The sequence below is a fragment of the Palleronia sp. THAF1 genome, assembly GCF_009363795.1.
Lineage (GTDB): Bacteria > Pseudomonadota > Alphaproteobacteria > Rhodobacterales > Rhodobacteraceae > Palleronia.
Window position 1 is genome coordinate 1505050 of sequence record NZ_CP045420.1, and the last position, 56942, is coordinate 1561991.

The 56942-nt window shown below is 64.1% G+C and carries 55 protein-coding genes (1 of these 55 running past the window's edge); 21 read left to right on the forward strand and 34 right to left on the reverse strand.

From position 1 onward, the window contains the following. Positions 1 to 202: 202 nt before the first annotated feature. From FIU81_RS07560 to FIU81_RS07575, 4 genes are read right to left on the reverse strand one after another with little or no spacing between them, the layout of a single operon-like run. Entirely contained in the window at positions 203 to 1411 is a 1209-nt protein-coding gene (locus FIU81_RS07560) for a beta-ketoacyl-[acyl-carrier-protein] synthase family protein (RefSeq protein WP_124112972.1), read from the reverse strand. After that, complete coding sequence (locus tag FIU81_RS07565; protein WP_124112974.1) at positions 1408 to 1671, reverse strand: acyl carrier protein; 264 nt, start codon at positions 1669 to 1671, stop codon at positions 1408 to 1410. The genes FIU81_RS07560 and FIU81_RS07565 overlap by 4 nt, the downstream gene beginning before the upstream one ends. Before the next feature lie 31 nt (positions 1672 to 1702). Then, on the reverse strand, positions 1703 to 2791 hold the full coding sequence (gene lpxD, locus FIU81_RS07570; protein ID WP_124112975.1) for a UDP-3-O-(3-hydroxymyristoyl)glucosamine N-acyltransferase: 1089 nt from the start codon (positions 2789 to 2791) through the stop codon (positions 1703 to 1705). A gap of 41 nt (positions 2792 to 2832) precedes the next feature. Next, positions 2833 to 4452 carry a L,D-transpeptidase family protein gene (locus FIU81_RS07575; protein ID WP_254696026.1) on the reverse strand — a complete coding sequence of 540 codons (1620 nt, stop codon included), beginning with the start codon at positions 4450 to 4452 and terminating at the stop codon, positions 2833 to 2835. Between the two features lie 322 nt (positions 4453 to 4774). Here FIU81_RS07575 and FIU81_RS07580 point away from each other — a divergent pair, with 322 nt between their 5' ends. Then, positions 4775 to 5341 carry a YcbK family protein gene (locus FIU81_RS07580; RefSeq protein WP_124112977.1) on the forward strand — a complete coding sequence of 189 codons (567 nt, stop codon included), beginning with the start codon at positions 4775 to 4777 and terminating at the stop codon, positions 5339 to 5341. A 47-nt stretch (positions 5342 to 5388) separates the two neighbouring features. Here the strand turns inward: FIU81_RS07580 and FIU81_RS07585 are convergent, their stop codons facing one another. The 5 genes from FIU81_RS07585 to trkA all read right to left on the reverse strand — a co-directional run bounded on the left by FIU81_RS07585 (position 5389) and on the right by trkA (position 10391). Further along, the gene (locus FIU81_RS07585) at positions 5389 to 5862 is read right to left on the reverse strand and encodes a GNAT family N-acetyltransferase (RefSeq protein ID WP_124112978.1); all 474 of its coding nucleotides are present in this window, start codon (positions 5860 to 5862) and stop codon (positions 5389 to 5391) included. Then, on the reverse strand, positions 5852 to 7108 hold the full coding sequence (gene hflX, locus FIU81_RS07590; protein WP_124112979.1) for a GTPase HflX: 1257 nt from the start codon (positions 7106 to 7108) through the stop codon (positions 5852 to 5854). The genes FIU81_RS07585 and hflX overlap by 11 nt, the downstream gene beginning before the upstream one ends. 39 nt (positions 7109 to 7147) lie before the next feature. Beyond that, a complete protein-coding gene (gene hfq / locus FIU81_RS07595) occupies positions 7148 to 7393 on the reverse strand; it encodes an RNA chaperone Hfq (protein WP_124112982.1) in 246 nt (81 codons plus the stop codon). Positions 7394 to 7506: 113 nt separating this feature from the next. Next, positions 7507 to 9015, reverse strand: a complete 1509-nt coding sequence (locus FIU81_RS07600) for a potassium transporter TrkG (protein ID WP_124112984.1) — start codon at positions 9013 to 9015, stop codon at positions 7507 to 7509. Further along, positions 9015 to 10391 carry a Trk system potassium transporter TrkA gene (gene trkA / locus FIU81_RS07605; RefSeq protein WP_124112986.1) on the reverse strand — a complete coding sequence of 459 codons (1377 nt, stop codon included), beginning with the start codon at positions 10389 to 10391 and terminating at the stop codon, positions 9015 to 9017. The genes FIU81_RS07600 and trkA overlap by 1 nt, the downstream gene beginning before the upstream one ends. Before the next feature lie 110 nt (positions 10392 to 10501). Here trkA and FIU81_RS07610 point away from each other — a divergent pair, with 110 nt between their 5' ends. Continuing rightward, positions 10502 to 10765: a DUF1289 domain-containing protein gene (locus FIU81_RS07610; protein ID WP_124112989.1), complete on the forward strand. Its 264-nt coding sequence runs from the start codon at positions 10502 to 10504 to the stop codon at positions 10763 to 10765. Between the two features lie 11 nt (positions 10766 to 10776). Here the strand turns inward: FIU81_RS07610 and FIU81_RS07615 are convergent, their stop codons facing one another. The 6 genes from FIU81_RS07615 to dusB form a co-directional block, all read right to left on the reverse strand. Continuing rightward, a complete protein-coding gene (locus FIU81_RS07615) occupies positions 10777 to 11619 on the reverse strand; it encodes an alpha/beta fold hydrolase (RefSeq protein WP_124112991.1) in 843 nt (280 codons plus the stop codon). Further along, positions 11619 to 13025: a sigma-54-dependent transcriptional regulator gene (locus FIU81_RS07620; RefSeq protein ID WP_124112993.1), complete on the reverse strand. Its 1407-nt coding sequence runs from the start codon at positions 13023 to 13025 to the stop codon at positions 11619 to 11621. The genes FIU81_RS07615 and FIU81_RS07620 overlap by 1 nt, the downstream gene beginning before the upstream one ends. Then, a complete protein-coding gene (locus FIU81_RS07625; protein ID WP_124112995.1) occupies positions 13010 to 15280 on the reverse strand; it encodes a sensor histidine kinase NtrY-like in 2271 nt (756 codons plus the stop codon). Before FIU81_RS07625 ends, FIU81_RS07620 begins: the two co-directional genes overlap by 16 nt. A gap of 105 nt (positions 15281 to 15385) precedes the next feature. Next, positions 15386 to 16756, reverse strand: a complete 1371-nt coding sequence (locus tag FIU81_RS07630; protein ID WP_124112998.1) for a response regulator — start codon at positions 16754 to 16756, stop codon at positions 15386 to 15388. Positions 16757 to 16759: 3 nt separating this feature from the next. After that, a complete protein-coding gene (locus FIU81_RS07635) occupies positions 16760 to 17824 on the reverse strand; it encodes a two-component system sensor histidine kinase NtrB (protein WP_124113000.1) in 1065 nt (354 codons plus the stop codon). Next, positions 17821 to 18798: a tRNA dihydrouridine synthase DusB gene (dusB, locus tag FIU81_RS07640; protein WP_413816228.1), complete on the reverse strand. Its 978-nt coding sequence runs from the start codon at positions 18796 to 18798 to the stop codon at positions 17821 to 17823. The genes FIU81_RS07635 and dusB overlap by 4 nt, the downstream gene beginning before the upstream one ends. 166 nt (positions 18799 to 18964) lie before the next feature. Here dusB and FIU81_RS07645 point away from each other — a divergent pair, with 166 nt between their 5' ends. The 5 genes from FIU81_RS07645 to FIU81_RS07665 all read left to right on the forward strand — a co-directional run bounded on the left by FIU81_RS07645 (position 18965) and on the right by FIU81_RS07665 (position 23870). After that, positions 18965 to 20104 carry a bifunctional 2-C-methyl-D-erythritol 4-phosphate cytidylyltransferase/2-C-methyl-D-erythritol 2,4-cyclodiphosphate synthase gene (locus FIU81_RS07645; protein WP_124113133.1) on the forward strand — a complete coding sequence of 380 codons (1140 nt, stop codon included), beginning with the start codon at positions 18965 to 18967 and terminating at the stop codon, positions 20102 to 20104. Next, a complete protein-coding gene (locus FIU81_RS07650) occupies positions 20101 to 20589 on the forward strand; it encodes a phosphatidylglycerophosphatase A (protein WP_124113004.1) in 489 nt (162 codons plus the stop codon). The genes FIU81_RS07645 and FIU81_RS07650 overlap by 4 nt, the downstream gene beginning before the upstream one ends. Continuing rightward, positions 20586 to 21062 (forward strand): CinA family protein, encoded by a 477-nt coding sequence (locus FIU81_RS07655; protein ID WP_124113006.1) that lies wholly within the window; start codon positions 20586 to 20588, stop codon positions 21060 to 21062. Before FIU81_RS07650 ends, FIU81_RS07655 begins: the two co-directional genes overlap by 4 nt. Before the next feature lie 141 nt (positions 21063 to 21203). After that, on the forward strand, positions 21204 to 22382 hold the full coding sequence (locus tag FIU81_RS07660; protein ID WP_124113008.1) for an ammonium transporter: 1179 nt from the start codon (positions 21204 to 21206) through the stop codon (positions 22380 to 22382). Positions 22383 to 22478: 96 nt separating this feature from the next. Further along, on the forward strand, positions 22479 to 23870 hold the full coding sequence (locus FIU81_RS07665) for a GntP family permease (protein ID WP_124113010.1): 1392 nt from the start codon (positions 22479 to 22481) through the stop codon (positions 23868 to 23870). Here FIU81_RS07665 and FIU81_RS07670 read toward each other — a convergent pair. Beyond that, positions 23867 to 24358 carry a gluconokinase gene (locus FIU81_RS07670; RefSeq protein WP_254696027.1) on the reverse strand — a complete coding sequence of 164 codons (492 nt, stop codon included), beginning with the start codon at positions 24356 to 24358 and terminating at the stop codon, positions 23867 to 23869. The genes FIU81_RS07665 and FIU81_RS07670 overlap by 4 nt on opposite strands. A 28-nt stretch (positions 24359 to 24386) precedes the next feature. After that, entirely contained in the window at positions 24387 to 24830 is a 444-nt protein-coding gene (locus tag FIU81_RS07675) for a type II toxin-antitoxin system RatA family toxin (RefSeq protein WP_124113012.1), read from the reverse strand. Positions 24831 to 24897: 67 nt separating this feature from the next. Between FIU81_RS07675 and hpt the strand changes: the two genes are divergently transcribed. From hpt to FIU81_RS07695, 5 genes are all read left to right on the forward strand, one after another. After that, positions 24898 to 25434, forward strand: coding sequence for a hypoxanthine phosphoribosyltransferase (gene hpt / locus FIU81_RS07680; RefSeq protein WP_124113014.1), 537 nt, complete (start codon positions 24898 to 24900; stop codon positions 25432 to 25434). Positions 25435 to 25503: 69 nt separating this feature from the next. Beyond that, entirely contained in the window at positions 25504 to 25968 is a 465-nt protein-coding gene (locus FIU81_RS07685) for a c-type cytochrome (protein WP_124113016.1), read from the forward strand. Beyond that, entirely contained in the window at positions 25968 to 26852 is an 885-nt protein-coding gene (locus tag FIU81_RS07690) for a cytochrome c (RefSeq protein WP_124113019.1), read from the forward strand. Before FIU81_RS07685 ends, FIU81_RS07690 begins: the two co-directional genes overlap by 1 nt. Continuing rightward, entirely contained in the window at positions 26849 to 27025 is a 177-nt protein-coding gene (locus tag FIU81_RS16690) for a hypothetical protein (RefSeq protein WP_172971427.1), read from the forward strand. The genes FIU81_RS07690 and FIU81_RS16690 overlap by 4 nt, the downstream gene beginning before the upstream one ends. 178 nt (positions 27026 to 27203) lie before the next feature. Further along, positions 27204 to 28373, forward strand: a complete 1170-nt coding sequence (locus tag FIU81_RS07695) for a type III PLP-dependent enzyme (protein ID WP_124113021.1) — start codon at positions 27204 to 27206, stop codon at positions 28371 to 28373. Positions 28374 to 28391: 18 nt separating this feature from the next. Here the strand turns inward: FIU81_RS07695 and FIU81_RS07700 are convergent, their stop codons facing one another. From FIU81_RS07700 to FIU81_RS07720, 5 genes are all read right to left on the reverse strand, one after another. After that, on the reverse strand, positions 28392 to 29657 hold the full coding sequence (locus tag FIU81_RS07700) for a PQQ-dependent sugar dehydrogenase (protein WP_124113023.1): 1266 nt from the start codon (positions 29655 to 29657) through the stop codon (positions 28392 to 28394). Positions 29658 to 30099: 442 nt separating this feature from the next. Further along, positions 30100 to 30510, reverse strand: coding sequence for a CatB-related O-acetyltransferase (locus tag FIU81_RS07705; protein ID WP_124113025.1), 411 nt, complete (start codon positions 30508 to 30510; stop codon positions 30100 to 30102). Positions 30511 to 30668: 158 nt separating this feature from the next. Beyond that, positions 30669 to 31172, reverse strand: a complete 504-nt coding sequence (gene rpsI / locus FIU81_RS07710; protein WP_124113027.1) for a 30S ribosomal protein S9 — start codon at positions 31170 to 31172, stop codon at positions 30669 to 30671. Further along, complete coding sequence (gene rplM, locus FIU81_RS07715) at positions 31172 to 31636, reverse strand: 50S ribosomal protein L13 (protein ID WP_124113029.1); 465 nt, start codon at positions 31634 to 31636, stop codon at positions 31172 to 31174. The genes rpsI and rplM overlap by 1 nt, the downstream gene beginning before the upstream one ends. A 156-nt stretch (positions 31637 to 31792) precedes the next feature. Continuing rightward, complete coding sequence (locus FIU81_RS07720; protein WP_124113137.1) at positions 31793 to 33145, reverse strand: PLP-dependent aminotransferase family protein; 1353 nt, start codon at positions 33143 to 33145, stop codon at positions 31793 to 31795. A gap of 143 nt (positions 33146 to 33288) precedes the next feature. Between FIU81_RS07720 and FIU81_RS07725 the strand changes: the two genes are divergently transcribed. The 4 genes from FIU81_RS07725 to speE all read left to right on the forward strand — a co-directional run bounded on the left by FIU81_RS07725 (position 33289) and on the right by speE (position 35586). Then, positions 33289 to 33519, forward strand: coding sequence for a DUF1127 domain-containing protein (locus FIU81_RS07725; RefSeq protein WP_124113032.1), 231 nt, complete (start codon positions 33289 to 33291; stop codon positions 33517 to 33519). A 160-nt stretch (positions 33520 to 33679) separates the two neighbouring features. After that, positions 33680 to 34165 (forward strand): adenosylmethionine decarboxylase, encoded by a 486-nt coding sequence (gene speD / locus FIU81_RS07730; protein ID WP_124113034.1) that lies wholly within the window; start codon positions 33680 to 33682, stop codon positions 34163 to 34165. Positions 34166 to 34228: 63 nt separating this feature from the next. Next, positions 34229 to 34738 (forward strand): 2'-5' RNA ligase family protein, encoded by a 510-nt coding sequence (locus FIU81_RS07735; RefSeq protein ID WP_124113036.1) that lies wholly within the window; start codon positions 34229 to 34231, stop codon positions 34736 to 34738. Continuing rightward, a complete protein-coding gene (speE, locus tag FIU81_RS07740) occupies positions 34735 to 35586 on the forward strand; it encodes a polyamine aminopropyltransferase (protein WP_124113038.1) in 852 nt (283 codons plus the stop codon). The genes FIU81_RS07735 and speE overlap by 4 nt, the downstream gene beginning before the upstream one ends. On the opposite strand, the gene FIU81_RS07745 is transcribed toward speE, so the two are convergent. The 9 genes from FIU81_RS07745 to FIU81_RS07785 form a co-directional block, all read right to left on the reverse strand. Further along, a complete protein-coding gene (locus tag FIU81_RS07745) occupies positions 35583 to 35873 on the reverse strand; it encodes a DUF1330 domain-containing protein (RefSeq protein ID WP_124113040.1) in 291 nt (96 codons plus the stop codon). The two genes, speE and FIU81_RS07745, sit on opposite strands and share 4 nt — an antisense overlap. Continuing rightward, a complete protein-coding gene (gene alaS, locus FIU81_RS07750; protein WP_124113042.1) occupies positions 35870 to 38521 on the reverse strand; it encodes an alanine--tRNA ligase in 2652 nt (883 codons plus the stop codon). Before alaS ends, FIU81_RS07745 begins: the two co-directional genes overlap by 4 nt. 157 nt (positions 38522 to 38678) lie before the next feature. Then, the gene (recA, locus tag FIU81_RS07755; RefSeq protein WP_124113044.1) at positions 38679 to 39758 is read right to left on the reverse strand and encodes a recombinase RecA; all 1080 of its coding nucleotides are present in this window, start codon (positions 39756 to 39758) and stop codon (positions 38679 to 38681) included. 140 nt (positions 39759 to 39898) lie between these two features. Further along, positions 39899 to 41896, reverse strand: a complete 1998-nt coding sequence (locus FIU81_RS07760; protein ID WP_254696028.1) for an ATP-binding protein — start codon at positions 41894 to 41896, stop codon at positions 39899 to 39901. Positions 41897 to 41967: 71 nt separating this feature from the next. Continuing rightward, the gene (locus tag FIU81_RS07765) at positions 41968 to 43131 is read right to left on the reverse strand and encodes an RsmB/NOP family class I SAM-dependent RNA methyltransferase (RefSeq protein WP_124113049.1); all 1164 of its coding nucleotides are present in this window, start codon (positions 43129 to 43131) and stop codon (positions 41968 to 41970) included. Further along, positions 43128 to 43775, reverse strand: a complete 648-nt coding sequence (gene gph / locus FIU81_RS07770) for a phosphoglycolate phosphatase (RefSeq protein WP_124113051.1) — start codon at positions 43773 to 43775, stop codon at positions 43128 to 43130. Before gph ends, FIU81_RS07765 begins: the two co-directional genes overlap by 4 nt. A gap of 102 nt (positions 43776 to 43877) precedes the next feature. Further along, on the reverse strand, positions 43878 to 45242 hold the full coding sequence (locus tag FIU81_RS07775; protein ID WP_124113053.1) for a hypothetical protein: 1365 nt from the start codon (positions 45240 to 45242) through the stop codon (positions 43878 to 43880). Positions 45243 to 45397: 155 nt separating this feature from the next. Next, on the reverse strand, positions 45398 to 46846 hold the full coding sequence (gene guaB / locus FIU81_RS07780) for an IMP dehydrogenase (RefSeq protein WP_124113055.1): 1449 nt from the start codon (positions 46844 to 46846) through the stop codon (positions 45398 to 45400). 116 nt (positions 46847 to 46962) lie between these two features. After that, positions 46963 to 47394 carry a hypothetical protein gene (locus FIU81_RS07785; protein ID WP_124113058.1) on the reverse strand — a complete coding sequence of 144 codons (432 nt, stop codon included), beginning with the start codon at positions 47392 to 47394 and terminating at the stop codon, positions 46963 to 46965. 164 nt (positions 47395 to 47558) lie between these two features. Between FIU81_RS07785 and FIU81_RS07790 the strand changes: the two genes are divergently transcribed. From FIU81_RS07790 to FIU81_RS07810, 5 genes are all read left to right on the forward strand, one after another. After that, positions 47559 to 48572 (forward strand): C4-dicarboxylate TRAP transporter substrate-binding protein, encoded by a 1014-nt coding sequence (locus FIU81_RS07790; protein ID WP_124113060.1) that lies wholly within the window; start codon positions 47559 to 47561, stop codon positions 48570 to 48572. A 71-nt stretch (positions 48573 to 48643) separates the two neighbouring features. After that, on the forward strand, positions 48644 to 49276 hold the full coding sequence (locus FIU81_RS07795) for a TRAP transporter small permease subunit (RefSeq protein ID WP_124113062.1): 633 nt from the start codon (positions 48644 to 48646) through the stop codon (positions 49274 to 49276). Continuing rightward, entirely contained in the window at positions 49273 to 50673 is a 1401-nt protein-coding gene (locus FIU81_RS07800) for a TRAP transporter large permease (RefSeq protein ID WP_124113063.1), read from the forward strand. Before FIU81_RS07795 ends, FIU81_RS07800 begins: the two co-directional genes overlap by 4 nt. Beyond that, positions 50652 to 51818, forward strand: coding sequence for a glycosyltransferase family 87 protein (locus tag FIU81_RS07805; RefSeq protein WP_124113064.1), 1167 nt, complete (start codon positions 50652 to 50654; stop codon positions 51816 to 51818). The genes FIU81_RS07800 and FIU81_RS07805 overlap by 22 nt, the downstream gene beginning before the upstream one ends. Before the next feature lie 63 nt (positions 51819 to 51881). Further along, complete coding sequence (locus tag FIU81_RS07810) at positions 51882 to 52355, forward strand: SspB family protein (protein ID WP_124113065.1); 474 nt, start codon at positions 51882 to 51884, stop codon at positions 52353 to 52355. A 95-nt stretch (positions 52356 to 52450) separates the two neighbouring features. Here FIU81_RS07810 and prfB read toward each other — a convergent pair whose 3' ends face one another. The 3 genes from prfB to FIU81_RS07825 all read right to left on the reverse strand — a co-directional run. Then, the gene (gene prfB, locus FIU81_RS07815; RefSeq protein WP_124113067.1) at positions 52451 to 53572 is read right to left on the reverse strand and encodes a peptide chain release factor 2; all 1122 of its coding nucleotides are present in this window, start codon (positions 53570 to 53572) and stop codon (positions 52451 to 52453) included. 66 nt (positions 53573 to 53638) lie between these two features. Then, complete coding sequence (locus tag FIU81_RS07820) at positions 53639 to 56137, reverse strand: penicillin-binding protein 1A (protein ID WP_124113069.1); 2499 nt, start codon at positions 56135 to 56137, stop codon at positions 53639 to 53641. A gap of 109 nt (positions 56138 to 56246) precedes the next feature. Then, positions 56247 to 56942: the 3' portion of an N-acetylmuramoyl-L-alanine amidase gene (locus tag FIU81_RS07825; protein ID WP_124113071.1), read on the reverse strand. It continues 585 nt past the right edge of the window; the window shows 696 of its 1281 coding nt (coding positions 586-1281); its start codon lies off the right edge, out of view; its stop codon occupies positions 56247 to 56249.

Sequence of the window (56942 nt, forward strand, 5' to 3'; positions counted from 1 at the left end):
TTCTTCAGATACCCTAGGACATAGTGCGCCGCGCCGTGAAAAACCACTCCTAGAAGCGCCCAGATCGGAGAGAGTACGGCTACGCTGCCCGTTTCGACCAAAGGACGGAGCAGCGAAAAACCGATAAGACCGACACCGATCGCGTTCAGGAATCCCGCGAACAGCTTAACCCGTTCGTTATAAGACGAAACCCGATCCCGCATCAGATCCGCTTGAGGGCCAGCACTGCGTTCAACCCGCCAAAGGCGAAGGCATTGGACAGGACGACGTCGACCTGCGCCTCGCGCGCTTCGTTGGGAACCACGTCCAGAGCACATTCGGGGTCTGGCTCTTCGTAGCCGATGGTCGGCGCGATCACCCCGTCACGTAGCGCCATGATGCAGGCCAGAAGCTCTACGGCCCCCGTGCCGCCGATCAGGTGCGCGTGCATCGACTTGGTGCTGGAGATCATCAGATCATTCGCGTGGTGGCCGAACACATCGGCCACCGCAGCGCATTCTGTCTTGTCGTTGGCGGCCGTGCCGGTGCCATGGGCATTGATGTAGCCCACCTGCCCCAGATCGACGCGCGCGTCGGCGACAGCGCCCGCGATGGCGCGCGCGGCACCCTTCTTCGACGGCATGACGATATCGGCTGCGTCGGACGACATGGCGAAACCCGCAACCTCCGCCAGTATCTCTGCGCCGCGCGCCTTGGCGTGCTCGTATTCCTCGAACACGAACATGCCCGCTCCTTCCCCCTGCACCATGCCGTTGCGCGTGGCGGAAAACGGGCGGCACGCATCCTTGGACATGACGCGCAGGCCCTCCCACGCCTTGACGCCGCCGAAGCACAGCATGGATTCGGAACCGCCTGTCACCATCACGTCGGCAACCCCCGACCGGATCATAGAAAACGCCTGACCCATCGCATGATTGGACGACGCGCAGGCCGTCGCCACGGTGAAGGACGGCCCCTGCAAATTGTGCTGCATCGAAATATGCGATGCCGCCGCGTTGTTCATCAGTTTCGGCACGACGAAGGGGTGAACGCGGTTCTTCCCCTCTTCATAGACGGCACGGTAATTCTCGTCTTGCGTCGACAGCCCACCGCCCGATGTGCCCATGACCACACCGGCACGCAGGGCCAGCGGCCCGAAGAACTCGATCCCCGACTGTTCGACGGCCTGATTGGCGGCCAACAGCGCGAATTGCGTGAACCGATCGTACAAAGCAATCTGTTGTCGATTGAACGTCGCGGTCTCGTCGTAGTCCTTGACCTGAGCGCCGATCTGGACGGCCAACCGCTCGACATCACGGATCTTCAGCGGGCCGATGCCGCAGCGCCCTTCGCGCATCGCTTCAAGCGTTTGCGGCACGTCGTGACCCAGCGCGTTGATCGTACCCGCGCCGGTGATGACGACCCGCCTCACGTCTTCTGCGCCGCCACCAGACCTTCGACCGCGCCGACAATGGCAGCGACCGAGGAGATATCGAATTCGCTGGCCTGCGGGTCGTTGGCGTTGAACGGCACCTGAATGTCGAACTCTTCCTCTATGGCGAAGATCGATTCTACCAGCCCAAGGCTGTCGATGCCCAGATCTTCAAGGCTTTGCGTCAGAGTGACGTCGGATGGCTCGATCATCGCCTGTTCGGCGAGGATGCGGATGACCGTGTCCTTGGTGTCTGCCATGGCTCGAACCCTTCGTTGCGTCGTGGCTGATCTAATGATCAGAGCCGCCTTTTGAAACCGCTTTGTCGCTGGTCAGGCGCGCCAGCATACGCGGCAGGCGGCGCAGGGCCTTGTACATGTCCACATGCTGATCCATCCGCACCGCCGGGTAGCCCATCATCACCCGCCCCGCAGGCACGTTCGACAGAACCTTGGTCCCGCCACCGAAGATCACGTCAGAGCCGATGGTCAGGTTATCGGCGATTCCCGTCGCCCCACCGCAAACCACCCGGTCGCCCAACACGGTCGAGCCCGCGATGCCGGTCATGGCGGCCGCCAGACAGTGCTCGCCCATGACGACGTTGTGGGCGATGTGGATCAGGTTATCGAGCTTGCAGCCGTTGCCGATCCGGGTCGCGCGAATGGTGCCGCGGTCAACACAGGTGTTCGCCCCGATCTCGACGTCGTCGCCGATGATGACGGTGCCAAGCGAATGGATACGAGTCCACGCCTGCTCGGTGATGTCTCCCTGATCACCCAGGCTCTCGCGCGCCTTCTCGACGCCGGACTTCTGCGGCGTCACGAAGGCCAGACCATCTGCACCGATCAAGGCGCCCGGTTGCAGGATGATACGGTCACCGATCTGCACGCGCGCGCCCACCTTGGCACCCTGAAGGATCAGGGCATCGTCACCGATCTGCGCACCCTCTGCGATACTGACGTGGGACGCGATGCGGGCGTTCGCGCCGATCCGCGCGCCTGCGCCAATGACGACGAGCGGTCCGATAGCCGCACCCTCTCCGATTTGGGCGGTATCATCGACGATGGCGGACGGGTGGATGCCAGGCGCGATCTGCGGGCCGGGATCGAAGACCGCCGTCAGATGCGCCATCGCCAGACGCGGACGCTGCACGAACAGGGCCGCTTTCAGGCCCAATGCGCGCCAATCCGCCCCTTCCCACAGGATCGCGGCCTGCGCTGCCCCCTCGCCCAGCCGTTCAGCGTAGGCAGGCTGCATGGCGAGTGCGAGATCGCTTTGGGTGGCATCCGCGGGCTCGGAGGCGCCGGTGATCACGATAGAACCGTCACCCTCCAGCCGAGCGGAAAGAGCGGTCGCGATATCGGAAATGGTGGTCTGCATGGTCGTCCCCGCCCTGTTTGTGGCCGGGGACGATACTAGGGTCAGCCGTCCGAAAGTGCCAGACGCGCCTGCGCGCGCGGCATGGTCACACCCTCTGCCTGCAGAGCGGACAGGATGCGCGCGTCACGACCGTAGATGTCGTCGCGATACTCCATCCCACCGCCCGGCTTGGCGATTGCCGTGCGGTAGACGATGTGGACCGGCAATGGATCCGCCAAATTCACCCGGCTGTTCTGGCCAGAGTTGAGATAACGGTTGAACGTCGCCTCGGGGCTTGGATCGTTCTGCAGTTCCAGCAACGCGTGACCAAACTCATACGGATCGTCCAGACGAATGCAGCCATGGCTGAAGGCACGGACAGTCTGGCTGAACAGGGACTGCGCGGGCGTGTCGTGCAGGTAGATGTTGTACTTGTTGGGGAACATGAACTTCACGCGACCCAGCGCATTGCGCGGTCCCGGCTTCTGCCGCATCGAGAACGGGAAGCTGCGCGCCGAATACTGGCTGAAGCTTCGGTTTCGACTAACGACCCGACCGTTCGACGCGATGATATCCAGATGCCCATGCGCGCCCGGATTGCGGCGCAGGCCCGGCAGGTACTCGTTCACGATGATCGAACGAGGCACGTACCAGTATGGATTGATGACCATGTGGTCCATCTCGTCGGAAAACTCCGGCGTTTCCTGACTGGACACATTCTTTCCGATCACCGACTTGGTCTCGAAGTAGACCTCTCCATCGACGACGATCTGCGCATGGAAATCGGTCAGGTTCACCCAGATGTGCCGGTCGCCCCGGTCGAAGTTCATCCAGCGCTCGCGCTCCATCGCGACAAGGACGGACCCAAGGCGATCCTCGGGCGAGACGTTCAGCTCTTCCAGCGTCTTGCCACCCACGACGCCATCGACGGCAAGGCCGTGATCGGTCTGGAACGCTTCTACGGCCTTCTGCATCGACGCGTCGAACACTTGGCTTGCTGAGCGATCCAGATACCCCATGGCGATCAAACGGTCGCGCAGACGCACGACTTCATCGCCCTGCGCGCCGCGTTCCAGCCGAGAGGCGCGCACAGGCTCTCCCCACGTGCCGTTGACGATGGCATCTTCCAGCGTCAGGCGCGCGCGGATCAAACGATTGTATTCTTGGCTTTGCGGGCCAAGGCGATCCATCACAGCGTAGGGACGGTCGCCAGAGATATCGCGCAAAAGGTCCAATCTCTGCGATTCGGGGACGGTCCGCTTGATGTCGCTGACCACACGGCCCGGCTCCAGAATACCGGTCGACATGTCGGACGCAAAACGCAGGAACAGCCGAGACAGTTCGACGTCCAGTTTCCCCATCTCACGCGGGGTGTCGGCGGCGCGCATCATCTGGCGGATGCGGTCAGCATCGTAGCGGTTGGCGGGAAGACCATGCAGCCCGGCCTTGTCGACGACCGCCAAGAAAGCGGCCCGCCTGGCGCGGTGCACAGCGTCATCACCGACCCAAAGGGGGGCGAACTTCGATTCGCGGTAGAACGCAGACAGCGCGTCATCTTCCGCAGCGGCGACCGCAATCGCTTGCGTGAAAGGCGTTACGGACTGCGCCGTAGCCGTGACGGGCGCGACAAGCGCAACAAAAGCGACGGTGGCAGCCAGCCGCTTCAAAATACCGGATTGCATCGAAATTCCCTTCTTAGACATCCCCACCCAACGCTAGAGACCGCCAAACCGTTGCACACAAGCGAGAATTGCAGCGTCAGAGGCTTGGTGAGCGCGCTCGTTACCAAAACAGCACGAAAATCCTTTCTGTGGACTCACGACCCCGTGATCTGTCGTTAAGCGAAAATTTGCCACTATGTGGGAACTTTTTTGAAGGTGGCCACAGGCCCCTTTCGTGAAGTCGTATCTCGTGGCATAGATTTCGAACGCTCAAGGGGACTCGGGCGACATCGCGGTCAACGCGGGACACGACGCAGGTTACTAGAAAACGGGACATTTCCACATGACGATCAAGCAGACCGGTCTGACCCGGCGCGCGCTGCTGGGCGCTTTCGCGGCCACAAGCGTCATCGCGGCACCCACCTACTCCAACGCATTCGGCATCCTTCGCGGTGCGGGCGATATTCGCCGGATCAAGATGTATTCGGGCCGTACGGGCGAGAGCATCGACACGATCTACTGGATCGAAGGCAACTACATCAAAGACGCGCTGGCCGAAGTGCACCACTTCATGCGCGACTGGCGCAACAACAAGGTCAGCGCGATCGACACGCGCACGATCGACATCATGGCCGCCAGCCACAACCTGATGGACACGGCAGAGCCCTACATGCTGATTTCCGGCTACCGCTCGCCCGAGACGAACAACATGCTGCGCGCCCGCTCGTCCGGCGTTGCGAAGAACTCGCGTCACCTGCGCGGTGAAGCTGCCGACCTGTCGATGAAGTCGCGCTCGGTGAACCAAATGTATCGCGCGGCTTCTGCCTGTGCGGCAGGCGGCGTCGGGCGCTACTCCTCGTCCAACTTCGTTCACATGGACTGTGGTCCCGTCCGCTCTTGGGGCCGGTAAGGCCAGCCATCGGATCCGTCGATGAAGCCCGCCACACGCGGGCTTTTTCATGCGCGGTCGAGCGTGAGGACCTTGTGTACGCGTCCGTCTTCCTCGCGCTCCATCACAAACCCCATGGCGTCGTAATAGCCCAAGCCTTCGGCGTTGCTGGTCGTGATGGCCGCGTCGATTCGGGTAAGGCCCGCGTCGAGCGCCGCCTGCAGGCTATGCGCCATCATCTTGCGCCCCACACCATTCCCAGCCGCGTCGGGGTGGACGTGGGTGCCGATGTAACCGTCGCCCTCTGCCACGTCGAACGGACGGTCTGATCCCGCACGGTTGAGGATCTGAATCCCGACGATTCGGCCATCTAGCTCTGCCACGACCGTCGAAATCGGGCCGTCGCTCAGATACTCCGACCGCACGAAGTCCTCATCCGATGGGCGCGTCCGCTTTCCCGCCGCCGTCAGGGCTTGCAGCATGGCGGAAACGCCCGGTGCATCCGCCGGTGTCCCTGCGCGGACGAAAACATCAGATGTCATGGAAGGCCCTTGCTTGCCTGCGCGTCCAGTTCACCGTGACATGCAGCCCGTCTTCGCCCTGCCGCTCGTCTTCGACGACGCCCTGCTCGTACAGCCATGCACGCCGCTTGCCAGCGCTGAACGGCAGCGCCAACTCCTTGCGAGACCGCTTTTCGTCCAGCGCGTCCTCGATGGCATCCAACAGGTCCGGCACGCCATCGCCGGTCAGGGCCGATACCGTCTCAACCTCATCCCGGCGTTCGGCGGTCTTGATCAGCGTGGATCGATCCTCTGGCGAAAGCTGGTCCGTCTTGTTCCAGACCTCGATCAACGGCACGTCATCCGACACACCCAGATCGCCCAGAATGCGCATAACATCTTCGGCCTGCTCTTCCGTGCCCGCGTGGCTAATATCGCGCACATGGACGATCAGATCGGCGGCCAAGACCTCTTCCAGCGTGGCGCGGAAGGCCGCGACAAGCTGCGTCGGCAGGTTGGAAATGAAGCCCACCGTATCCGACAGAATCACCTGCTTGCCCGCCGGCATCTCGACGGCGCGCATCGTGGGGTCGAGCGTGGCGAACAGCATGTCTTCCGCCATCACCTCTGCGCCAGTCATGCGATTGAACAGCGTGGATTTGCCCGCGTTCGTATAGCCGACCAGCGCGACAATGGGGAACGGCACCTTCGCGCGCGCGGCGCGGTGCAGTTCCCGCGTTTTCACAACTTTCTCCAGTTGCTTCTTCAGCCGGTTCAATTGCTCGTCGATGGCGCGGCGGTCCGCCTCGATCTGCGTTTCGCCGGGACCACCGACGAAGCCAAGGCCACCGCGCTGCCGTTCAAGGTGCGTCCAGGCACGAACAAGGCGCGTGCGCTGGTAAGACAGGTGCGCCATCTCGACCTGCAGCACACCTTCGCGGGTGCGCGCACGGTCGCTGAAGATCTCCAGGATCAGGCCCGTCCTGTCCAGAAGCTTGGTGCCCCAAGCCTTTTCCAAATTGCGTTGCTGCACCGGAGAGACCGGGCCGTCGATCAAGACAAGGCCGATATCCTCGGCCTCGATATGCTGGCGCAGTTCTTCCATCTTGCCGGTGCCGAACAGGTGGCCGGGATGGGCGCGCGGCAGGCGCACGACCTGCCCGCCCATCACGTCCAATCCCGGCAGCGCATGTGCCAGAGAGATTGCTTCTTCCAGCGCGGGCTGCGGCTCACGCCGATCGCGCTCTGTCTGAATGTCGGGGTGCAGAACCCATGCGTTTGTGGTCATGCTGGCGAACGCACGGAGACCCCGTGCGGTTTCGCGAAATCACGCACCGGGATCGGTATCGCCATCATACAGCTGAATCGGCTGGCTGGGCATGATCGTCGAGATCGCGCCCTTGAACACCAGCTGCGATTGCCCGTCGCGGCGCAACAGCACGCAAAAATTGTCGAACCACGTGATGACACCCTGCAGCTTGACGCCGTTGATCAGAAAGATCGTCACGGGCACCTTCGTCTTGCGAACGTGGTTCAGGAATGTCTCTTGCAGATTTTGCTTTTCGCCGGCCATGCGAACACCGTCCCTAAATTATAGTCTTTTTATTCCCGCGCTTGATCGGCGGTTGGTGACGGGGGGCATTATGAAGGGCAAGCGCTTGAGAGGCCAGACAAAACTTGAACGGATCAGGCGCGCCAGAAATCGCGGTTGAACAAAGCAACGATCGCCAGCGTCTCCATCCGCCCCAGAACCATGACGAAGGCCAGGATAACCCGCGCGGCAAGGCCCTGATCGGCGTAAAGGATCGGCGCGCCGCCGCCGACGTCGGCCAACGGCCCGGTGTTCGACAGCGCCGCGACCGACAGAACCATCGCCTCCTCGAAGCCAAGTCCTGCTAAAGTCAAAGCCGCCATGGTCACGGCAAGAACGATGGCAAACAGCATGAAAAAGATCCACGCAACGAACGCACCCTCGCGCCGCAGCCTGCGTCCGCGCGATCCCGATCCGCCGATGGAATTGGGATAGACCAGCCGCCCCATCTCTCGCGCGCCGTGTTTGTAGAGCGCATAGATACGCAAAAGCTTCACCCCGCCTGCGGTGGTCGCGACGCCGCCCCCCAGCAGCGCCAGCCCGATCAGGACCAGCCCCGGCGTGGGCAAACCGGACCAGAAGCGCGCATCCTCGAAAGAGCTGCTCTCAAACCCGGTCGTGGTCAGAAAACTGAGCGTCGTGAAGGTTGCCCCCCACAGCGCCTGAATGGCCGCCCCCAGGTCATCCTGCCCCTCGTTCTCGATCGAGCCAAGAAAGTGGCGCAGGAACAGGAAGGCGGGCACCATGACGACTAGGATCGCCGCTAGGCGTATCTCGGGGTCCTTCAGCAGCACACCCCGCTCGCGATTGATGAAGTCGTTGCGGAAGGTCAGGCGCGACACGCCGAAGATCAGGAAGACGAAGATCAGCATTTCGGGCAGAATCGTCTCTCCGCGCCAGCCGCCCGGCACGATGCCAGAGGTCGACATCGTGGACATGGCAAGGATCGCACCGGTCGTACCGCTGGTGCCTGTCAGCGCAAGTCCGATCCACAGGATCAACGTCAGGCCTGCGTAGATCGGGGCAAGGCGCACGGCATAGCGTCTTAACCGTTCTCCGGGCCGAACCGCCCGCCTCTCGCGTAACGCGGTGCGGCCCGCAGCCGTCAAATCGGTCGCCACAACCTCGAAGCCACCCAGGTTCAACGGTGCAAGGATCGCCAGCGCGGACACCCAGAACAGCAGCCCGCCCATCCAACCGACCATCGCCCGCCACAGGTGCAAAGTCGGGGGCAATTGCCCCTCGCCGGGATACAGCGTGGCGCCGGTGGTGGTCAGGCAAGAGATCATCTCGAACCAAGCGTTGCCGATATATGCGTCCCCAAGGGCCTCTCGGAATGGCACCGCCAGCATCAAGGGCAGCAGCACCAAAGCGCCAACCAGTCCTGTCAGCTGCGCGCGGGTCGAGCCTTCGCGCCCTCGCGTGCCCAACGCGACGGCAAGGAACGCGAACAGGATCAGGAACACGATGCCGGAATAAAAGAACGAGCGTGCGGTGTGCAGGTAGCGCAGCTGGTAGGCGTGGATCGCGGGCGCGAACATCGCTGCCGCGCCCAGCCCCTGCAGGATCAGCAGGAACGGCAGCCGCTGAAGGGTGCGACGCATCAGAAGAAGTCGATCGCGACCTGGAACAGCCGCTCGACCGCCGGGACATCCGCCGCCAGCGCGAAGATCACGATGATATCGCTTTCCTCGATCCGCGTCGTCCCGGTCGGCTTGACGATCTTGCCGCCCTTTTGCACCGCGCCCACCAAAGCACCTTCCGGGAAGTCGATGTCGCGGATCAGCTGGCCCGCGATGGGAGAGGTGGACAGCACCTGCGCCTCGATGACCTCTGCCTCTGCATCACCGACGGAATAGACGTTGCGCACCCGTCCGTGGCGCACGTGACGCAGGATCGACGACACGGTGGTCGCGCGCGGATTGACGAAGGCGTCGATTCCCAAGGGCCGCATGAGGCCCTGAAGCGACGGGTCGTTGACAAGGCAGACGGCCATCTTCGCGCCGGCCTGCTTTGCGCGCACGGCGGCCAGAAGGTTGGTCTTGTCGTCATCGGTCACGCACAGGATCGAATCGGCCTTTCCTATAGAGGCCTCATCGAGCAGTTCCCGCTTCAGCCCGTCGCCGTTAAGCACGATGGTGCGTTCCAGAACGTCGGCGGCGCGCTCGGCGGTGCGGCGGTCCTTCTCGATCATCCGGACGCGCACACGCCACTCTGGCCCTTCAAGCTGCTGCGCGACCATCAGACCCACGTTACCGCCGCCAAGGATCACCACACGGTCCTGTTTGGTGACAGCTTTGCCGAAGATATCCAGCACGCGATCCTTGTCGTCGCGGTGGGCCAGAACATAGATGTCGTCACCAGCGAACAACTGATCGCCCGGCTCCGGCGCGAACAGCTGACCGGACCGGCGTACGCCGACAACAATTGCGCGCAGGGTCGAGAACAGGTCGGTCAACTGCTTCAACGGCGTGTTCAGCACCGGGCAGTCATCGGTCAGCCCTATCCCCAGAAGCTGCACGCGGCCTTCCATGAATAGCTGCGTGTCGAAAGCCGAGGGTGAGGACAGACGGCGCAAAGCGGCCTCGGCGACCTCTTTCTCGGGGCTGATCACCACGTCGATGGGCAGGTGGTCGCGGCGGTAAAGGTCCGAATAGATCGCATCCAGATAACTTTGCGCCCGAAGGCGTGCGATCTTGCGCGGCACGGCAAAGACCGAATGGGCGACCTGACAAGTGACCATGTTCACCTCGTCCGAATGGGTCGCGGCGATGATCATGTCGGCGTCTCGCGCACCCGCGCGATCCAGCACGTCAGGATAGCTTGCATGTCCCGCAATCCCCTGCACGTCCAGCGTATCGGTGGCCTGCCGCACAAGATCGGCATTGTTGTCGACGACGGTGACGTCGTTCTGCTCACCGGCCAGGTGCCGGGCGATTTGCCAGCCGACCTGACCCGCACCGCAGATGATGATTTGCATGGGAACACTCTTTTGCGCGTGGCGTGGCGGTTTCGCGCTTGTCGCATGGGGCCATGGGGCGTTCAAGCGCGGGGCGTTGCGTATGGCTGCGGCATCCCCACTTGTGGGCCATGACCAAATTCAAGACCCTCCCCAGCCCCTGCATCGGCGTCTGCACCTTCAAGCGGCAGGGACACTGCATCGCCTGCTCGATGACAAAGGAGCAGAAAAAGCTGGTGAAGCGGCTCAAGAAGCCCACGCAGCGCGATGCGTTCCTGACCCTGCTGATCCACCAGCAGCGCAGCTTGGGGCGCTACGCACATTGGCGCGCGGCCTATCTGAAGAAGCTGGCGAAGAAAGACCGCCCGGTGCCACCGCTGCTGCGCAATACTTAAGGTCGTTAATCTTAGTCCGACAGGAACCGTTCCAGAACGGGGTGGAAAAGCTCGGGCCGTTCGCGCATGGGCCAATGGCCCGTCGGCAAAGCCAGGTAGCGCGCGTCTGGAATCACCTCTTGCGCGTCGCGGACGCGGTGCGCCGGCACCAGCCGGTCCGCCGTGCCCGCGACCAACAACGTGGGCGCGGTGATCCGGCCCAGTTCGGGCGTCAGATCCGATTGCAGCGAGCTTCGGTGCAGTTCAGCGGCCAGAAAGCTGTCGAAGCTGCGCCGGTGCATCTGGTCCTGCGCGGTGCGACGCAACTCGGCCACGGCCTTGCGACTGACACGCCCCGGATCGCCATAACTCATCGCCAGACCAAGCCGAGCCAGCCGGTCCGACGTGGCAGCGGCGCGGTAGGCCAGCGCCACGCCGCCTGCACGGAAGAAGGCGTAAGCCGCCGGATGGAACGGCGCGCGCGGCATCAGACCGTAGGCGCAGACCGGCACCAGCCGTCGCACCCGGTCCGGCGCATGGATCGCGACCCACAGCGCCATGCCGCCGCCCATGGACACGCCACCCAGATCGACGCGCTCCAATTCCAGCGCATCAAGGAAGTCGACCGTCCACGCGCCCAGATCGGACAGGCTGCACGGATCGCACAGCGCGTCGCTGTCGCCGTATCCGGGCAAGTCCGGGACGATAACGCGGCGGTGGTCACGCATGGCCGCGACGGTCAGCCGCCACGTCAGCTCCGCATGATCGAACCCCGCGCCGTGCAGCAGCACCAAAGGCGGCGCGTCGCGCGGTCCTTCATCCACATAGGCGACGCGGCGGTTCAATACCCGCGTCGCACGGTCGGTAAAGGGCATCAGCCGACGGGCTGTTCGTCGAGATGCGCGATCCGCGCGCCCTGCTTCGAAGTCGTCACGACCCCCAAAGACTTCAATTTGCGGTGCAGGGCCGAACGCTCCATGCCGACGAAGTTCGCCGTGCGGCTGATGTTGCCGCCAAAGCGGTTGATCTGCGTCAGCAGATACTCCCGCTCGAACAATTCGCGCGCCTCGCGCAGCGGCAGCATCGCCAGCGAGCCGGACAGCACGACGCGGCCTTGCTCCTCGGACGGACCCGCTTCGGACCCCGGGAGTTCGGCGGCAGTAATATCGCCCTTGTCCTCGCCCAGGATCAGCACCCGTTCGACCATGTTCTTCAACTGCCGCACGTTGCCGGGCCAGATCATCGTCTGCAGCATGGCCTGCGCTTCTTCCGACAGACGGCGCAGCGGCAGACCCTGCGTGCGATTGAACATCGACAGGAAAAATTCGGCCAGTTCGGGAATATCCTCACGCCGGTCGTCCAAAGCCGGGACCTCGATCGGAACGACGGCAAGGCGGTGGTACAGTTCCTGCCGGAACATTCCTTCTTCCGCCAGCGCCGCCAGATCGCGGTTGGTGGAGGAGATAACGCGGATGTCGACCTTCACCTTCTCCGTTCCACCGACACGGGTAAACGCCTGATCCACCAGCACACGCAGGATCTTCGACTGGGTGCCCAGCGGCATATCCGCGATCTCATCAAAGAACAGCACACCGCCGTCGGCCTCTTCCAGCAAGCCCGGCTCGGACCCGCGCTCGGTCTCGCGGCCGAACAGCACTTCTTCCATGCGATCCGGCTCGATGGCGGCAGCGCCGACGGTGATGAAGGGAAAATCAGCGCGGCCTGAATTGGCATGGATGTAACGCGCGGCCAACTCCTTGCCGGAGCCGGACGGCCCCGTCAGCATCACCCGCCCGTTCGAACGCGTGACCTTGTCCAGAGACGCCTTCAGCCCCCGGAAGGCCGGGCTAGAGCCAATCAGCTCCGGCGGCTCGACATCGCGCCGCTTCAGCTCAACATTTTCGCGGCGCAGCTTCGACGTTTCCATCGCCCGCCCGATCACGACCATCAACTGATCGATGTTGAACGGCTTTTCGATGTAATCGTAGGCGCCCTGCTTGATGGCGGCGACGGCGATTTCGATGTTGCCGTGACCCGAGATGATGATGACCGGCATCCCCGGATAATCGCGCTTGGCGATCTTCAGGATGTCGATCCCGTCCATATCGGAATCCTTCAGCCAGATGTCCAGGATCATCATGGCGGGGGGCGATTTCTCGATCTCGGCCATGCAGTCGTGGCTGTTGGCCGCGCGCCTGCAGGTATAGCCCTCGTCTTCCAAGATATCACCGATCAACTCGCGAATATCGCGCTCGTCGTCCACGATCAGGATGTCGCCCATAGCTTTTCCGCCTCCGTTTCTTGGGGTTGTCCCGGCTCTGCGGCCGGCAGTCTAATTTCCGCGCGGGCACCGCAATGAGCGCCCGGTGCGAAGGGATCCGCGTCGGTCAGCACCAGCGTGCCGCCGTGTTCTTCGATGATCTTCTTGACGATGGGCAGGCCAAGGCCGGTGCCCTCGTCGCGCGTGGTCACGTAGGGCTCGAACAGGCGCGCGCGGTCTTCGGGAAGGCCGATGCCGTTGTCCTGAATGGTGATCAGAGCGGTGCCGTCGTTCACGCCCATGGCGATGCGCAGTTCCGGCTGGTAGCCCTCTGGTGCGCGTCCCGCCTTTACCAGACTTTCCGTCGCCTCGCCTGCGTTCTTGATCAGGTTCGTCAGCGCCTGCCCGATCATCGCGTCGTCGATATCCGCCGTGACCTTGGCATTCGGCAGATCAGAGGTGATCTTGACCCCTTCCTGCCCCGCCTGTTGCAGCAGCACGGCAGAGGCGACGATCTCCGTCAGGTCTTGACTGCGCCGCTCCGGCTCCGGCATCCGGGCGAACTGACTGAATTCATTAACGATCCGGCGCAGACCTTCGGCCTGCCGCACGATAACCTCGGTCATCTGCTCCAGCTTTTCGGGGTCGCTAACTTCAGAGCCGAACTTGCGCTGGATGCGCCCCGCCGACAGCTGGATCGGGGTCAGCGGGTTCTTGATCTCATGCGCGATGCGGCGGGCCACGTCACCCCAAGCCGCCATTCGCTGCGCCGACACAAGGTCCGTCACATCGTCGAAAGCGACCACGTAGCCTTCCAGCGTGCCGTCCTCTGCCCGGCGGGTCGCCATGCGCACCAACAGGCTTTCCAGCACGCCCGCACGGCTGACGCGCACCTCGTCCTGCACCGCCTCGTCACGGGTGTCGCGCAGACGCTCATACAGGCCGCCGAACTCCGGCACCGCGACCGACAGCGGCACCGCCTGCCCCGCGCTTTCGTCCAGTTGCAGCAGACGTTCGGCGGAGCGGTTCACGAAGGTCACGCGCCCGTCCGCGTCCAACCCGACGACGCCAGCCGTGACCGACGACAGCACACTATCGAACAGCCGTCGACGCCGGTCGATCTGGTCGTTCGTTTCCAGCAAGGTCTGGCGCTGCGCCCGCAGTTGCAGCGTCATCTGATTGAACATGCGGCCCAGCGTCGAAATCTCGTCGTCGCCATCATCCTCGCGCACGCGCACGTCCAGATCGCCCGCACCGACGGCTTCCGCCGCGCCCGCCAGCCGCCCGATGGGGCGCGACAGACGTTCGGCGAACCACAGGCCCAGCCACACGGCGGCGAGGATCAGGATGACCGCAAAGCCCAGATACAGCAGGCCGAACTCGAACAGCAGACGCCCGCGATCCGCTTCCAACTGGTTGTAAAGACGCACGGAATCCTGCGTGTCGTCCAGCAACGCCAGCAGGTCGCCGTCCACGTCGCGGCTGACATAAAGAAAACGATCGCCCTCTTCCTCGATCGGCAGCAGCGCGCGGAACTCGTTGATGGCCCAGTCTTCGATGATGACGGTCTCGCCGGCAGTCGCGGCGGCGATGGCGGTGGCGTCGGGTTCTTCATAGTCGAACAGATACGACCCCTCGCCCCGCGCGCGGATCTCGCCCTCTCCGTCGATCACATAGGCTTCGCGCAGGCCGCGCTGGATCTGTGCCTGCCCCTGCCCCAGCAACCGCCGCATCTCTCCATCCGTCAGTACGAACGGTCCGCTTTGCGCGGCAGCCAGATAGCGGGCCAGCGCCTCGGCGTCTTCGGACAAGCTGATGCGCTGTTCGTCCTCATAGGCCTCTGCCGCGGCCAAAGACGCGCCGACGACCGCGCGTACGCGGTCCGAGAACCAGCCTTCCAACCCGAAGTTGACCGTCAGCACAGCGAAGATGGCGACTGTGATCGTCGGCACCATGGCGATCAGCGCGAAAACGCCCGTCAGTCGCAGGTGCAGCCGCGATCCGGCCGATTGCGCCCGCCGCGCTGCGATCATGCGCACCACGGCCATCACCACCAGCGCCGCCAAGGCGATCACGTAGATCAGATCCGCCAACAACACGAGGCGCAGCGACGTGGCCGCCGTGCCCGCGTCCAAGGGACCGAGGATCAGGTAAGTAACGAATGCCAGCACCGGTCCCAGCACCACGAGCCCGATGGTCGTGGCGTTCTGAAGACGTTTCCGCCGACGCAAACGCGCCAGCCGGTCCCAGCTGAGCATCCGCATAGGATGCGCCATGGGCGACCCCCGAAAATTGTGGCGCGTTTGCCGCGCCGTTACCGCTCGGGCATGGCTTTGTCGGATCGGGGTCTTTTGCCCCGGCGCCACGCTCCTGTTGCAGCTTTACATCAATTTGCGGCGGCGTGTCACGTGAATATCGAGGTCTGTGATCTTCTTTCGCAACGTATTGCGGTTGATTCCCAGAAGATCGGCGCATTTCGCCTGATTGCCGGCGGTCGCGTCCAGCGCGATCTCGATCAGCGGTGTTTCCAGCTCGCGCAGCATCCGTTGATACAGACCCGGTGGCGGCAGCACATTGCCGTGCAGGTCGAAGTAGCGGCGGATGTGGCGCGCGATGGCTGCTTGCAGGCGGTCCCCGTCACCGCCACCGCGCAGGGGCTCCATCGCGGGCTGGTTGCCCAGAACGGCCTCCGCCTCGTCTCGGGTGATCTCGCCCTCTCCGCCCGTCAGTGTCAGGCGGCGCACCGTGTTCTCCAGCTGGCGCACGTTGCCGGGCCAGGAATAGCGCCGGATCAGCGTCATCGCGTCGTCCGAAAAGCCCCGCCGCGCGTTACCAGCCGCTTCGGCGCGGGCCAGAAAGTGTTCGGCCAGAAGGGGAATATCCTCGACCCGTTCCCGCAAGGACGGCACCGCAAGGGTGACGCCGGAGAGCCGGTAGAACAGGTCCTGTCGGAAGCGTCCCTGCTCCAGCGCTTGGGTCAGATCGGTCTGGCTGGTCGCCATGATGCGCGGCGCGGTATCGCCCAGCGCGTCCAGCATCCGCACGATACGCAGTTGTACGATCTCGTCCAGATCGCCGACCTCATCCAATAGGATCGTGCCGCCCCGTGCGCGGGACAGAACGGCAGACGGGCCATCCGCGCCTTCGAAATCTGCGGCGGTCGCCACCACGAAGGGCTGCGTGCGACGGTCCGAGAAATCATGCACCGCCCGCGCCGTCAGCGACTTGCCCGTGCCGCTTTCGCCCGTGATCAGAACCGGCAGATCGGTGTTCATCACCCGCGCGACCAGACGATACAGCTCCTGCATCGCGGGTGTGCGCCCCACCAGCGGCAGATCGCTTTGGGCGGCACTGGGCGCCCCCGGCTCTGGCGGGGGTGAGGTCCGGCGCGGCGCATCCAGCGCGCGGGCCGCACGTTTCATAAGGTCGGGCAGATCGAAGGGCTTGGGCAGGTAGTCGAAGGCATCCGCCTCTGCCGCCTGGATCGCCGTCATGATCGTGTTCTGGGCCGAGATCACGATGACCGGAAGACCGGGGCGCGCCGAACTGATCTTCGGAAGCGCTTCCAGCCCGTTACCGTCGGGCATGACCACATCAGAAATCACCAGATCGCCCTTCCCCTCATCCACCCAGCGCATCAGCGTCACCATCGACGCGGTCGCATGCACCTTGCAGCCCGCACGCGTCAGCGCCTGTGTCAGAACGGTGCGGATGGTGCGGTCGTCGTCGGCGACAAGAACGGTGCCGTCCATGGGTTACTCCGGATCAGTTGGGACAAGGGGCAATGACAAGCGGAAGGCGGTGCGGCCCGGGTGGCTCTCTACCGCGATAAGGCCATCGTGTTCGGACACGATCTTCGACACCAAGGCGAGGCCGAGGCCCGTGCCGTTTTCCTTGCCGGACACGAAGGGATCGAACACCGCGTCCGTCAGGTCCGGCGGCAGGCCGGGACCATCGTCGATGATCTCGACCTGCAACGGAACACGCGCGCCGGTGCCGTCCGGGCGGCGGACGCGCAGCCCGTGGTCGTAGAACGTCCGAATGGTGATCGTGCCGCCCTGCGGCGATGCTTCGGCAGCGTTCTTGATCAGGTTCGACAGGACCTGCAGCATTTGGTCGGCATCCACATAGGCCGCAGGCAAGGACGGATCGTAATCCTCGACCAACTGCATATGCGCGGCGAAACCCAGCGCCGCCGACTTTCGCGCCCGATCCAGCAGGTCGTGCAGGTTCACCGGCTTGCGCGCAGGCGGGCGCAGGTTGCCGAACTGCTCAACCTGATCGATCAGGGCCGCCACGCGCCGCGTCTCTTCCACGATCAGATCGGTCAGCTCTCGATCCGGGCCGCTTAACCCCATCGACAAAAGCTGCGCCGCCCCAGTGATGCCAGCTAGGGGGTTCTTGATCTCATGCGCCAACATCTCTGCCATGCCGATCGCCGACCGCACGGACGACCGGGGGTTTCCGGCGTTGACCAGCCGCCCCGCCATCTGCTTCGGCGTCAGCAGGATCAGCACACACCCATCAGAGCGTAGCACCGGCGCGATCTTGACGTTGCACACCTCTGGCGCGCGATGCCCCGGCCCCACGTCCACCGTGTTGACGAACAGCGCAGAGCCCTGGAACCGCACCCGCTTGAAAGCGTCGTCCAGCGGGGCGTCGATGAACACCCGGTCGAAGAACGGTGCGCCTTTCAGCGCCTTCAATGAGGCATTCAGGAAGTCTTCCGCCGCCGCGTTCACCTCGACGATCAGATCATCCGCATCGACCACGAAGGCAGGCACGGGGATAGACGCCCAGATCGCGGCGCCATCGGTCATGCCGCCACCGCCGCGTTGAAAGCATCGGGCAACAGCCGCAAGATGACCTGGGGCTCCTCTGCCGTCAGCACCGCACGTTTGAGCGGCGTGCCGGGAACGGCGGCATCCAGATACCACCCCAAGTGCTTGCGCACGACCTTTGTGCCCAGCGTCTTCCCGTAGAAGCTGCACGACGCTTCAACGTGTCCAGCAATCAGGTCGATCAGGTCCGACCCTTGCGGGATACGCGGCGCGGGCGCACCGTACAGCGCCGCCGCGATCTCTGCGATGCGCCACGGGCGCCCCTGTATGCCGCGCCCGACCATGACGCCATCGGCTCCGCTGGCGGCCAGTGCTTTGTGCGCGTCGGATGGCGTCACGATGTCACCATTGGCGATAACCGGTACGTGCACCGCGTCCTTCACGGGACGGATCGCCGCCCAATCGGCGCGGCCCTTGTAGAACTGGCATCGCGTGCGCCCGTGAACTGTGATCATCCGCACGCCCGCCGCCTCTACCCGCTGCGCAATAGCGGCAGCGTTCAGTTGAGCATCATCCCAGCCCAGTCGCATCTTCAGCGTCACCGGCACATCGACCGCATTCACTACCGCTTCGATCAGGGACAACGCGTGGTCCGGCTCACGCATCAGCGCCGAGCCCGACAGTCCATTCGTCACCTTCTTGGCCGGACAGCCCATGTTGATATCGATGATCCGCGCGCCCGCAGCTTCGACCCGGCGGGCAGCCTCGGCCATCCAATGCGCCTCTCGCCCCGCGATCTGGACAGAGGTGCGGGCACGGGCCAGTCCCAGTTCTGCCCGCTCGACCGTTCCCGCGCGGCCTTGCACCATCTCTTGGCTGGCGACCATCTCTGACACAACCAGTCCCGCGCCGAAGCCCGCAACGATGTCGCGGAACGGCAAATCGGTTATACCGGCCATGGGGGCCAGGAAGACCGGGGGCGTCAGCCCCAAAGAAGCGAGTGCGTCGGACAATTTAGATCGGCTCCTGCCTAATCCTTGTGCGTCTGCCCAATCGCTTATCGGTGCAGGCGCTGGATGGCAATTTGCACCTGCGCGCTTTCCGGTGGAAAACAAAGGCTGCACAAATCTCAGGCAGATGGACTTGGGAGAGCGGGGCGAAGGGGCCAACATGGCGGATCTGAAGGTTGCAGCGGTGATCGTCGCGGCAGGGCGCGGAACACGCGCGGGCGGCGGCGTGCCGAAGCAATGGCGCGACCTTGGCGGGCTGACCGTCGCGGCGCGCAGTATCGCGGCGTTTCGCAATCATCCACGCGTCGGGCGTGTCGTTCTGGTGCTGCACCCAGATGACATGGGGCTGGCCGCGGGCTGGTTGGGACATGCCGACATGGCTGTCGTCGCCGGCGGGGCCACACGCGCGCAATCCGTCGGCGCGGGGCTGGCGGCGCTGGCGGAAGACACACCGGATCGCGTGCTGATCCACGACGTCGCGCGCCCACTGGTCTCTGCCATGCTCATCGACCGGGTGATCGACGCGCTGGATACCGCACCCGGCGCGGCCCCCGCGCTCGCCGTGACGGATGCGCTGTGGACGGGCGACGCTGGCCGCGTCACCGGGACGCAGGATCGCGAAGGCCTGTGGCGCGCGCAGACCCCGCAGGGCTTCCACTTCGCCCCGATCCTTGCCGCCCATCGGACCGCGCCCGCCGATGCCGCCGATGATGTGGCCGTCGCCCGCGCCGCCGGGCTGGACGTTTCCATCGTCGAGGGCGAAGAGAGGAACCTGAAGATCACCGCCGCGACGGATTTTGCGCGCGCGGAAAGCTACTTGGGGGACGCCATGGATATCCGCTGCGGCAACGGCTTCGACGTGCACGCCTTCACCGAAGGCGACGCCGTGATCCTGTGCGGCGTCAGCATCCCCCATACCCATGCCCTGCTGGGCCATTCCGATGCCGACGTGGGCATGCACACCGTCACTGACGCCATCTACGGTGCGCTGGCCGAGGGCGACATCGGCCGCCATTTCCCGCCCTTCGATCCGCAGTGGAAAGGCGCCGCGTCCGACATCTTCTTGCGCCACGCGGCGGAACTGGCGGTAAGCCGCGGGTTTGTAGTGTCGAACGTGGACCTGACGCTGATTTGCGAAGCGCCCAAGATCGGACCGCACGCTATCGCGATGGCGCAAACGCTGGCACAGATCATCGGGATCGACGCCGACCGCGTGTCCGTCAAGGCCACCACAAGCGAAGGTCTGGGATTTCCGGGCCGCAAGGAAGGGATCGCCGCAATGGCCACCGTAACGCTGGTTTCCGCATGAGCCGGATCATCGCCACCTTCTTCTACTCGGGCCTGCTGAAGCCTGCACCGGGCACATGGGGTTCGCTCGCCGCCTTGCCCGCGTTCTACATCCTGCACGTGTTGGGCGGGCCGATCCTGTGCATCATCGGCATCGCTGTCGTCTTCGCCGCAGGGCTGTGGGCCACCGGCGTGCAGACCGCATCGGGCGACGTGAAAGACCCCGGCTGGATCGTCATCGACGAGGTGGCGGGCCAGTGGATTGCCCTGTTGCCGCTGTCGCTGGGCGCTGCGCATGTGAACATGCCCATTACCGCCCTCTGGCCCGGCTGGATCGCGGCCTTCCTGCTGTTTCGCCTGTTCGACATCTGGAAGCCCGGCCCCATCGGCTGGGCGGATCGCAAGGGCGGCCCCATGGGCGTGATGCTGGATGACGTGATCGCCGGCGTCTTCGCCGCGATCTGCGTGGTGATCCTGGCGGCGATCGCGCACGGACTTTTGGTGTGAGCCTCGCCGCGCAACTTCTTGATGAGGCACGCAGAAAGGGCGTTCGGATCGCGACGGCGGAAAGCTGTACGGGCGGCCTGATCTCTGCCGCGATCACGGATCCTGCAGGCGCATCGGACGTGTTCGACTACGGCTTCGTTACTTATTCCAACGGTGCGAAACAGAAGCTGCTCGGCGTCTGGTCCGAGACGCTGGAGATGTTCGGCGCCGTCTCGGAAGAGGTCGCGCGCGAGATGGCGCGCGGCGCACGGACCCGCGCGCGCGCGACAATTGCGGTGTCGGTCACGGGCATCGCCGGGCCCGGTGGATCGGAAACGAAACCGGAGGGCCGCGTTTGCTTCGGCCTGTCCGGGCCGCGCGGCACGCGGACCGAAACGGTCGAGTTCGGCGCATTGGGCCGCGACCAGGTGCGCGCGGCGACACGGGATCACGCGCTGGAATTGCTGCTGGCAGAGGTTCGCGCGCTGCCCTGATCGGCGGCAAGCACAGCTATACGCGCCCAAATATCGGGCAGTTATCGCATTGCCGAAAATTGCAGCAGTCCGGCGCTTCCAAATCAGGCACCCGCCCGTTCTATCCCCATCCACAAATTCCAAGGGAGAGAGGGACACCCCATGGTCGGAGCCGACACCGCCTGGATCATCGTCGCAACGGCGCTGGTTCTATTCATGACATTGCCGGGGCTTGCACTGTTCTACGGGGGCCTCGTACGCGCCCGCAACGTGCTGAGCGTCTTCATGCAATGCTACGCCATCGCCTGCCTGATGAGCGTTCTGTGGCTGGCCTTCGGCTACTCCATCGCCTTCGGTGACGGCGGCGCACTGTGGGGCGGCCTCGGCAAGATGTTCCTGATCGGCATCGACGCAGATACGTTGGCGGGCACCATCCCCGAAGTCCTGTTCTTCGCGTTCCAGATGACCTTCGCCATCATCACGCCCGCCCTGATCGTCGGCTGCTTCGTCGAACGCATCAGCTTTGGTTTCGTGCTGCTGTTCTCTGGCATCTGGATGCTGCTGGTCTACGCGCCCGTGGTTCACTGGATCTGGGGTGGCGGCATGATGGCCGACGGCGGCATCTTCGGAGAGATCGGCGTGCGCGACTTCGCGGGTGGCATCGTGGTCCATGAAACCGCCGGTCTGGCCGCTTTGGTCATCGCCGTCATGCTGGGCGCCCGCAAGGACCGCTCGAAGCCGCCGCACAACCCCGGCCTGGTGTTCATCGGTGCCGCGATGCTGTGGGTCGGCTGGTTCGGCTTCAATGGCGGCTCTCAGCTGGCCGCCGATGGCGGGGCCGCGATGGCGCTGACGGTCACGCATATCTCTGCCGCCACCGCATCGCTGACATGGGCGCTGTGGGAACGGATCAAATACGGCAAATCCAGCCTTGTGGGTATCGTCACCGGCACCATCGCGGGCCTAGCCTCGATCACGCCAGCGTCGGGCTTCGTCGGCCCGATCGAGGCTCTGATCATCGGTGCAGTCGCCGGTGTGCTGTGTCAGGAAGCCGTGAACCTGATCCGCAATCGCTTCGGCATCGACGACACGCTGGACGTCTTCGCGGTCCACGGCGTCGGCGGCATCTTCGGCACGATCATGATCGCGGTATTCGGTCAGGGCACGTGGGTTGCGCAATTGGGCGGGCTTGCCGTCGTCGGTGTCTTTACCGTCGTGATGACCGTCGCCATCGCGCTGGTCTGCAAAGCCATCGTCGGAATGCGGGTGCACGAAGAGGCCGAGACAAGCGGTCTCGACCTGACGCTGCATGGCGAACGCGCCTACGACATCACCTCCTGATGGATCGGAGGGCGGCCGCGCCGCCCTCTACTCCGGCCTTTCCGGGCCACGGCTTTCGACTACGTGTTCTTGCGTAATCAGTAAGGATACCGTTCCATGGACCCGCAGACCGAAGCCGCGTTGGGCACCACCCCGCTTCTACTGATCGCCGTGGGGTCCATCGCCCTTCTGCTGATCCTGATCATCCGCTTTCACCTGCACGCGTTCCTTGCGCTGATCGTTGTCAGCTTCCTGACTGCCTTTGCCGCTCGGGTGCCTGTGGATGAGATCCTTGACGTGCTCACCTCCGCCTTCTCCGACACGCTTGGATCGGTAGCCCTTCTGGTGGGCCTTGGGGCCATGCTGGGCCGGTTGCTGGAACGCTCAGGAGGTGCGCAAGCGCTATCGGACGCCCTGATCGCCCGGTTCGGAGAAGACCGTGCGCCGCTGGCGCTGGGCCTTGCATCGCTGGCCTTCGGCTTTCCGATTTTCTTCGATGCGGGCCTCGTGGTGATGCTGCCCATCATCTTTAGCGTGGCGCGACGCGTCGGCGGCGGACTGCTGGTTTACGCTCTTCCCGTCACCATCGCGTTCTCGGTCATGCATGCCTTCGTCGCGCCCCATCCCGGCCCCGTGGCCGCGGCGGAACTGGTCGGCGCAGAGATCGGCATTGTCACGCTGGTGGGCCTTGCCGTGGCGCTGCCCACCTGGGCCGTGGTCGGCTGGGGCGCGGGCACCGCAATGGGGCGCCGCGTGATCCGCGACATTCCCGACTTTCTGGGCCGCAAAGACCCGGACGAGGACGACCTGAACATCGATCCCCCATCGGCTGGCACAGTTCTGTGGTTGCTTATCCTGCCCATCGCGATCATCTTCGTGAACACCGGCCTCGACACCCTACGTGCTGCCGGGTTCGTGGACGGAAAGGCCGGTTGGTACACGCTGGCCCGGACCATCGGCGCCACGCCAGTTGCCCTGCTGATTGCCGTGCTCGTCGCGATCTATGTGCTGGGCGTGCGCCGCGGCATCCCGCTAGCGCGGATCGAGCCGCTGCTGAACGGCGCGCTTGGACCCATCTGCGCGATCATTCTGATCACCGGTGCGGGCGGTATGTTCGGCGGCGCGCTGGCAGCGTCTGGCATCGGCAGCGCGATTTCCGGCGTGTTCGAGGGCATCGGCCTGCCCGTCATCGTGTCCGGCTTCCTGCTGGCCTCTGTCCTGCGGATCGCTCAGGGGTCTGCGACCGTAGCGCTTATTACCTCTGCCGGTTTGATCGAACCCGCTCTGACAGAGGCCGGTGTCGAGGGCATCGCCCGCGCCGCCGTGGTCGCGGCCCTCGCCGCCGGATCGGTCGGCTACAGCCATGTGAACGATTCGGGATTCTGGCTGGTCAGCCGCTTCTTCGAGCTGGACGTGAAGACCACGCTCAAGACATGGACGGTGCTGGAAACCCTGGTCGCACTGGTGGCCTTTGCCATCGCCTGCGGGGTCTACGCGTTGGCTATTTAGGTCAGCGCAGCGACCACACGGTCGATGATCTGATCGGGCGACAGTTCGATATCCACCGTCACGGCCCGTTCGTCGGCGCCGGGCTCTTCCAGCGTCGCCAGTTGACTGTCGAGCAGGTCCACCGGCATGAAGTGGCGGTCGCGATGTTCCATACGGTCGATCAACGTCTCACGCGCCCCTCGCAGATAGACGAACACCACGTCGCCCGCTTTGCGCCGGATCAACTCGCGATAAATCCGTTTCAGCGCAGAGCATCCGATGATCGTGTCGGCGTCCAGTTCTTGCCCGACACGCTCCAGCCACGGCCAGCGGTCGCTGTCCACCAGCGGCACGCCTTCGGCCATTTTGTCGATATTGTCTTGCGGATGCAGCGCGTCGCCGTCGATATACGTCAGGCCCGTTCGCTCGGCCAACATCTCTCCGATGGTGGTCTTGCCGCAGCCCGACACGCCCATGACGACGATCGGGCCCGTTACACGATCACTCACTACCTCAACCCCAGTCATAGCCTTGTCTTCAGCCGTAACGCTTCGCGGCCTCACGCTCGAACGCGCGAACGATCCGTTGCATGGCATCGTTGAAGAACATCGACGCCGCCGAGCCAAGGATGCGGCTCTTGAAGGCGAAGTCCACGTCGAACTGTACCTCACAACCGCCATCGGCGTCGCGGAACTGCCATATGGATTCCATGTGGTGGAATGGGCCGTCCAGATAAGACGTGTCGATCTGCTTTTTCGCCGGGTCCAGCACAACGCGACTGCGGAATCGCTCACGGAAGACCTTGAACGAGATCACCAGATCGGCTTCCAGCACCTCTGTCTCACCCTCGTCGCGGCGTGAGGTGATGCGCGCGGCACCGATCCATGGAATGAACCCCGGATAGCTTTCCACGTCCGCGACAAGCGCGTACATCTGGTCGGCGGTATAGGGCAGCTTGCGGGTCTCAGAGTGCTTGGGCATATCGGTCCGGTGTCATCGCGTTCCAAGCGATGTCGGCCAGCACGCGCGCGAAATCAAGGGTGGCGGCATGACGCAAGACGATTACACGGTGTCCGAGATGATCTCGGCCAAATCCATTGCGGCCCGGATCGAGGCTCTCGCGCGCGAGATAGAGACGCATTTCGCCAGCACCGAGAAACTGGTCGTCGTGGGCCTGTTGCGCGGATCGTTCGTGTTCATCGCCGATCTGGTGCGCGAGTTGAAGCTGCCGGTAGAGGTCGATTTTCTCGAAGCCTCTTCCTACGGCAACGCGATGGAAAGCAGTCGCGAAGTGCGCGTTCTGAAAGACTTGTCCGGCGCCATCGAAGGCCGCGACGTGCTGGTGGTGGAAGACATCGTCGATACCGGTCACACGCTGAACCACGTTCTGGGCATGCTGCGCCGCCGCGGCCCCGCACGGCTGGAAACCATCGCGCTTCTGGACAAACCGTCCCGGCGCGAGGTCGATATTCGCGCCACGTGGATCGGCTTCGACATCCCGGATGAATTCGTCGTCGGCTACGGAATCGACTACGCGCAGCGCAATCGCAACCTGCCCTTCATCGGAAAGGTTTCGCACAAGTAACGCGGGCGTGATTATGCGATTGCGTCCGGCGGTGGTCTGCTACTTTCCAGCACAACAGGGAGAGAGCCCATGAAATCCGCAATTCTCACCATCGCCGTTCTCGGCATCGGCGTCGGTCTGGCGCAGGCCGCCAGCCACAGCCAGACACCCGCATCCGTCAAGGCGCGGCACGGCATCATGCAGAACTATTCGTATTCACTCGGCACGCTGGGCGACATGGCCAAGGGCGAGGCGGAGTATGACGCGGAACTGGCGCAAGCCGCCGCAGACCGTCTGGTCGCTTTGTCCGCAATCCCGCAGACCGGCTACTGGGTCGAAGGCACATCGTCAGAGGATCTGGACGACAGCCGCGCCCTGCCCGCGATCTGGGAGAACATGGACGACTACCTCTCTGGTTTCGACGAACTGAACGAAGCCGCCGTGTCCATGGCCGCCGTCGCCAGCGACGGGCAAGAGGCGTTGGGCCCGCAGATGCAGGCGATCGGCCAGTCTTGTGGCGGCTGTCACGAAGATTATCGGATGTCCAACGACTGATGCGCTTCCCGCTTCTGACTTTCGCCGCCATCGCAGCGGCGGGGGCCGCAGTCGGATGGTGGATCACCGCACCCGATCCGCTGACCGCCGCCGATCTGGATGGCATCACGGGCGATGCGACGCGCGGCGAGGCGCTGTTCGTGCAAGCGGGCTGCGCATCCTGCCACATAGGCCCGGACAGCGACTCTGGCCTCCTGTCGGGCGGGCAGGCGTTCCAGACAGCTTTCGGCACCTTCTACGCGCCGAACATCTCTCCCGGCTCCGAGGGTACGGGCGACTGGACAGAAGCCCAGCTGGTCTCGGCCCTGATGCGCGGCGTCGGTCCTGGCGGATACCACCTGTATCCCGCCCTGCCCTACACCAGCTATGAGAACGCCGACCCACAGGACGTGGCCGACATAGCGGCCCATCTGGCGACGCTCCCGGTCTCGGACCAACCCAGCCAGCCGCACGAGTTGTCGTTCCCGTTCAACATCCGCCGCACCTTGGGCGCATGGAAGTTTCTTTACGCGGATCGCGGCTGGGTGCTGGACGCGCCCGCGACACCCGAAATCGAGCGGGGCCGCTATCTGGCAGAGGCCCTGTTTCATTGCGGCCAGTGCCATACACCCCGCACCGCGCTTGGCGGCATGGACCGCGAGCGTTGGCTGCAAGGCGGCCCCAATCCCAACGGGCGCGGCGACATTCCCGGCATCGCGCCGAATCAGCTCGATTGGTCCGACAAGGACGTCGCCGCCTACCTCAAGACGGGCCTGACGCCCGACTACGACAGCGCGGGCGGACACATGGCCGCGGTGGTGCGCAACTTGTCCACGCTGCCGGACAAGGATATCGACGCGATCGTCGCCTACCTGCGCGCGATCCCGGAGACCGCCCAAGAATGACCTTCCGCTGGCTGCTGCGTGCGAAACGCTGGGCGCAAAACCCGCCCTCTGCCGGGATGGTGAAGTTCGTGCTTGCGATCATCGCCGTCTGCATCGCGCTTTACCTGTATGATCTGGCTTACGGCTGGCCCGAATGGCTGACGGTGGACCAGCGGATGCGCGCCCCGCGCTGATTTTTCGGGCACTGCGTGAAGGAAAACACTTGCGTAAATCCCGATCCGGCCCCATATCGCCGCCCAAGACGCCAACGCACGCGCCTCTGGTTCTGTCGGACCCGATCCGCCTCATGTAGCGACGGTAACGTCTCCAGTAGAACTTTGGGTGGTCTTCGGGCCCCCGGTCCCATCGGAGATGACAATGAATTTCCAATCAACCGACGCCGTCGGCCGTATCTCTGCCCCCTCTCTGGAAGAGGTCGTGGCGACGCATCACTTCGAACAGCCGACGCTGGTGCTGGACACGTCCATCGTGGCCGCGAACTTCCGCGCGCTGGATGCCGGTCTGGGCGACGCCGTGATCCACTACGCCGTGAAGGCCAACCCGGCCCCCCAGATCATCGAGACTCTGGTCGAAGAAGGCGCAGGCTTCGACGCCGCATCGCGCGGTGAGATCGAACTGTGCCTGTCGATGGGCGCGCGACCCGACCACATCTCTTTCGGCAACACGATCAAGAAAGAACGGGACATCGCCTACGCCCACCGGGTCGGCATCACCCTGTTCGCCGCCGACGCCGAGGAAGAGCTGGAGAAGATCGCCCGCAACGCCCCCGGCGCGCGCGTCTACATCCGCATCATCACAGAGCCCAACGGTGCCGACTGGCCGCTGACCCGCAAGTTCGGCTGCGCGCCAGAGCGGGCCGAAGCGCTGCTGTCCTACGCTTCCGAACTGGGGCTGGACCCGGTTGGCCTGTCGTTCCACGTCGGTTCGCAGACCCGTTTCGCCTCGCAATGGACGCACACGCTGGGTCAGGTCGCCGCCGTATGGCACAACGCCCGCGCGGCTGGACATGACCTGCGCCTGCTCAACATCGGCGGCGGCTTCCCCGCCTTCCATGGCGAAGATATCGACGCCCCCACCGACTATGCGTCCGCCGTACGCGCGCAGGTTCGCGATCTGTTCGGCAACGTCGAGACTTTGATGGCCGAACCGGGCCGCAGCCTCGTCGCCGACGCAGGCATGATCGCGGCAGAGGTCGTTCTGGTGTCCCGCAAGTCCGAAACGGACCTGCACCGCTGGGTCTACCTCGACATCGGCCGCTTCTCTGGCTTGGCCGAGACCGAGGGAGAGGCGATCCGCTACCAGTTGCAAACTTGGCGCGATGGCGAAGAGACCGGCCCCTGCATCCTTGCTGGTCCTTCGTGTGACAGCGTCGACGTGCTGTATGAAAAGCGTCCCGTCCAACTGCCGCTATCTTTGCGCGCGGGCGACCGGATCGTCATCCGCAACTGCGGCGCCTACACCTCGACCTACGCATCGGTCGGCTTCAACGGCTTCCCGCCGCTAGACGTCATGGTGATCTGATCCTGTAGCGGGTCGGCCCTAGCGGCTGACCCGCCAGATCGTGTTGCCCACGTCATCCGCCACCAAAAGCGCTCCGTCCGGTGCGACCTCTACGCCCACGGGCCGCCCATAGGCGTTGCCCTCCGCGTCCAGAAAACCCGAAAGCACCGTTTGCGGCTTGCCAGACGGCATTGCGCCACTGAACGGCACGAAGACCACCTCGTAGCCAGATGCAGGGACGCGGTTCCATGATCCGTGCAGGCCTACGTAAGCCCCCTGCCCATGGCCCAGCTGCGCGCCATCGGCAAAGGTCAGCCCCAGCGGTGCCACATGCGCACCCAAGGCGTAGTCCGGTCTCAGCGCTTCGCCCTCTGGCCGTGTGCCTTGATCCACGCGCGGATCGGGCGCACCGCCCCAGTAGACATGGGGCCAACCGTACCAATCCCCGTCGCGCACGCGGGTCAGGTAATCGGGCACCAGATTATCGCCCAACTCATCGCGCTCGTTCACGACCGCCCAAATCATGCCCGTGCCCGGATGCACGTCCATCCCCACGGGGTTGCGGATACCCGTCGCGTATTCCCGCACCGCACCCGTCGCCGGATCGACCTGCAGCACCGCTGCGCGCATCTCTTCCGCCGCCAAACCGTTCTCGCCGTGGTCGCTGTCCGCACCGACCGAGACGTACAGCTTGCCTTGATGCGCCAGCAGCCCCTTGGTCCAGTGCCGATTGGTGCCCTCGGCTGGCAGATCGGCCACATGTTCTGGCGTGCCCACTTCCGTCTGGCCCGCCGCAAAAGGCACGCGCACCAGCCCATCGGTGTTTGCCACGTAAAGATAACCATCCATCAGGGCCATGCCGAAGGGGCTGGTCAGGTCGTCCAGCAGGATCGTCCGCCCTTCGGCCACGCCATCCCCGTCCGCGTCGCGCAGCAGGCTGATGCGATCGGCAGAGGGCACCCGCGCCCCCGCGCGCCCCATCACCAGACCTTCGACGAAACTGCGCAGCCCCTTCGGCCCGCTATCCTGCTTGTTTGCCTCTGCCACCAGCACATCGCCGTTGGGCAGAACATGCATCCAACGCGGATGGTCGAGGCCGGTGTGGAACGCCTGCACCGTCAGCCCCTCTGCCGCCACCGGTGCAGCCCCTTTCGGCCAGCCCTTCGCAGGGGCGATGTTCACCGTGGGCAAAAGCGTCTGGCGCGGTGCCGGAAGTTCAGGCGTCGCCCCTTGTGTCGTCGACAGGGACGGCGTGTCCCGCTCACCGCAGGACAGAAGAAGGGCGCAGATCAGAAGGTACCTCATACCAGCAGGCTAGACCGCGACGACGGGCAGAGGAAGAGGCAACACCTTTGCAAGATAGCAGAGCACTTCGCCCGCAGAAGGGACCAGTGCTGGAGGTCCTCTTGCGGCGCGGTGACTCGCAAGATCGGCACGCAGTGGAAGGCGCACGGGCGCGGTTGAAGTCCCCGCCGCATGGCCGCCTTACGCCATCGTGGCCGCCTTCATGACGACAACCGCGCTGTCCGTGCTTGCCGGACTGCCGATGCGAGAGAGGCCATGACCCAGGAAACACCTGTGCCAACAACCGCCGAGGAGAACAGCATTATGCGGCGTCGAGAATATCTTGGATACGGTCCAGAGTTTCTGGCGTCGGTTCGCCCGACAGCAGCGGTGCAATCAGGCGGATCGTCTCGATGTCGCGGGTCCACCATTCCATGGCACAGAGACGCGCCGTGATCTCTGGCTAGAACCGGTCGCGTATCTTGCGCGCAGGGTTGCCAGCCCAACCCTCGAAGGGGCCAACATCGCGCGTCACCGTTGCATTGCCGCCGATTACCGCACCATCGCCGGTGGCGACACCAGAAAAGATTGTCACGTTGGACGCGATCCAGACGTCAGAGCCGATGGTAACGCCACCGCGGGTCGTCGGGTGTCCGACGATGCCGGTTCCGCCCAGTTCCTCTGCGAAAATGTGGCCGAACGGAAAGGTCGTGATCCAGTCCGTGCGATGTCCGCCGCCAAGGAACACCGTCAGACCTTTGGCGACCGAGCAGAAATCACCGATCCGCAGATTGGCGCTTTCTTTCCACTGGCGGACGGTCATCCGGTCGTGGCCGTAGGTGAACCGACCGACCGCGACCGAAGAACGTTCCACCGTCCAGCCTGCGCCGTCAGCGCCTTTTAGGGATGTCGCCTCCCCGCTTGGATCTCCGCCGAAACATCGCGTTGCGTCACGCTCTTAACACAGCAGGCGAAAAAAAGGGCGGCGCGCAAGTCCTGCGGGCCGCCCTTTCGGGATCGTAAGATCGCGCCTTAACGCTTCGAGAACTGGAAGCTACGGCGAGCCTTGGCCTTACCGTACTTCTTACGCTCGACCACGCGGCTGTCGCGGGTCAGGAAGCCAGCGGCTTTCAGAGCACCGCGCAGGGACGGATCGTACAGCTGCAAAGCCTTGGAGATGCCGTGCTTCACAGCACCGGCCTGACCGGACAGACCGCCGCCCTTGACGGTGGCCTGCACGTCGAACTGGCCTTCCACATCGGCGATCTGGAACGGCTGGCGCAGGATCATCTGCAGCACCGGGCGCGCGAAATACTTGGTGTAGTCGATGAACTCGCCCTTGTTGTTACGGATCAGGAACTTGCCGGTACCCGGCTTGATCCAAACGCGCGCAACGGCGTCCTTGCGCTTGCCCGTGGCGTAGGCGCGACCGAATTCGTCGCGCACCGGCTCACGGGGGGCTTCCATCTCGACCTCGGCAGAGGTGCCCGAGACGGCCTGGTTCAGCTCTTCCAGAGAGGTAACTTGCTCGGCCATTACTTGGACTCCCGCGTGTTTTTCTTGTTCATCGCCTTCACGTCCAGCACTTCGGGCGACTGCGCCTCATGCGGGTGCTCGGCCGACGCATAGACGCGCAGATTGGTCATCTGCTGACGCGACAGCGAACCGCCGGGCAGCATGCGCTTGACGGCCTGCATGACCACACGCTCGGGGTACTTGCCCTCAAGGATGGCGCCGGTGGTGCGGGACTTGATGCCGCCCGGATAACCGGTGTGCCAGTAGTTCGGCTTGTCGCGCTTCTTGCCCGTCAGCTGCACCTTGTCGGCGTTGATGACGATCACGTTGTCGCCCATGTCCATGGACGGCGTGAAGGAGGGCTTGTGCTTGCCGCGCAAGCGCATGGCGATGATCGAGGCAAGACGACCCAGAACGACGCCCTCGGCGTCGATCAGGATCCACTTCTTGTCGATATCCGCCGGGGTAGCGGTAAAGGTTTTCATGGCTCTTCCTGTTCGTTCACGGGAAACGCCACGCGCCCCCGGTCAATTCGGATGGACGGGTTCTAACCATTGGGGCAGCGCAGTCAATGCCCGACCTCACACAAATAACACACGAAAACAGCACCTTACGAATAAGGTATCTTGATACCCCATAAATCACACCTCGATCACCTCTGTCGGGTTGTCCAATAGCACACGCAACCGCTGCATGGCCTGCGCAAAGACGGGTAGCGGGACCTGTCCGTTGATCGCCATGCGCACCGCGTGGGGGGCGGCCGCATCGCGCAGAACGAAGTCCTCGGCAGAGCGCATCTGCACGCCGACCGCTTCTGCCTCGCGCACAAAAGCCGCCGCGCGCCAGCCCTGCGGCAGCGTCAGCCACAGGAACGGAACGTCGGGCCGCCATGCCAGATCGTAGCCGCCAAGGATGTTCACTGCTTCCCGAACGTAGTCGCCCACGGCCAACCGCAAGCGGTCCATCAGGGCGTAGGTCTCATCGCGGCTCAGGATATCCTCGGCCACATCGGCCAAGGGACGCGCCAGCCCGAAAAACCCGTACTCCGCCGCGCGCCGCAACGCGGTGCGATGCGCTTGCGGCGCCACCGCGAAGCCGATGCGCAACGCGGGTGTCAGTGCCTTCGACAAGGACGACACGTGCCACCCCAGCTCTGGCAAAAGCGCGCGGTAGGTCGGGCCGGTGGGCTGGCCAAGGCGGTAGCAGTCATCCTCCAGCACATGGATGCCGCGGGCGGCGGCGACGCGGGCGATCTGTTCCCGTCGGTCGGTCGGGGTGACGATCCCCGTGGGGTTGTGGATCTCGGGGCTGGTGCAAAGCACCTGGATCTCGTGCCGCCGCGCGATCTGGTCGAGCGCATCGGGGATGATCCCCTGCGCGTCCATCGGCACACCCGTCACGTCCGCCCGCAGCAGCTGCGCGGCACGACGGAAACCGGGATAAGACAGCTCTTCCACCGCGACCTGCGGCGCGCGGCCTTTCAAAACAGCCTGTAGCACAAGCGAGATGCCGGACTGCCCGCCGTGGGTCAGAACGATGTCCTGCTCGTCCAGCGTCCCCATGATCGTCCCACCCAACCAACGCAACACCGCACGACGCGCGGGCGCGAAGGCCTTGGACGTGGGGTAGTCCAAAAGATGCGCGGGGGGCCGCATCGCCAACCGCCCGAAGGCGGCATGCAGATAGGCCACCTGCCCCAGATCCGGAAGACGCGGAGACACAAGGCTGATACGACCATCTGCCTCTGTATCGTCCGGCACCCAAGGAGACGGGCCGAATGTCGGCAGGCCGGTGACTTTGGGATCGGCCACGAAAGTGCCGCGCCCGACCTCGGCCCGCAGTATGCCTGCATCGGTCAGCGTCGTGTAGGCCCGCGCAACGGTGCCGGGCGTGATACCAAGCTGCCACGCAAGCTCCCGCACCGGCGGCAAGCGCGTGCCGGGCAACAAGGCACCCGACGCGATCCGGTCCCGGATCAGCTCGGACAGCCGCATATATTTCGGACCGGTGCCGGTCAGCCCTTCAGGAAATATTGTATCGGTCACAATTGAACACTTTCACCAGAGCCTACGCGTATCGTATCAATACTGTATCGTATCACGATATTGTATCAATACAAAACGAACGGAGCGGAGCCATGGCCTCTGACGCATTCACCTTCCCGGCGCACCCGAACACGAACGGGACCATCCCGACAATCGTGCGCCGAAAGGGCGTGCCGTGGCCGATCTCTACCCTTATCCTGTGGCAAGAGCGGGTTCGGATGCGCGACCAATTGCGCACCAGCCCCCCAGAATTGCTGGACGATATGGGGTTGGACGCGCAGATGGTTCGCCTTGAGTGCAGCATGCCGTTCTGGCGCGCCTGACTTTTTTCCGATTTTTTCCTTGCGCGGGGGGGCACCTGCAATTAGGTGCCCCTTCACGACACGACGGGGACGATCCCAACTTCAGGCGACGCTATACGATACGACCTGGGGGGGCGCTAAGGACCCACCAAATCCATCTACTGGCTGAAAGGGGCACTCCATGGACGGAGCCAACCTCTTCCAACTGGGGATCGGTCTGGAGACAGGCGCCCAAGCGGAAGATCAACCTCGCGACATCTTTGACGATGCGCGTGACGACCACTTCATTCGTGACGACGAAGGCCGCGTTTTCGCGGGCCGTCACCTTATCATCGAGGTCTGCGACGGCCACGGTCTGGACGACGAGGCGCGCATTCAACAGGCGTTCCGCGATTGCGTCGAGACCTGCGGCGCGACCTTGCTGCATATCCACACACACAAGTTCTCGCCCCAGGGCGTCAGCGGCGTGGCTGTGCTGGCTGAAAGTCACATCAGCGTCCACACGTGGCCCGAAATCGGTTACGGCGCGTTCGATGTGTTCATGTGCGGAGATGCCCGCCCCTGGCTGGCGGTCGATGTGTTAAAGAAGGCCTTCGCCACTTCCGACGTGCGCGTGAAAGAGCTTCTGCGCGGTGACGGCGTCGTGAACGAGATCGTCGCGGCGTGATGACAGGCCGGGGGCTCTGCCCCCGGACCCCCGAAGTATTTTCCGAACAGTGAAGGAGCGGCCGTGGCGCTGATCCTGACCCTAGGCTTCGAGCCGGACAGCTTCGCGCGGCTGGAACCTTTGCGGCAGCAGTACTTCCCGCCCGCACGCAATTTCATTCCCGTGCATGTGACGCTGTTTCAGCAGCTACCCGAAAATGCGTTGAACCGCGTGTTGGGCACGTTGGCAAACGCAGCCGCTGGCGAAGCACCCCTTCCCTTCCAGGCGACCGGCATTCTGGATTTCGGCGGCGGCGCTGCCGTGGACCTAGAATGCCCCACAGCCCGCGCCTTGCAAACCCGGTTGCGCAACGCATGGTACGATATCCTGACCGACAGCGACGACCGACTCCGCAAATTGCACGTCACGATCCAGAACAAGACTGATCGTGAGACGGCGAAGGCCACGCAAGACAGCCTGCGCGCGGGCTTCACCCCGTGGGACGGGGTTTTCGACAGCCTTCTTCTTTGGCACTACCGCGGCGGCCCGTGGGAGCGGGCCGGCACATTCCCCTTCACCGGAGACCACGCATGACCAAGATGGATGGATGGAGCGTCGAGCAACTGCACGACGGCTACGCGCAGGCGCACCGCATGGACCGCGTTCTGTATGACAGCGAAACCGACCACCAGCGCATCGTCGTCTTCGACAGCGCGCAATTCGGGCGCGTCATGACTCTGGACGGCGTCGTACAGGTCACCGAGCGCGACAACTTCATTTACCACGAGATGCTGACCCACGTGCCGATGATCGCCCACGGGACCGCAAAGCGCGTTCTGATTATCGGCGGCGGCGATGGTGGCATGGCGCGCGAGGCTCTGCGCCATCCGGTCGATCAGGTGACGATGGTGGAAATCGACGCGGGCGTGGTGGACTTCTGCCGCGAATACCTGCCCGGCATCTCTGATGGGGCGTTCGACGATCCGCGCCTTGATCTGCAGATCGCTGACGGCGCCGATTTCATGCGCGACACCGACGGCGGCTTCGACGTGATCATCGTCGATTCGACCGACCCCGTCGGCCCCGGAGAGGTGCTGTTCACCGACCATTTCTACGGCCACGCCAAACGCGCGCTGGCTCCCGGTGGCATCCTGGTCACACAAAACGGCGTGCCGTTCCTGCAGGGCGACGAGCTGACCGGCACATTGCGCGCCTTCCAGACGCTCTTCGCCGACACCTACGCCTTCGTCGCGCCGGTGCCGACCTACCAGGGCGGCTTCATGGCCTTTGGCTGGGGCACGGACAGCGACGCGCGGCACGTGGATCTAGCGACCGTCGAACGCCGGATTACGCAGATCGACCTGTCGGGCGACTACTACACGCCCGAAATTCACAAGGCCGCCTTCGCGCTGCCCGGTTACATCAAGAAGCTGATTCCCTAGTCTTCGGTCAGTTCGACGATGACCAGATCACGCTCGGATGCGCCCCGAGCGTGGCTTAACGCTTCCTGATAAGCGTCCGAGTTGTAGCAGGCCTCTGCCGCCTCGACGCTGGGGAACTTTGCGACCACATGGCGCGCGCGCTCGGCCCCCTCCAGAGTGACGTACCGCCCGCCGCGCGCCATGAACGCGCCGCCGTGTTCGGCGATGGCAGGCCCGGCCAGTTTCGCATATTTTCCGTAGGCTTCTGCGTCCGTCACGTGGACATGCGCGATCCAAAGTGCGCTCATTGAATAACTCCCTTCGCGGCCAAGATGGCCTGTTCAGCGTTGCTGGCATCCTTGGCACCGCCCTGCGCAAGATCGGGACGGCCACCGCCACCCTTACCGCCAAGCGCGTCGACCGCCGCTTTCACCAAGTCGACCGCAGATACGCGGTCCGTCAGATCATTTGTCACGCCCGCCGAAACAGCGACCTTGCCGTCAGCCTCTGCGATCAACAGCACGGCACCCGATCCCAGCTTTCCTTTCTGCGCATCGATCAGCGACGGCAGATCCTTGCCGGTGACGCCAGACAAGACCTGCGCGACGAAAGCCACGCCGTTCACGTCTTCCGCCGTCGGGCCGGCCGCATCGCCGCCGCCCATCGCCAAGTCGCGACGCAGTTGAGACACCTCGTTCTCCAGCTTGCGCCGATCATCCGCCAAAGCACGCACGCGATCCGCAAGATCGGCAGGCGAGGCCTTCAACACCGCCGCCGATTGCACCAACTGCCGCGACTGCGCCATCAGGTGATCCAGCGCCGCCTGCCCCGTCAGCGCCTCGACCCGGCGCACACCCGAAGACGATGCGGCATCGCCGGTGATGACGCACAGCCCGATCTCACCCAGTCGCGACACATGCGTGCCGCCGCAGAGTTCGATCGACCAGGTATTCTGATCCGGCCCCTTGCCCGTATCGGCAACGCCCATGGACACGACGCGCACCTCATCACCGTATTTCTCACCGAAGAGCGCTTGCGCGCCCAGCTCGCGGGCCGTGTCGGGGTCCATGATCCGGGTCGTGACCGCGCTATTCTGGCGGATGAAGTGGTTGATCCGATCCTGCGTGCGCGCGATCTCATCGGCGCTCATCGCTTTCTGATGGCTGAAATCGAAGCGAAGACGCTCCGCGTCGTTCAGCGAGCCGCGCTGCGCGACGTGGGTGCCCAGAACCTCGCGCAGTGCCTCGTTCAGCAAGTGAGTGGCCGAGTGGTTCGCCCGGATCGCGCCACGACGGTTCGCATCGACCGCCAGACGCGCCGCGTCGCCTTCGGACACCGTGCCCTCTGCCACCGTGCCGAAGTGTACGAAAACGCCTGCGACCTTCTTGGTATCGGTAACGTCGATCCGAGCGTCGGCGGTTTCGATGACGCCACTGTCCCCGACCTGACCGCCCGATTCCGCATAGAATGGCGTTTGGTTCACGGCGATCTGAACCGCATCGCCCGCCCCGGCCGTTCCCTTGCGTTCGGTGCCCGACACGACGGCCAAGATTTCTCCCTCCGCGCGCTGGTCATCATAGCCCAGGAATTCTGTGATCCCGTGGGAGTCGGCCACATCGAACCAGACGGTCGCGTCTGCTTGTTCACCCGATCCGACCCAGCTTGCGCGCGCCTGCGCCTTCTGAGCTTCCATCGCGCTGTCGAAGCCCTCGGTGTTCACGCCGCGCCCCTTTTCACGCAGCGCGTCCTGCGTCAGGTCGAGCGGGAAACCGAAGGTATCATACAGCTTGAATGCCGTCTCGCCCGGCAGATCGGTGTCATCCGGCAAGCGGGCCAGCTCGTCGTCCAACAGTTTCAGACCGCGCTCCAAAGTCTGGCGGAACTTCGTTTCCTCCAGCAGCATCGTCTCTTCGATCATCGACTGCGCCTGCCCCAGTTCGGGATAGGCCTGTCCCATCTCGGCCACGAGCGATGGCACCAGACGGTGCATCACCGGGTCCTTCGCACCCAGCAGATGCGCGTGACGCATGGCCCGGCGCATGATTCGGCGCAGAACGTAGCCGCGCCCTTCGTTGCCCGGCAGCACGCCATCGGCCATCAGGAAAGAGGTCGAGCGCAGGTGATCCGCGATCACACGGTGATGCACATTACCATCGCCGAACGGATCGGTGCCGGTCGCCTGCCCGGACGCCTCGATCAGAGCGCGGAACAGGTCCGTGTCGTAATTGTCGTGCTTGCCTTGCAATAGCGCGCCGATCCGCTCCAGCCCCATGCCGGTGTCGATGGACTGCGCGTCCAGATCGCGGCGGGTGCCGTCGGCGAATTGCTCGTACTGCATGAAGACGAGGTTCCAGATCTCGATGAACCTGTCGCCGTCTTCATCCGCGCTGCCCGGAGGCCCGCCCCAGATGTGGTCGCCGTGATCGTAGAAGATCTCGGTGCAGGGACCACAGGGGCCGGTCGGGCCGGCGGACCAGAAGTTGTCGTCCGTCGCGATGCGGATGATCCGCTCATCCGGCAGGTTTGCGACCTTCTTCCAGATCGCGACCGCCTCGTCGTCGGTATGGTACACGGTGACCAGCAGGCGGTCGGGGTTGATGCCGAACTCCTTGGTCAGCAACCCCCACGCGAGCGCGATCGCGTCTTCCTTGAAATAGTCCCCGAACGAGAAGTTGCCGAGCATTTCGAAAAACGTATGGTGCCGTGCCGTATAGCCGACGTTGTCCAGATCGTTATGCTTGCCACCCGCCCGCACGCATTTCTGCGCGGTGGTCGCGCGGGTGTAGTCGCGTGTCTCGACCCCGGTGAACAAGGTCTTGAACTGCACCATCCCGGCGGCGGTAAACATCAAAGTGGGATCGTTGCGGGGGATCAGCGGCGAAGAAGCCACGATCTCGTGCCCGTTCCGGCCGAAGTAACTTAGAAAGGACGAGCGAATATCGTTGAGACTTTGCATGGTGCGGCTTTCGAGAACTGCGTTCCCCGCGATCTATCGCTCAAGGCACCCGACGACAAGGAAAGCCGCGATCCGTATGTTCCCAGCGTAAAAAGAAGACGGGCCGAAGTCCGTGAAAGACTTCGGCCCGCATTGGATTAGCAATAATCTGGTCCGCTCAGTCCATCAACGCATCGTCATCCGCATCGCTCGACGCCTCAGATCCGTCGAAATCGAGCCCGTGACTGGCGCGGATCTTGTCTTCGATCTCCCACGCGGTCTGGGCATTTTCCTTCAGGTAGGTCTTTGCGTTTTCACGCCCCTGCCCGATCCGCTCGTCGCCGTAGCTGAACCAAGCGCCGGATTTATCGACCACGCCAGCCTTCACACCAAGATCAAGGAGTTCGCCAGTCTTTGAGATGCCTTCACCATACATGATGTCGAACTCGACCTGCTTGAACGGCGGGGCGACCTTGTTCTTCACCACTTTCACGCGGGTCTGGTTGCCCACAACCTCGTCACGGTCCTTGATCGCGCCGATACGGCGAATATCCAGACGCACCGAGGAGTAGAACTTCAGAGCGTTGCCACCCGTCGTCGTTTCCGGGCTGCCGAACATGACGCCGATCTTCATGCGGATCTGGTTGATGAAGATCACCGTGCAGTTCGTGCGGTGAATAGAGCCCGTCAGCTTGCGCATCGCCTGGCTCATCAGGCGGGCATGGACCCCCACGGAACTGTCGCCCATGTCGCCTTCCAGTTCGGACTTCGGCGTCAAGGCGGCGACCGAATCGACCACGACCATGCTGACTGCACCTGAGCGCACCAGCGTATCGGTGATTTCCAGAGCTTGCTCGCCCGTGTCGGGCTGAGAGATCAGAAGCTCATCCAGATTCACGCCCAGCTTGCGCGCGTATTGCGGATCGAGCGCGTGCTCGGCGTCGACGAAGGCGCAAACACCGCCCTTTTTCTGTTCCTCTGCCACGCAGTGCAACGTCAGCGTGGTCTTGCCCGACGATTCGGGACCGTAAATCTCGACGATGCGACCCTTCGGGATGCCGCCGATGCCCAGCGCGATATCGAGGCTGAGCGAACCGGTCGACGTGCATTCGATGTCGGGCAGCGGGTTGTCGCCGCCCAGCTTCATGATCGAACCCTTGCCGAACTGCCGCTCGATCTGTGCCAGTGCGCTGTCGAGCGCTTTCTGCTTATCCGCGTTCTTCTTGTCAGCCATATCCAGAATATTCGCCACGCCCATGAATTTCGCTCCTTGTCGCATGTCCGCCGAGGGGCGGCAACGCCTGCTTCGTTCGCCTATTGTTCTGCAGTCAACATTGGGCACGAAACAAGAACATTGCAACCCTTTATCCACAGTCACACGAATTGGTTAAGGCTTGGTTAGCGCAGTTTGGCTTGCACCGTTTCGATCAGATCGGCTAGCGAGAACGGCTTTTGCAAGAACGTCGAATTCGGGATCGCAGCTTGAGTGTGAGAGAAGCTTTCCTCTGCATAGCCGGACATGAATATCGTGCGTACGTTCGGTCGCGCGATCAGCGCTTCCTTCACCCACGACGGACCATCGCGGCCCGGCATGATCACGTCACTCAGGAACAGGTCTATCGCCAGATCACCGTCCTGCAAGACGTCCAGCGCTTCTTCCGCGCTTGAAGCTTCCACGACCGTGAAGCCACGCATTTTAAGCGCACGGGCGACGACGGCACGCACCGGGGCTTCGTCTTCCACCAGAAGAACAATACCAGAGGTTTGATTGGTCGCGCTAAGGGTGGGCTGCACGGCGGGCGCGGGTGCTGCCACCTCGTCCAGAGCTGGGAGGTACAAGGTAAATGTCGTGCCTTTTCCAACGATCGTATCGGCGAAGATGAACCCACCAGTCTGTTTGACGATGCCGTAGACGGTGGACAAGCCCAGTCCCGTCCCCTCACCCGGTCGTTTGGTTGTGAAAAAAGGCTCGAAAATCTTGCCCAGCTGGTCCGCGGGAATGCCGTGGCCGCAGTCCGTGACGCGCACCAGCAGGTAATCGCCCGGCGGCACGGTGGCGCGATCCCTCGTCAACGTCGAGTCCAGATACTGGCGCGTCGTCGTGATCGCGATCGTTCCGCCTGTCGGCATCGCGTCGCGGGCGTTGACGACAAGGTTCATGATCGCCTGATCGATCTGCCGTGGATCTGCGCGAACGACCGACGATCCCCCCTCGTGCCGAATGGACAACGTCACCTTCTCGCCCACCAACCGATCCAACAGATGTGTCAGGTTCGACAGGGATTTGCGGATGTCCACGTTTTCGGGCCGCATCGTCTGCTTGCGCGAGAACGCCAGAAGCTGCCCGACAAGACTGGCCGCGCGGTTGGCGTTCTGGTTGATCTGTTCGAGATCTGCGAAGGCCGGATCGCCTTCGTCGAACCGCATGAGAAGCAGGTCGCAGTGCCCGCGAATTGCCGTGAGCAGATTGTTGAAATCGTGCGCGACCCCGCCTGCAAGTTGGCCGACGGCCTGCATCTTCTGGGACTGGACGAACTGTCCTTCCAACGTCTTCATCTCGGTCGCGTCCTGCAGCACGGCAACAAGGCGCGACCCCATCCGGTCAAGCGTGACTTGCAAGAAGCGATCTGACTCTCCGCGCGACGTTCGCGCGATTTCGGGACGACGCAGCGTGCGGCCCGACACGGCCTCGGCCAGCCAATCGTTCACAGGACGACCGAGCCCCTCTACCAGATCGGCGAAAGCAGGCGTTTCGTCTTCGGACATCGACAGGAACTCGGCGGCGGCGGCGTTCGCGCGCAGGACGGTGCCGGTATCGGACAGTTCCAGAAGCGGGATCGGAAGACTGCCGAACCCCATGTCATTCGGCTCAGCCGTGTCAGCAATGGCGGGTTCCAGGCGCCAAAGAAGGTCCCCATGGTCCATGCGTCGAACGCTAAGCCAACCATTGGGCTTGGCGTCTTCACCGATCGCGATTCGCGTGTCGCCGCGAGATAAAGCCGCCGCACGCAGTTCCGCGAACCTCTCTGCGGTATCCGCGGCATGACGGTTCAGCGCTTGGCGCACGCCATCGCCACCCGCCTGCCACAGCAGACGGCCTTGGGCGTCGGTCAGAAGTGCGTCCCCTGGCAGATCCGCATGCAGCGCGAAAAGGGCATCGCGCAGTGCAGCGCGGCGTAGTCCGCGCCACCAACCGAAGCCAAGCAAGACACACAGCAAAACCGCCAGCGTAGCCGAGCAGGCCGCGAAGATCGCACCGAACGGAGCCGACAGAATAAGCGATAGCGCAAGCGCAACAACGACGGCTGCCGCCAGGGCCATAAAGCCCCGCGCCGTGAAGTCGGGCGTCTGATACCCGGTCATGTCGCTTGAGTGCAGCACGGCCACCCCTGTCATTTCGCCCATCCCTGACAGGCAAAGATTAACGGGCGCTTAAAGCCGACCGGAAAAAGCCCCCAGCTTCACAACTATGGGTTGCGCCGAAGGATCGCGCAATAAAAACCGTCGCCGCCATCCAAGGGCGTCAGGTGGCGTTCGGTTTCCAAAGTCATACCGTGTCGCGCCATGGCGGCGCGGGTCTGCAGTTCATTCTCGTCACTCAGCAGCGAACAGGTCGCGTAGGCTAGCACCCTGCCCGGAGCTACATGGGTCAGCGCCTCTGCGATGATCTGGGTCTGCAAGCCCACCAGCGCGTCAAGGCGCTCGGGTGTGAGGCGCAGCTTGCCCTCGGGGCTGCGTCGCCACGCGCCGCTGCCGGAACAGGGCGCGTCGACCAGAACGACGTCGTAGGGCTGTTCCTTCGTCAGTGCGCCGGTCTCACGCAGGGCAACCGGCGTCCCCGCGCGCGCGGCACGCGGCGGCAGATCGCGCATACGGGCAGCGTCTACGTCATGGGCGTGGAACGTCGCATCGTGCCGCGCCGCAAGGGCCAATACCTTGCCGCCGCCGCCAGCGCAGTAGTCCAGAACGCGCGCGGCGTGTTGCAGAGGGATCATGTCACACACCGCCTGGCTGGCGGCGTCCTGCACCTCTATCCGCCCATCGGCATAAGCTTCAGAGAGGTGAACGCGCCGCGCGCCCTCGGTCACTTCGAGCGCGTGCGACGCCAGCGCGTGCGGGCGCGCGATGATGCCGTCGCGAGCCAATTCCGCGATGATCGATGCAACATCCGCCCGCCCCGCATGAACGCGAAGGAACACCGGCGCACGATCCTGAAGGCTTGTCATGACGGGGGCAAAGGCGTCCCCAAGGCTGCTCTGCAAGCGCGGTGCAAGCCAATCGGGGCAATCGAGTGCGGTCAGCGCGTCGGGCTCTGGCGGCACCGTTTGCTCCGCCTCGGTCAGCGGCGCGGGTGCATATCCCTGCCCTGTGAACAGCGTGTCGGGAGCGACGCCCTGCGCGCGGCACAGACCGATCATCCGCGCGCGCCCTGTCTCACCACCGCCCAGCGCGGCGGTCGACCACCAGCGGCGCAGCGCGTCGAACACGTGGTCCCGCACGGCAGCGCGGTCCTTCGACCCCGCATGGCGCGCCCCCCGCGCCCAGCTTGTCAGCACCTTTTCCGCCGCCTCGCCAGCGACCACGCGGTCCAGAGCCTCGATCGCCGCCTGTACGCGCGCACCGGGGGTCATGCCAGCACCTGTGCCACTAGGCCCGGCATGTCGGACCAGTCAGAGAAGGCCGCTAAGTGGGGCATCTGGTCGACCGCGACGTGGCGATAGCCCTTGGTGAACAGCAGAAACGGAACACCTGCGCGATCTGCGGTTTCGGCGTCAACTTCGCTGTCACCGACATAAAGCGCCGGACCATCGCCGAGGGCCGTCAGCACAGCGTGTAACGGCGCAGGGTCTGGTTTGCGCTGTGGCAAGTCATCTCCGGCGACGACGGTTTTGAAACGATCCGTCAGCCCGAACTGCATCAGAACGGCTCCGGTCGGCGCGGCGGGTTTGTTCGTGCAAAGGCCCAAGGCGTGGCCCTGATCCGCAAGCTGATCCAGCACCTCGGTCACGTCGGGAAAAAGGCGGCTGAGCGACTTGGCGCGCACATACTCTTCCTGAAATCGGCCAAGCAAGTCCGGGCAATCCGTTTCCGCAATCCCGCGCGCGCTACGCATCCGTTCGACGAAATGGGGCGCACCGTGGCCGATGAAGGACACCGTCTCAGCCAGGCTCAGCGGCTCTGCCCCCGTCCCGTCCAGCGCCGCATTGGCGGCGGCGCGGATGTCGGGCGCGCTGTCGATCAGCGTTCCGTCCAGATCGAAGACGATGCGAGCCATGGCGGGGTTCCTTGCTAGTCGGTCGAAGTAGTGACTGTCAGCCCATCGGCTGGGCGTCCAGCGATTTGGGTCGTTCCGGCGGTACTGCGTAATCGCCCCGATCTACACCGCGCCCGTCAGCATCAGCGTGATCAACATCGCGCTCCACACTGCGAAAATCGTCAGACTGTAGGCACTATTCCACACCGGGCCGATAAGCCAGGCGGGGCGTTCGACGATGCCCGAACAGAAGACCAACGTGGTCATGAAGGGCGACAGGCCGATCACCGTGGTCCATCCGCCGATGATCCCCAGTGCGATGGCCAGCTGCGACAAGCCCGGCACGTTCAGTTCCAACGCCACCGCGCCCGTGACCGAGGCAACCACGATCGGGTTCACCCCCAGCAGCGCGCCGACGATGATGGCAAGCGAGGTGCCGATCGCCAGCGCCACGGGGCCAAGGCCCAACCCGGCGACCGCCCCCTGCAACGCGTCCATCGGCAGCAAGGCCAGCAGAACGACGGGCAGGAATCCGGCCGCCGCGAAGATGCCGACCTCGCCGGCGGTACGCGACTGGCGCTCCCACGCCTCCTGCAAAGCCGCGCGCACGTTCACCCTAATGCCGTTCGGCCCCGAGCGCGCGGACCACAGTGTCCATCCAATGGCATAGGCCGGGACCAGCACGATCAGCGCCTGCTGGAAGCTGAGCGTCGTGACCTCGTGCAACAGCACCACCGACCCGCCCAGTGCCGCCACGTGGCCCACCAGCATCGCGGCGCCGACCCAGGATCGCGCGGGCGGATGTGGTGCGGGCAGACCCAACTGGCGGTAGCGCCGTCCGGCCATCCGGTCGAACCCCCAGCCAATCGCAACGAAGACAAAGCTGACGGCGAAGCCCAGCGGGCCGAACTGCGCGTAGGACAGACCGGGCAACGTGATCAGCACGACATTCGCCGCGAACCCAAGCGGCGACCATAGCGAAATCAGCCCGAAGCCGCGCATGATCGCCAGCGTCATCCGACGCAGCCGCACCTCTTGTAATTCTGGCGGCAGGCTGTCATCCGTGCGCGCCTTCAAGCTGCGCATCGCAAGGTCCAGCAGCAGCGCAAGCCCCCCGAAGTTGATGAGCACGCCGAACAGATGCCCGCCCATCGTCAGGGCGACATAGCGGCGCGACGCAGGCTGACCGACAAGGAACTGGCCCGCGCGCGCAACTTCCGGCGCTCTGGCGGCGGCCGTGCGCAGGGTATTCAGAACAGCCATAAGCGCGGCAAGGAAAATCATCCGTCCGCAAGCTTCAAGATACAGTTCGACCGGCAGGCCGCGCGGCAGGGCGACGACCAGAACCGCAAGCGACAGGATCACAGGCACCCAGGTGCCGATGCTGAACTGCCGCAGGTTGAGGCCAAGAAAGACCACGATCAGCGCGCTCGCGACCCAGATCAGCGTGGCCGATGGCACAAAGACCAGCACCAACGCGGCGGCCATCACGCCAGTCAGCGCGGCGCGACTTATGGTGTCGCGGGTGGGGTGCGGCGCGGCAGACGTGGTCAGACCCTCCGATCGCAGCCCATGCGGGGCTGGCGCATCAGAGCGCGCTCGCCCCGCAAGTCACGGCCAACCCCAAGCCTTCGCATCGCGCCCTATCCGATCCGGTAGTTCGGCGACTCGCGCGTGATGGTAACGTCGTGAACGTGGCTTTCCGTCAGACCCGCGTTGGTGATCTTCACGAAGCTGCAATCGCGGCGCATCTCTTCGACCGTGGCGCATCCGGTGTAGCCCATCGCGGCCCGCAGACCGCCGACAAGCTGGTGGATCACGGCGCCCACGGCCCCCTTGTAAGGCACCTGCCCCTCGATCCCTTCGGGCACCAGCTTGTCGCTGGCGGCATCCTTCTGGAAGTACCGGTCGGCAGAGCCTCGGGCCATCGCCGCAAGGCTACCCATGCCACGATACGCCTTGAACGTGCGGCCTTGGTACAAGATCACCTCACCCGGAGACTCATCGGTGCCTGCCAGCATCGACCCGACCATGGCGCAAGACGCACCCGCCGCGATGGCCTTGGCGAAATCGCCAGAGAACTTGATGCCGCCGTCCGCGATCACCGGTACGTCACCCGCGCCGCGCGCGGCGTCCATGATCGCCGTCAGCTGCGGCACACCCACGCCCGCGACCATGCGCGTCGTGCAGATGGACCCGGGCCCGATGCCGACCTTCACCGCATCCGCGCCTGCGTCGATCAGGGCGCGCGCCCCTTCGGCGGTGGCGACGTTACCCGCGATGATCTGAACATCGCCGCTGATCGCCTTCGCACGGCGCACCGCTTCGGCCACACCTGCGCTGTGCCCGTGCGCGGTGTCGATCACCACTACGTCGCAGCCCGCGTCCACCAGCGCCTCTGTTCGCTCGAAGCCCGCATCGCCGACTGTGGTTGCCGCAGCGACGCGCAGGCGACCCAGCGCGTCCTTGCAGGCCACCGGGTTCAGCACCGCCTGCTCACTGTCCTTCAACGTCAGCAGACCGGTCAGCTTGCCGCCACTGTCGGTCACCAGCAATTTCTCGATCCGGCGCTGCTTCATGACTTCACGCGCGTGATCAAGGTCGGCAGGCTCCGTCAGCACCGCCAGATTGTCGCTGGTCATCACCGCCGACACCGGCGTCTTGTCGTCGCTGGCGAACCGCATATCGCGGTTGGTCAGGATGCCGACGACCCGGCCGTCGCCGTTCACCACCGGGAAGCCGGTCACCCGGAACCGCTCTTGCAGGTCGCGCGCATCGCCTACCGTCTGGACAGGGTTTAAGGTGATGGGCTTGTAGACGACGCCGCTGATGAACCGCTTGACCCGGCGCACCTCATCCGACTGCTCTTGCACCGTCAGATTGCGATGGATCACCCCGATCCCGCCCGCCTGCGCCATGGCGATGGCCATGCGCGCCTCTGTCACCGTGTCCATGGCCGAGCTGAGCAGCGGCACATTCATCGCGATCTCGCGCGTCGCTCGGGTGCGGGTATCGGCGGTAGAGGGCAGCACGCTGGAAGCGGCGGGCTGAAGCAAGACATCGTCGAAGGTCAGGGCCTCGCGAATCTCCATGGGGAGTCTCCTTGGGGGGATTGCGTTGCCACGGCCCTATCCCACGGATGACGCGCGGTGGAAAGGGCTTCAAACCGTTTGGACCATGGCCCAACACCGCAGGCCGCACCCCAGACCTAGCGACGCTTGTCCTTCGCATCCCGCGCGTACCAGGCAAAGCACATGGCTTGCTTCAGATCCGCATCCGTCGCCCCCAGCTTGTCGAAGGTCGGCCCATGTGCTGCGCGGCCCTGCACCACGAAATCGAACTGCCTGGACAGCGCATGAAACTGACGCAGCGCAGCCTCGGCGGACAGGCGCGACCGATCTTTGACCGCCGCACGGTCGAGCGTCGAAGCGGTATCGACACGGATTTCATCCACCTCGCAAGTCGGCCCATTCGGCAGACGAAACTGCAGATGTCCGCCCAGATTAAGGCCGTCCACGTCCTGCACATGCCGGATCACGCGGGGGATATCTGACTGCGGCCAAGCGTAGTCCCGCCCGCGCAAGCTGGCACGCTGCATCAGGTCATACGGAAAATCGTGGGTGGACAGGAAATCGAACATCGTCGCGCCTTACGTGATTCGCAGGCCGGACGCTACGGACCATGCTGGCCTGACAGGGATCGCTCCTGATCAGCCACGGGGTTGCCTTAAGGTGCTCTGTCGCGTTCAATCCGCCGCATCACGGACGGACCGGGACAGGTCCGCCGCCACCCAGGGAGAAGACTATGACCAACATGATGGGCCGCGTGGCCCTTGCCGCTCTCGCCACTGCTTTCGCAACCGAAGCGATGGCCGTCGAATGGAATGCCTCTGTCTGGGGCAAGCGCCGCGCCTTTACCGAGCATGTCGAAAAGATCGCAGAGCTTGTGGACGAAAAGACCGACGGCGACTTCACCATCAACGTCAGCTACGGCGGCCTGTCCAAGAACACCGAGAACCTTGACGGTATCTCCATCGGTGCGTTCGAAATGGCGCAGTTCTGTGCGGGCTATCACGCCGACAAGAACCGCGCGATCACCGTGCTGGAGTTGCCGTTTCTGGGGGTCGAGAACCTTGAACAGGAAGTCGCCGTCTCCAACGCCGTCTACGCCCATCCCGCCGTGGCCGAAGAGATGGCGCAGTGGAACGCCAAGATGCTGATGACCTCGCCCATGCCGCAGTACAACCTGGTCGGCACGGGCGAGCCGATGGACACGCTGGACAAGATGGAAGGCATGCGCGTGCGCGCCACTGGCGGTCTCGGCCGCGCGTTCGAAAGCGTCGGCGCCGTGCCCACCTCTGTCACCTCGTCCGAGGCCTATCAGGCCATGCAATCGGGCGTCGTCGATACCGTCGCCTTCGCCCAGCACGCCCACCTGTCTTTCGGCACCATCAACGAGGCCGACTGGTGGACCGCCAACCTGAACCCTGGCACCGTCAACTGCCCCGTTGTGGTCAACATCGACGCCTACGAGTCGCTGTCGGACGAGCACCGCGAGGCGCTGGACAGCTCGGTGTCCGAGGCCATCGACCACTACCTCGAAAACTACGATGAGCTTCTGGCCCGCTGGGACAGCGTCCTTGAAGAAAAGGGCGTGCAGAAGGTCGAGTACAGCCAAGAGCAGCTGGACGAGTTCGCCGCCGTTGCAGAGCCGATCCAGACCCAGTGGGTCGAGGAAATGTCGGCGCAAGGCCTGCCCGCGCAGGAACTGCTGGACCTTGTGAACAGCACGCTGACCGACGCGAAGTCCGGCAGCTGATCGTTTGATCCGATGACGGGGTCGGCCTTTCACGGCCGGCCCCTTTTCCTATTGCACGACAGGAGCTTGCGATGGCCGGTGCCGCCTCCGTAATGGAAGACGACAGCCTGATCTCACGTCTCGACCGGCGTCTGAGCGTGCTGGAAAAATTCTTCGCGCTGATATCCGGAATCGCCGTCTTCGGCCTGATGGTGCTGGCCGTCGTGTCGGTCACCGGCCGCCAGTTCTTCAACCGCCCCCTGCCCGGCTACGTCGACTGGATCGAGCTTTCCATGCCGATCATCGCCTTTCTGGGCGTATCCTACGTCCAGCGCCTGGGCGGCCACGTCCGCATGGATATCGTCGTGGGCCAACTGAAAGGCCGCGCCCTGTGGCTTGCAGAACTCGTCACCACGATCTGCGTGTTGATCCTGATTGTCCTGCTCATCTGGGGCAGCTGGGCGCACTTCGACCGCTCTTTCGACTTCGGCGCGCCGAACTGGTCGCGTGACAGCACCATCGATATCGGCTTGCCGATCTGGCCCGCCAAGCTGATCGTGCCAGTCGCCTTCACCGTGCTGGCCCTGCGCCTGTGCCTGCAAATCTGGGGCTTCGGGCGCGCCTTCATCCGAAACGATGACCAGCCCCCCGCCGTGCCGCTGATCCTGTCGGCGGCAGAGATCGCGCAGATGGAAGCCGAAATCCTGGAGGAGAAAAGCCGATGACCACCATCGACATCGGCCTGTGGGTCACCGGCGGCCTTCTGGTCCTTGTGATCCTTGGCATGCGCGTCGGCTTCGCCGCCGCTTTCGCGGGCCTCGTGGGCCTCATCTGGGTATTCTGGTCCAAGAAGGGCTACGCGCCGGAAGAGTTCGGCTGGGCCCTGACCGTCGCCGTCAAAACCGCAGGCCAAGTCCCCCACGGCAAGGTCGCGTCACAGGCGCTTAGCCTTATCCCGACCTTCATCCTCATCGGCTACCTCGCCTATTACGCGGGTCTCACCAAAGCCCTGTTCGAAATGGCCAAGCGCTGGATCGCCTGGGTGCCGGGCGGCCTTGCCGTCGCCACCGTCTTCGCCACCGCTGGCTTCGCCGCCGTGTCGGGCGCATCCGTGGCTACAGCCGCCGTCTTCGCCCGCATCGCCATCCCCGAAATGCTGCAGGTCGGCTATGACAAACGCTTTGCCGCGGGCGTCGTGGCCGCTGGCGGCACGCTGGCCTCGTTGATCCCGCCCTCGGCAATCCTCGTGATCTACGCGATCATCGTAGAACAGGACGTAGGCAAGCTGCTGCTGGCGGGCTTCATCCCCGGCGTTGTCTCAGCCCTGATCTACGCCGCCCTCATCATCGGCTTGGCCCTCACGATCAAGGGCTTCGGCCCCCCGGTCACCGGCTTCACATGGCGGCAACGCTTCGCCTCGCTGCCCCCCGCGCTGCCGATCTTCGCGGTCGTCATCATCATCATCTTCTTCGTCTACAACCCCTTCGGCGGGGACGCCTGGGGCACCCCCACCGAAGGCGGCGCGGTCGGCGCGTTCATCGTCTTCCTCATGGCCATGTGGCGCGGCATGCGCTGGCCCGAGCTGAAAGACGCCCTGATCGAGACCGCCAAGCTGTCGGTGATGATCTTCACCATCATCTGGGGCGTGCTGATCTACGTGCGCTTCCTGGGTTTTGCAGACCTGCCCGGTGCGTTTTCCGACTGGATCACCGGCCTGAACCAGCCGCCGATGCTGACGCTGGTGTTCATCCTGCTGGCCTACGCGGTGCTGGGCATGTTCATGGACGCCATCGGCATGCTGCTCTTGACCCTGCCGGTCGTCTTCCCGGCCGTCATGGCGCTGAACGGCGGCGAAATGGTTTCAGCCGCCGACTCGGCCTTCGGCATGAACGGCACCATGTGCGCGATCTGGTTCGGTATCCTCGTGGTGAAGATGGCAGAGTTCTGCCTGATCACACCGCCCATCGGCCTCAACTGCTTCGTGGTCGCGGGCGTCCGCCCCGACATCAGCGTGCAGGACGTGTTCAAGGGCGTGACGCCCTTCTTCATCGCCGACGCCATCACCATCGCCACCCTCGTGGCCTTCCCCGCGATTGTCCTGTGGCTTCCCAGCCTCGCCTGACGAACGCGGCGCTGGATCGCGTCCTTGCGCCCCTAACGCCCACGCGCCTCGGGGGCGCACTTTGGGCATGCCTCGCGTTGGCCCTCGCGGGCGGCGTTCTTCAGGTCATCCTGTCCGCGCCCTCGCCCGACTGGGGCAACGACTTCGTCGCCTTCTGGTCCGCTGCCCGCATGATCGTCGAGGGCCGCCCGCTAGAGATGTTCGACGCCGCCGCGTTCGAGCGCCTGCAACTTCAGGTCGGCGGCGCGGACGGAGAGGTCTTGCTCTGGCATTACCCCCCGCTCTGGCCCGCCCTTCTAACTCCACTCGGCTTCCTTGCCGACGACACAGCCCTTCTGCTCTTCACGGTCATAGGCCTGATCGCATGGATCGCCGCCATCCGCGCACTGTTCCCCGCCCTCAGCCCCGCTCGGCTGGGCCTGATCTGCCTTGGTGGAGCAACGTGGGTCACGCTCGGACAGGGTCAGAACGGTCTGTTCACCGGCGCGGCTTTCGCCTTGGGCACCCTCGGCCTGCTGGACAACAAGCCCGTCGCCGCCGCCATCGGCGCGGGACTTCTGATGGCCATAAAACCGCACTTGGGTCTGGTCCTGCCGCTGGCCATGCTGGCCCGCCGCGACTGGACCATGCTGGGCGCGACGATCCTTGTGACCGCCCTGTCCAGCCTCGCGGCCCTAACAGTCGTCAGCCGTGGCTACATCACGGAACTGCTGTCGGGTTCCGACCGTCTCTCCGCCCCACTCGGCAGCGACGCGCTCCTCACTCAACTTACCAGCCTCTACGGCGCCCTACGCCTCTGGGGCGTCCCCCTGACACCGGCCCTAACGATCGCAATCGTGCAGGCCTTGGCGGTCTTGGCCGCGGTCGCCTACGTCTTCGCCCGTCCCTTCGACCGGCTCACTCGCGGCGCCACGCTCGCCATCGCCGCGCCGATGATCTCCCCCTACCTCTTCCACTACGACCTGACGCCGATGCTGCTGGCCTTCGGCTTTCTGGCCCTGCGTGGCGCACCCATGGCGATCCTGGGCCTGCTGTGGTTCGCGCCCCTTTTTCACCGCCCCCTGGCCGACCTGACCGGAATTCCACTGGTGCCGATCGTCCTTCTGGCGGCGCTCGTTCTGACACTGCGTCGAAAGGCCCTTTAACCTTACGCCACCCGGTCCTATGCTTTCTGCAAATGCATCCGAATACGAAGGCCGAACCGGGCGATGACACGCAAGATCGACTACGGCAAACTGATGCACGCCGCCATGCGCGGCCTGATCCAGCGCGTTCTGCTGGACGTGAAGGCCAATGGCCTGCCCGGCGACCACCACTTCTTCATCACTTTCGACACGATGCATCCCGACGTGGAAATCGCCGACTGGCTGTCCGACCGTTACCCTGGCGACATGACCGTGGTCATGCAGCACTGGTACGACGGGCTGGAAATCACCGACGAAGGCTTCTCGGTCACGCTCAACTTCGGCGACAGCCCAGAGCCGCTGTATATCCCCTTCGACGCCATCCGCACTTTCGTGGACCCCTCCGTCGAATTCGGTCTGCGCTTCGAGTCGCAAGAGGGCGAAGACGACCCTGCCGCGATGATCGAGATCGACGACTCCGAAGACGACGACTCCGAGGGCGACGAAAAACCCCGTCAGGACGCAGAAATCGTCAGCCTCGACAAGTTCCGCAAGTAAGCAAAAGCGGCCCTGAAATCCACGGCCCCCGCTTCTTTGTTTTCTGAAATACTCCGGGGGAGCCGCAAAGCGGCGGGGGCAGAGCCCCCATCCACCTAGCCGTCGGCAGCCTCTGCCCGGCTCTTGCCTGACACGTCCATCGCCAATGTCGCTGCCATGAAGGCGTCCAGATCACCGTCCAGCACGCCCTTGGTGTCAGAGGTTTCATGCTCGGTACGCAGGTCCTTCACCATTTGGTAAGGCTGCAGCACGTAGGACCGGATCTGATTGCCCCAACCCGCGCTGCCCTTCGCCTCATGCGCTGCGTTGATATCCGCGTTCCTGCGGTCCAGCTCCATCTGATACAACCGCGACTTCAGCGCCTTCATGGCGATGTCGCGGTTCTGGTGCTGGGATTTCTCCGAACTCGTCACCACGATTCCCGTTGGCAAGTGCGTGATCCGCACCGCCGAGTCGGTCGTGTTCACGTGCTGCCCGCCCGCACCGGATGAGCGATACGTATCCAACCGGATATCGTTCGGCGCGACCTCGATCTCGATGTTGTCATCGACCACCGGATAGACCCAGACGGACGCGAACGATGTCTCGCGCGTGCCCTTTCCGAAAGGCGAAATTCGCACAAGCCGGTGCACGCCCGATTCCGACTTCAGCCAGCCGTAGGCATTCGGCCCACTGATCTTGTAGCCGATGGATTTGATGCCTGCCTCTGATCCTGCTTCCTCGGACTGCAGTTCCACCTTGAAGCCGCGCTTCTCGGCCCAGCGCACATACATGCGTTGCAGCATGTTGGCCCAGTCGCAGGCCTCTGTGCCGCCCGCGCCGGCGTTGATCTCAAGGAAGGTGTCGTTGCCGTCCGCCTCGCCGTTCAGCAGCGCCTCCAACTCGGCAGCCCCCGCGCGGGTCTTCAGCGCCGTCAGCGCCGCTTCGGCCTCTGCCACGACGTCGGCGTCGTCTTCCATTTCGCCCAGCTCGATCAGCTCGACGTTGTCCGACAGCTCTTGCGCCATCGCGTCGTGGCGCGCGACAGCGTCTGCAAGGGTCTGGCGATCACGCATCAGCTTCTGGGCCTTGTGGGGATCATCCCACAGCGTCGGATCCTCGACCCGCGCGTCGAACTCTTCCATGCGGAAGGCGGCGGTCTCGTAGTCCATCCGCTGGCGCAGAAGGTCGAGCGACTTCTCGATGGCATCGACCGTGGATTGGGTTTCAGCGCGCATGGGGTTCCTTACCTTTCCGGACGGCTTCAGATAGCAACGCCGCCGGGTGGGAACAAGCGGGCGGCGCTAGTACAGGCCGCCCGAACTTAGCGTTCCGAAGGTCGCCTTCTTCTTGGGGATCACGACCGTCGCGCCGGTGGCATTGCGCACCTGCTGCCCGGCCGATCCACCGCCCGCCTCGTCGAATAGCGGAAGATTGTTGCCCATGGCAAAGCCACCGTCGAAGCTGACGCCAAAGATCGGCTCTTCGCCCAGGCGGAAGTATTCGGCGATCACGTTCGGGCCGCTGGCACTGTCGGACAGGCGCGCACCGGTGAAGCGGTCGATCTTGATGAAGTGACCGCCCGGGGGCACTTCGAACGGGCCGCCGCCGTATTTCGCCGTCGCAACCTTCATGAACTCGTTGAACACGGGCGCACACAGCCCGCCGCCAGAACCGGACCGCCCCATGGGGCGCGGTTGGTCGTAGCCGATGTAGCAGCCTGCCGCGATGTTGCTGGTGAAGCCCACGAACCAGGCGTCTTTCTCGTCGTTCGTCGTGCCGGTCTTGCCCGCCACCGGCACGCCGACATTGATCTTGCCCTTGGCCGTGCCGCGCTCGACCACGCCCTTCATCATGCTGGTCAACTGGTAGGCGGTGATCGCATCCATGACGCGTTCGCGGTTCGACATGATCGTGGGCGCAACACCCGCCGGAAGCGACGCGACCTTACAATCAAGGCAATTACGCTGGTCGTGGCGATAGACGGTGCGCCCGTAACGGTCCTGCACACGGTCCACCAGGGTCGGCTCCACCCGCTCACCGCCGTTGGCGAACATCGCATAGGCTGCGACCATCTTGTACAGAGTCGTCTCTTCCGCACCCAAGGAGTTGGCGAGGAACTGGCGCATGTTGTCGTAGACGCCGAAGCGCTCGGCGTAGCCCGCAACCGTTGCCATCCCGACTTCCTGCGCCAGACGCACGGTCATCAGGTTCCGCGACTGCTCGATCCCGGTGCGCAAAGGCGTCGGGCCGTAGAAGCGGTTGGAATAGTTCTTGGGCCGCCAAAGGCCTTGCGGAGTGTTGATCTCGATCGGCGCGTCGACAACGACGGTCGCAGGGCTGAAGCCCGAATCCAGCGCGGCGGCGTAGACGAACGGCTTGAACGACGATCCCGGCTGACGCGTCGCCTGCGTTGCACGGTTGAAGACCGAATGCTGGTAAGAGAACCCACCCTGCATCGCCAGAACACGGCCCGTTTCCACATCCATCGCCATGAAGCCGCCTTCGACTTCCGGCACCTGACGCAGGGTCCAGCGGATCAGCGCACCGCTGCTGTCATCGGTCATCCGGCGCACGTGAACCACATCGCCAATCTCGAACTCGTCGAAGAAGTTACCCGGCAGCCAGGAAATGTCCTCACGCGGGATATCCTGACGACCCTGCCCTTCGACGCCAACGGTCATGAACTGATCCTGACGGTCGAGCACGACAGCGGGATACCATGTATCGCCCAGATCGATGTCGCGCGCGACATCCACGCCGGCCAGCGCGGCTTCCCAATCGCCAAGCTGATCGGCCGGGATCGACTTGCCGGTGCCGCGCCAACGGCCCAGGCCGCGATCGTATTGCTCCAGCGACCGACGCAGCGCCGTCGCGGCGGCTTCCTGCAGTTCGGGGTCGATGGTGGCGCGCACCGACAGACCGCCTGAGAAGAACTCACCCTCGCCGTAGTCTCGGCTTAGCTGGCGACGGATCTCGTCGGTGAAGTAGTCGCGCGGCGGGATTTCGTCGCGGAAACTGTCGAAGTCCCCGCCCTGAACGGACAGCAACGGCGCAACCCGCGCCTCGCGATACTGATCCTCGTCGAGATAACCATTCTCGAACATCTCGCGCAGCACGAAGTTACGACGCGCGATGGCGCGTTCCTTTGCGCGAACGGGGTGGTAGGTCGATGGGGCCTTGGGCAAGGACGCCAAATACGCGACCTCCTGCGGCTGCAGCTCTGTCAGGTTCTTGTTGAAATACGTCTGAGCGGCGGCGGTCACGCCGTAGCTGTTCTGGCCCAGGAAGATCTCGTTCAGATACAGTTCAAGGATCTTGTCCTTGGGCAGCGTGCCCTCGATCCGCGCGGCGAGGATCAGTTCCTTTACCTTACGCTCGGCCGAACGTTCCCCACCCAGCAGGAAGTTCTTCATCACCTGCTGCGTGATCGTGGACGCACCGCGCAACTCGCCCCCCCGCGCCGCATCCAGCGCGGCAGAGACCATGCCACGCGGATCATAGCCCTTGTGGGTGTAGAAATTCTTGTCCTCGGCAGAAATGAACGCCTGCTTGACCAGATCGGGGATTTCCGCGGCGGGCGTGAACAAGCGCCGCTCTTCCGCGAATTCGTCGATGATCTGGCCCTCGTTGGAGTAGATCCGGCTGATCGTCGGCGGCGTGTACTGCGCAAGCTGATCCGTGTCGGGAAGATCGCGACCGTAGATCCAGAAGACCGCACCGATGGACAGCGCTGCGGCGAACACGCCGAGCGTTACAAGCGAGAAAATTCCACCGAAAAAGGCAAGGATGGCACGGACCAAAGGCGCGTCTCCGTTCGACTGGGGCGGGAAAGTAGGGTCTTCTAACGCGAGCAGCTTAAGAATTCAAAAGCGGATCGGCGGAAAAGCGATTGGGTGCCGAAGCCGTGATCTATTGCATCAGCCGCCGCGCTTCAGCCGCATCCTCGCGCGCCCATGCCTCTATTCCGGCACGGATACCGTCGATGGCGCGCGCACGCCAGACCGGATCGCTCAAGCGGTCACGGTCCTGCTGGCTGGACAGGAACCCCAACTCCAACAGCACGGAGGGAATATCGGCGGCGCGCAGGACGGAAAAATTGCCCGTAAGGCGCGGACGCTTGTGCAGATCACCCGTGGCACGCGCCAGACCGGCCACGATCTCGTCTGCCAGCCGTTCGGCGCGGGGCTGGGTTTCCAGCCGCGCCATATCCATCAGGACCGAGGCAACCGCGTCGTCGCCCGTGCCAAGATCGATACCCGCGATCATGTCACCCCGGTCCAGCCGCTGCGCCAGCTTGGCCGAAGCCGCGTCGGACGCCGTGGTGGACAGGGTGTAGGCCGCAGCGCCGCTGGCGTTGCCCTCTTCCAAAGCATCCGCGTGGATCGAAAGCAGAAGGTCCGCTTTCGCCGCGCGCGCCACGGACACCCGCGTTGGCAAGGGTACGAAACTGTCGCCCCGGCGGGTCAGGCTCACCTCCATGCCCGCGTTTTCCAACGTCTGTTCCAGCTCCATCGCGAAGGTCAGCATCACGTCCGCCTCGCGCATCCCGCCTGCTTCCGCGCCCGGATCGAAGCCACCATGACCGGGATCCAGTGTGACACGCAG

Excerpts from the sequence above, each read along its gene's own strand:
- FIU81_RS07565 (WP_124112974.1), bottom strand. The coding sequence starts at position 1,671 with ATGGCAGACACCAAGGACACGGTCATCCGCATCCTCGCCGAACAGGCG.
- lpxD (WP_124112975.1), bottom strand. The coding sequence starts at position 2,791 with ATGCAGACCACCATTTCCGATATCGCGACCGCTCTTTCCGCTCGGCTG.
- FIU81_RS07575 (WP_254696026.1), bottom strand. The coding sequence starts at position 4,452 with ATGCAATCCGGTATTTTGAAGCGGCTGGCTGCCACCGTCGCTTTTGTT.
- FIU81_RS07580 (WP_124112977.1), top strand. The coding sequence starts at position 4,775 with ATGACGATCAAGCAGACCGGTCTGACCCGGCGCGCGCTGCTGGGCGCT.
- FIU81_RS07585 (WP_124112978.1), bottom strand. The coding sequence starts at position 5,862 with ATGACATCTGATGTTTTCGTCCGCGCAGGGACACCGGCGGATGCACCG.
- hflX (WP_124112979.1), bottom strand. The coding sequence starts at position 7,108 with ATGACCACAAACGCATGGGTTCTGCACCCCGACATTCAGACAGAGCGC.
- hfq (WP_124112982.1), bottom strand. The coding sequence starts at position 7,393 with ATGGCCGGCGAAAAGCAAAATCTGCAAGAGACATTCCTGAACCACGTT.
- FIU81_RS07600 (WP_124112984.1), bottom strand. The coding sequence starts at position 9,015 with ATGCGTCGCACCCTTCAGCGGCTGCCGTTCCTGCTGATCCTGCAGGGG.
- trkA (WP_124112986.1), bottom strand. The coding sequence starts at position 10,391 with ATGCAAATCATCATCTGCGGTGCGGGTCAGGTCGGCTGGCAAATCGCC.
- FIU81_RS07610 (WP_124112989.1), top strand. The coding sequence starts at position 10,502 with ATGACCAAATTCAAGACCCTCCCCAGCCCCTGCATCGGCGTCTGCACC.
- FIU81_RS07615 (WP_124112991.1), bottom strand. The coding sequence starts at position 11,619 with ATGCCCTTTACCGACCGTGCGACGCGGGTATTGAACCGCCGCGTCGCC.
- FIU81_RS07620 (WP_124112993.1), bottom strand. The coding sequence starts at position 13,025 with ATGGGCGACATCCTGATCGTGGACGACGAGCGCGATATTCGCGAGTTG.
- FIU81_RS07625 (WP_124112995.1), bottom strand. The coding sequence starts at position 15,280 with ATGGCGCATCCTATGCGGATGCTCAGCTGGGACCGGCTGGCGCGTTTG.
- FIU81_RS07630 (WP_124112998.1), bottom strand. The coding sequence starts at position 16,756 with ATGGACGGCACCGTTCTTGTCGCCGACGACGACCGCACCATCCGCACC.
- FIU81_RS07635 (WP_124113000.1), bottom strand. The coding sequence starts at position 17,824 with ATGACCGATGGCGCCGCGATCTGGGCGTCTATCCCCGTGCCTGCCTTC.
- FIU81_RS07650 (WP_124113004.1), top strand. The coding sequence starts at position 20,101 with ATGAGCCGGATCATCGCCACCTTCTTCTACTCGGGCCTGCTGAAGCCT.
- FIU81_RS07660 (WP_124113008.1), top strand. The coding sequence starts at position 21,204 with ATGGTCGGAGCCGACACCGCCTGGATCATCGTCGCAACGGCGCTGGTT.
- FIU81_RS07665 (WP_124113010.1), top strand. The coding sequence starts at position 22,479 with ATGGACCCGCAGACCGAAGCCGCGTTGGGCACCACCCCGCTTCTACTG.
- FIU81_RS07675 (WP_124113012.1), bottom strand. The coding sequence starts at position 24,830 with ATGCCCAAGCACTCTGAGACCCGCAAGCTGCCCTATACCGCCGACCAG.
- hpt (WP_124113014.1), top strand. The coding sequence starts at position 24,898 with ATGACGCAAGACGATTACACGGTGTCCGAGATGATCTCGGCCAAATCC.
- FIU81_RS07685 (WP_124113016.1), top strand. The coding sequence starts at position 25,504 with ATGAAATCCGCAATTCTCACCATCGCCGTTCTCGGCATCGGCGTCGGT.
- FIU81_RS07690 (WP_124113019.1), top strand. The coding sequence starts at position 25,968 with ATGCGCTTCCCGCTTCTGACTTTCGCCGCCATCGCAGCGGCGGGGGCC.
- FIU81_RS16690 (WP_172971427.1), top strand. The coding sequence starts at position 26,849 with ATGACCTTCCGCTGGCTGCTGCGTGCGAAACGCTGGGCGCAAAACCCG.
- FIU81_RS07695 (WP_124113021.1), top strand. The coding sequence starts at position 27,204 with ATGACAATGAATTTCCAATCAACCGACGCCGTCGGCCGTATCTCTGCC.
- FIU81_RS07700 (WP_124113023.1), bottom strand. The coding sequence starts at position 29,657 with ATGAGGTACCTTCTGATCTGCGCCCTTCTTCTGTCCTGCGGTGAGCGG.
- rpsI (WP_124113027.1), bottom strand. The coding sequence starts at position 31,172 with ATGGCCGAGCAAGTTACCTCTCTGGAAGAGCTGAACCAGGCCGTCTCG.
- rplM (WP_124113029.1), bottom strand. The coding sequence starts at position 31,636 with ATGAAAACCTTTACCGCTACCCCGGCGGATATCGACAAGAAGTGGATC.
- FIU81_RS07720 (WP_124113137.1), bottom strand. The coding sequence starts at position 33,145 with ATGCGGCTGTCCGAGCTGATCCGGGACCGGATCGCGTCGGGTGCCTTG.
- FIU81_RS07725 (WP_124113032.1), top strand. The coding sequence starts at position 33,289 with ATGGCCTCTGACGCATTCACCTTCCCGGCGCACCCGAACACGAACGGG.
- speD (WP_124113034.1), top strand. The coding sequence starts at position 33,680 with ATGGACGGAGCCAACCTCTTCCAACTGGGGATCGGTCTGGAGACAGGC.
- speE (WP_124113038.1), top strand. The coding sequence starts at position 34,735 with ATGACCAAGATGGATGGATGGAGCGTCGAGCAACTGCACGACGGCTAC.
- FIU81_RS07745 (WP_124113040.1), bottom strand. The coding sequence starts at position 35,873 with ATGAGCGCACTTTGGATCGCGCATGTCCACGTGACGGACGCAGAAGCC.
- alaS (WP_124113042.1), bottom strand. The coding sequence starts at position 38,521 with ATGCAAAGTCTCAACGATATTCGCTCGTCCTTTCTAAGTTACTTCGGC.
- recA (WP_124113044.1), bottom strand. The coding sequence starts at position 39,758 with ATGGGCGTGGCGAATATTCTGGATATGGCTGACAAGAAGAACGCGGAT.
- FIU81_RS07760 (WP_254696028.1), bottom strand. The coding sequence starts at position 41,896 with ATGACAGGGGTGGCCGTGCTGCACTCAAGCGACATGACCGGGTATCAG.
- FIU81_RS07765 (WP_124113049.1), bottom strand. The coding sequence starts at position 43,131 with ATGACCCCCGGTGCGCGCGTACAGGCGGCGATCGAGGCTCTGGACCGC.
- gph (WP_124113051.1), bottom strand. The coding sequence starts at position 43,775 with ATGGCTCGCATCGTCTTCGATCTGGACGGAACGCTGATCGACAGCGCG.
- FIU81_RS07775 (WP_124113053.1), bottom strand. The coding sequence starts at position 45,242 with ATGGCCGCCGCGTTGGTGCTGGTCTTTGTGCCATCGGCCACGCTGATC.
- guaB (WP_124113055.1), bottom strand. The coding sequence starts at position 46,846 with ATGGAGATTCGCGAGGCCCTGACCTTCGACGATGTCTTGCTTCAGCCC.
- FIU81_RS07785 (WP_124113058.1), bottom strand. The coding sequence starts at position 47,394 with ATGTTCGATTTCCTGTCCACCCACGATTTTCCGTATGACCTGATGCAG.
- FIU81_RS07790 (WP_124113060.1), top strand. The coding sequence starts at position 47,559 with ATGACCAACATGATGGGCCGCGTGGCCCTTGCCGCTCTCGCCACTGCT.
- FIU81_RS07795 (WP_124113062.1), top strand. The coding sequence starts at position 48,644 with ATGGCCGGTGCCGCCTCCGTAATGGAAGACGACAGCCTGATCTCACGT.
- FIU81_RS07800 (WP_124113063.1), top strand. The coding sequence starts at position 49,273 with ATGACCACCATCGACATCGGCCTGTGGGTCACCGGCGGCCTTCTGGTC.
- FIU81_RS07810 (WP_124113065.1), top strand. The coding sequence starts at position 51,882 with ATGACACGCAAGATCGACTACGGCAAACTGATGCACGCCGCCATGCGC.
- prfB (WP_124113067.1), bottom strand. The coding sequence starts at position 53,572 with ATGCGCGCTGAAACCCAATCCACGGTCGATGCCATCGAGAAGTCGCTC.